Source organism: Xanthomonas sp. NCPPB 3005, from assembly GCF_041228095.2.
In the GTDB taxonomy this organism is placed as follows: Bacteria; Pseudomonadota; Gammaproteobacteria; order Xanthomonadales; family Xanthomonadaceae; genus Xanthomonas_A; species Xanthomonas_A bonasiae.
Map to the genome: position 1 here is coordinate 1,354,511 of NZ_CP166096.2, position 56,423 is coordinate 1,410,933.

Sequence of the window (56,423 nt, forward strand, 5' to 3'; positions counted from 1 at the left end):
CGCCAGCGTGCTCGATCTGCTGCGCTACCGGCTCGGCCGCACCGGCAGCAAGGAAGGCTGCGCCGAGGGCGATTGCGGCGCGTGCACGGTGCTGGTCGGCGAACTGGCCGGTGCCGACGGCGCCGAGCGGGTGCGCTGGCGCGCGCTCAACGCCTGCATCCTGTTCGTGCCGATGCTCGACGGCAAGGCGCTGCTGACCGTGGAGAGCCTGGCCGCCGGGGGGGCGCTGCATCCGGTGCAGGACGAACTGGTGCAACGCCACGGCTCGCAATGCGGCTTCTGCACGCCCGGGTTCGTGATGTCGCTGTACGCGCGCAGCATCGGCGCGCTGGGCACCGAACAGGCGGCGGTCGCCGACGTGATCGCCGGCAATCTGTGCCGTTGCACCGGCTATGGCCCGATCCTGGAGGCCGGCGCGGCGGTGCCGGTCGCGCCGCGCGACGATGCGGACACGCTCGCCGGCTTGCGCGCGCTGCGCCGCCGCACCGCGCTGGCGCAAACGCATGCCGATCCGGCGGCCGGCCGCGTGCGCCGCAGCGTGGCCCCGCGCAGCGCCGACGAACTGGCGGCGTTGCTGCTGGAACGTCCCGACGCGCGCCTGGTCGCCGGCGCGACCGATGTCGGCCTGTGGGTGACCAAGCAGCAGCGCGTCCTCGACGATGTGGTGTTCATCGGCGACATCCCCGAGTTGCGCGAATTGCACGAAACACCCGACGGTCTGAACATCGGCGCCTGCGTGCGCTACAGCGAAGCGCATGCCGCATTGGCCACGTTGCACCCGGCGCTGGGCGAACTGCTGCGGCGCATCGGCGGGACCCAGGTGCGCAACGCCGGCACCATCGGCGGCAACATCGCCAACGGCTCGCCGATCGGCGACATGCCGCCGGCGCTGATCGCGCTCGGCGCCACGCTGACCCTGCGTCGTGGCGACGCACGGCGCAGCTTGCCGCTGGAGGAGTTCTTCCTGGCTTACGGCCGCCAGGCACGGCTGCCCGGCGAGTTCGTCGAAAGCGTCCACGTGCCGCGCCCGGCGGCCGCCACGCTGTACCGCGTGGACAAGCTCAGCAAACGCTTCGACAGCGATATCTCCGCGGTCTGCGGCGCGTTCGCGCTATGCATCGCCGATGGTGTGGTGACGCAGGCGCGGATCGCTTTCGGCGGCATGGCCGGCATTCCGCAGCGCGCGCGTGGCGCCGAACAGGCGTTGCGCGGCCAGCCCTGGAGCGAGGCAACGCTCGAGGCCGCCGCGGCCACGCTGGCGCAGGACTTCAGCCCGCTCAGCGATGCGCGCGGCTCGGCGGCGTATCGCCTGGCGGTGGCCGCGAACCTGCTGCGGCGGTTGTGGATCGGGCATGCGCATCCGCACGAACCGCTGTCGGTGCTGGCCTTGGAACTGGTCGATGGCTGAGGTCCCGACCACCGCGGATGCGGCCTTGCCGCAGGTGCAGCGTTCGCTGCGCCACGACAGCGCGCAGGGGCATGTCAGCGGGCAGGCGCGCTACATCGACGACCTGCCCGAGCCGCCGGGCATGCTGCATCTGGCGTTCGGCCTGAGCGAACACGCGCATGCGCGGCTGCTGCGCATGGACCTGGCGCCGGTACGCGCGGCGCCCGGCGTGGTGGCGGTGTTCGCCGCCGCCGATATTCCCGGCGAGAACAACGTCGCCCCGGTCGCGCACGACGATCCGCTGTTCGCGCGCGACGACGTGCTCTATCACGGCCAGCCGCTGTTCGTCGTCGCTGCCGACAGCCACGCCGCGGCACGGCGCGCCGCGCGGCTGGCGCTGGTCGAGTACGCGCCGCTGCCGGCACTGTTGAGCATCGCCCAGGCGCGCGCCGCAGGTGCGGTGCTGGAGCCGGCGCAGCGCATGGCGCGCGGTGGCGACGTCGATGCTGCCCTGGCCGCGGCGCCGCGGCGCTGCAGCGGCGCGCTGGAGATCGGCGGGCAGGAGCATTTCTATCTGGAAGGGCAGATCGCCGTGGCGTTGCCCGGCGAACAGGGCCAGCTGCATGTGCTGTCCTCGACCCAGCACCCGAGCGAGGTGCAGCACCTGATCGCGGAACTGCTCGGGCTGCGCAGCGCCGACGTGACCGTGGAGGTGCGGCGCATGGGCGGCGCGTTCGGCGGCAAGGAGACCCAGGCGGCGGCGCCGGCCGCGGCCTGCGCGCTGGTCGCCGCACTGACCGGGCGCCCGGCCAAGCTGCGCTACGACCGCGACGACGACATGCGCATCACCGGCAAGCGCCACGACTTCCTGGTCGACTACAGCGTCGGTTTCGACCACGACGGCCGCATCCTGGCGCTGCGCCTGGAACTGGCCTCGCGCTGCGGCGCCACCACCGATCTGTCGCTGGCGATCAATGACCGCGCGATGTTCCATGCCGACAACTGCTACTGGCTGCCGGTAGTGGAGATCGTCTCGCACCGGCTGCGCACGCACACCGTGTCCAACACCGCCTTCCGCGGCTTCGGCGGGCCGCAGGGCATGCTGGCGATCGAGCGGGTGCTGGACGCGGTCGCCGCCGCGCTGGGCCGCGATGCGCTGGCGGTGCGCCGCGCCAACCTGTACGCGGCGCCGGACCGCAACGTCACCCCGTACGGCATGACCGTGGAGGACAACGTCGCGCCGGCGCTGATCGAGGAACTGGCTGCGCGCACCGATTACGCCGCACGCCAGGCGGCGGTGGCCGCATTCAACGCGCGCCACCGGGTGCTGAAGAAAGGTCTGGCGCTGACCCCGGTGAAGTTCGGCATCAGCTTCACCACCAGCCACCTCAACCAGGCCGGCGCGCTGGTGCTGGTCTATGCCGACGGCTCGGTGCAGCTCAACCACGGCGGCACCGAGATGGGCCAGGGGCTGATGATCAAGGTCGCGCAGATCGTCGCCGACGTGTTCGGGATCGAGACCGAGCGCGTGCGCATCACCGCCACGCGTACCGACAAGGTGCCCAATACCTCGGCCACCGCGGCGTCCTCGGGCACCGACCTCAACGGCATGGCCGCCTATAACGCGGCCAGCGACATCCGCGCGCGCCTGGCGGCGCTGGCCGCCGAGCGCGGCGGCGTGGCGCCGGAGCAGGTGCGCTTCGCTGCCGGCAAGGTCGTCGCCGGCAGCCTGGAACTGGAGTTCGGCGTGCTGTGCCGGCAGGCGCACATGGCGCGCATCTCGCTGGCCGCCAGCGGCTACTACGCCACGCCGAAGATCCACTACGACCGCGCCAGCCACCGCGGCCGCCCGTTCTACTACTTCGCCTACGGCGCGGCGCTGAGCGAAGTGGTGATCGACACGTTGACCGGCGAGCACAGGGTGCTGGCGGTGGACGTGCTGCACGACGTCGGCCGTTCGCTGAATCCGGCGATCGACCTGGGCCAGATCGAGGGCGGCTTCGTCCAGGGCATGGGCTGGCTGACCACCGAGGAACTGGTCTACGACGCGCACGGCCGGCTGCTGACCCATGCGCCGTCCACCTACAAGATTCCCACCGCCAGCGATCGCCCGGCGCGGATGGACATCCACCTGTGGCAGGCCGGCCGCAACGAAGAGGCGACCATCCATCGCTCCAAGGCGGTCGGCGAACCGCCGCTGATGCTGGCGATCTCGGTGTTCTCGGCGCTGACCCAGGCGGTGGCCGCGGCGGTGTCGGGTGCGGGCGTGCCGGCGCTGGACGCGCCGGCCACGCCGGAACGGATCCTGGCCGCGATCGCGGCGGGCAACGCCGATGCGCGCTGACTGGAGCCTGCAGGCCGAAGCGGCGCTGGCGCGCGGTGCGGCTGCGCTGGTCACGGTGCTGGCCACCGCCGGTTCGACTCCGCGCGAGGCCGGCACGCGCATGCTGGTGAGTGCCGACGGCAGCATCGGCACCGTCGGCGGCGGCGTGCTCGAGTGGCGCGCCTGCGCGCTGGCGCGCGAACTGCTGGCGCAACCGCCGGGCAGCTGGCGGGTGCAGGACTACACGCTGGGCGCGGCCGCACCGGCGCGCGCGCTGCGCTGCAACGGTGCTTGCGCGGACTGCGCGGGGCACGCCCAGGCCGACGACCTGCTCGGCCAGTGCTGCGGCGGCCGCGTGCGCCTGCTGCTGGAGCGGCTGGATCCGGCGCGCAGCGACTGGCTGCAAGAGGCGACGTTGGGACGCACGTTGCTGACCCGGCTGCTGCCTGACCGCCTCGATCACTGCATCAGCGATGCGCCACCGCAAGCGCTATCGCTGCGTGCACCGGCGCCCACGGCCGGCGCGCTGCTGGCGCAGGCGATCGGCCCACGGCGCACGCCGCTGTATCTGTTCGGCGCCGGCCACGTCGGCATCGCCATCGCGCATGCGCTGCACGGCCTGCCGTTCGCGCTGGACTGGTCCGATCCGCGCGCAGAGCTGGCGGCTGCCGCCGGCGCGGCGCATCTGGACGAATCCGTATTGCTCGCGCGCGCCGGCGCCGCATCGGACGACGCGCTGCTGCTGATCCTGACCCACGATCATGCGCTGGACTATCGGCTCACCGCCGCGGCGCTGGCCGGCCGTGCCGGCTTCGTCGGCCTGATCGGCTCGGCCTCCAAGCGCGCACGGTTCCTGTCGCGATTGCGCCACGACGGCCTGGGCGACGCCGCGCAGGCGCGGCTGACCTGTCCGATCGGCCTGCCCGGGATCGACGGCAAGGCCCCGGCGGTGATCGCGGTGGCGGTGGTCGCGCAGTTGTTGCTGCGCACATCGGCGTTGGCGGCGCAGCGTTCGATTGCGGATCAGGAGCAAGGGGACGCGTTGCCACTGCCCCAAGCTGTGCTCGCCGCACGCTGACATCACCCTTGTAGGAGCGGCTTCAGCCGCGACGAGCGAAGTGGGGAGGTTCGACTTCGGACTCAGTCTGTCGGGGCTGAAGCCCCTCCTACAGTGCACCCAGCCGGCTGTCCGAAGGCGAATGTAGGAGCGGCTTCAGCCGCGACGAACGCAGCGGTGTGCTTTCCGATGCCGGAAAGCGTCGGGACTGAAGTCCCTCCCACATTGCACCCTGCCGACGCTGGAATCGGGGCGGAGCCGAAAGCTCCTCCTACGTGACGCCTCGCCGCTGTGATACTGCTTGCCTGGCCAGCGTAGCCGCACGCTGCGGCCGCGCCGTACCACGCGCCGTTACGGCAGTCCGGCCAGCCAGTCGTCGTCGGAGCCTTCGTTGATGTCGGCGAACAGCGGGGTGGAGAAGTAGCGCTCGCCGGTGTCCGGCAGCATCGCCAGGATCACCGAACCGGGCGCCGCGGTCTCGGCCACGCGCAGCGCGGTGGCCACGGTGGCGCCGCCGGAGATGCCGGTGAAGATGCCTTCCTCGGCGGCAAGACGGCGCGAGACGGAGATCGCATCGGTGTCCTCCACGCTCAGCACTTCGTCGTAGACCTCGCGGTTGAGCACCTCGGGCACGAAGTCCGGGGTCCAGCCCTGGATCTTGTGCGGCTTCCACTCCTGGCCCTGCAGCAGGGCCGCGCCGGCCGGCTCGGTGGCGGTGATGCGCACGTCCGGACGCGCCACGCGCAGCACTTCGCCGACGCCGGTGAGGGTGCCGCCGGTGCCCCAGCCGCTGACGAAATGATCCAGCCGGCGGCCGGCGAAATCGCGCAGGATTTCCGCGGCGGTGGTGCTGCGGTGGTAGGCGGGGTTGGCCGGGTTGGCGAACTGGCGGGCCAGGAACCAGCCGTGCTGCTGGGCCAGTTCCTCGGCCTTGCGCACCATGCCGCTGCCGCGCTCGGCGGCCGGGGTCAGGATCACCTTGGCGCCGAACGCGCGCATCAGCTTGCGGCGCTCGATCGAGAAGGTCTCCACCATCGTCGCCACGAACTTGTATCCGCGCGCGGCGGCGACCATCGCCAGGGCCACGCCGGTGTTGCCGGAGGTCGCTTCGACGATCGTATCGCCAGGCTTGAGCAGGCCCTTGGCCTCGGCGTCGAGCACGATCGCCAGTGCCAGGCGGTCCTTGACCGAGCCACCGGGATTGAACGCCTCGACCTTGACGTACAGGCTCACGTGCTCGGGCGGCAGGCGGTGCAGCTTGACGATCGGGGTGTGGCCGATGGTGTCGAGGATGTTGTCGTAGATGGCCATGCGCAGGGTCTCCGGAAAAGGGATGCGGGTCAGGCGGCGTGGGCCAGGGTAGGCACGGCCGGCTTCGGGAAAGGTGAGGGCGGTGCGGTCAGCGGTGCGGCGCCGAACCAGTGCAGGCTGCTCGCCAGCGCGGCCACCTCGCCGAGGATCAGCAACGCCGGCGAGCGCACCTGGTGCGCGCGGGCGGTGTCGGGCAGGTCGGCCAGGGTGCCGACCACCACCCGCTGCTGCGGGCGCGAGCCGTTTTCCACCAGCGCGAACGGCGTGTCGGCGGCGCGGCCGGCGCGCAGCAGGCGTTCGCGCACCGTGTCCAGTCCGGCCACGCCCATGTACACCGCCAGGGTCTGCCGTTCCTGCGCCAGCGCGACCCAGTCCAGCGTGTCGAACGATTCCTTGCAGTGCGCGGTGGCCAGGCGCAGCGACTGCGCGTGCTCGCGATGGGTCAGCGGGATGCCGGCGTAGGCCGCGCAGGCCAGCGCCGCGGTGATGCCCGGCACCACCGCGTAGGGCACGCCGTGCGCGCGCAGGTATTCCAGTTCCTCGCCGCCGCGGCCGAACACGAACGGATCGCCGCCCTTCAGCCGCACCACGCGGCGCCCGCGTCGCGCGTGCTCCAGCATCAGCGCGTGGATCTGCTCCTGGCGCACGCTGTGGCCGCTGGCCGACTTGCCGACTTCGATCCGTTCGGCGGTGCCAGGCAGCAGGTCCAGGATCGCGGCGCTGACCAGGCGGTCGTGCAGGACCACGTCGGCGCTGCGCAGCGCGCGCAGCGCGTTGAGCGTCAGCAGGCCGGGATCGCCGGGGCCGGCGCCGACCAGGGTCACCGTGCCGGGACGGAGCGCGTGCGCCTGCGCCGCAGCGGCGGATGCGCCGATGCCGTCGCCGGCGGCGTCCGCCGACGCTGTGGCTGCGGCCGGATCGGCTGTGCCGATCGCGTCCTGCGCCAGCACCCGTTGCGCGGCGGCCGCCTGCAGCGCCTGCCGGTTCACCATGGGGTCGTCGCTGGCGGCGACCAGGTACCACACCGCGTCCAGCCAGGCGCCATCGAAGCGGCCATGCAGCCACTGGATGCGCCCGGCATCGGCCCAGGCCTGCAGCACCGGCGTCAGTGCCGGCGCGCCAAGCCGCGGCAGCGCGCCGGCCGCGAGCAACGCCTGCACCTGACGCTCGGCGGCTGTGCCGCCGCCGACCACCAGTACGGGCCGCTCGCGCAGGTCCGGATACAACGCAATCGGGGCAGGGCTCACGGCAGTCGCAACGCAGGAAGGAGGTGGGAGGGGTGACCGTAGCGCCGGCTTATAGCCTCCGGAAATGACTTCATGCCTCTACCAGATAGCTTTCGGTTATAAGGTGAGTGGCCCATTTCCACTACAGTCGTGGCTGCTCCCGCCAGGCGGCGCCTCGCCCTCGCTCCGATGACGCTGACCCAACTCCGCTACCTCGTCTCCATCGCCGATGCCGATCTCAACATCACCCTGGCCGCGGCGCGCGTGCACGCCACCCAGCCGGGGCTGTCCAAGCAGCTCAAGCAGCTGGAGGACGAACTCGGTTTCCTGCTGTTCGTGCGCAAGGGCCGCAGCCTGGAGACGGTGACCCCGGCCGGCCGCGAGGTGATCGAGCGCGCCCGTGCGGTGCTGGCCGAGGCCAACAACATCCGCACCTACGCCGCCAACCAGCGCCGCGAGAGCCAGGGCCAGCTGACCCTGACCACCACCCACACCCAGGCGCGCTTCGTGCTGCCGCCGGCGGTGGCGCAGATCAAGCAGGCGTATCCGCAGGTCAGCGTGCACCTGCAGCAGGCCGCCGAGAGCGCGGCGCTGGACCTGCTCAGCCAGGGCGATGCCGACATCGCCATCGTCAGCACCGCCGGCAGCGAGCCGGGCGCCGGCATCGCGGTGCCGCTGTACCGCTGGCGGCGGCTGGTGCTGGTGCCGCGCGGGCATGCGCTGGACGTGCCCAAGCGGGTGCCGGACATGGCCGCGCTGGCGGTGCAGCCGCTGATCAGCTACGAATCCTCGACCCGCTCCGGCTCCTCGCTGCAGCGCGCCTTCGCCCGGCTCGGGCTGGAGCCGAGCATCGCCCTGACCGCGCTCGACGCCGACCTGATCAAGACCTACGTGCGCGCCGGGCTCGGCGTCGGCCTGCTCGCGGAAATGGCGGTGCATGCTGGCGATACCGACCTGCGCGCCTGGCCGGCGCCGCCGGAGATCCCCGAGTGCATCGCCTGGGCGGTGCTGCCGCGCGACCGCGTGCTGCGCGACTACGCGCTGGAACTGGTGCATGTGCTGGCGCCGCAGATCGACACCCGCGACCTGCGCCGGGTCATGGAAGGCAACCAGGAACCGGACTGGCCGACCCCGCCGACCTGGGAAGAGCTGACCCAGACCATCACCAGCTGAGCAGCGCCGCTGCGGCGTCTTCGCCGCGCCTGGCGCTTGCCGCGCCGGTCGGGCGATATCCGCAGCGGCGCTCGCCGGTGGCGCCGCACTCACGGCGCGCTCGTCGCTGCGCGCCGATGCCGCGCCGTTCGGGCATGCCATTGCCATCCTTGCGCGCGGCCGCTACGGTGCGCGCTCTTTTACCCGAAACAAGGATGTCCATGCACCCCGTCCTCCAGCAGAACCTGTTCTTCGTCAAGGAGCAGGTCGGCATGTTCAAGGCCGCCAACAACTACGACGTGTTCGATCCGCAGAGCAACCAGAAAGTGCTCGAATGCCGCGAGCCGAACCTGGGCCTGTTCACCAAGATCTTCCGTTTCAGCGACTACAAGCGCATGACCCCGTTCCATGTGGAGGTGCGCACCCCGAACGGGCAGAAGGTGCTGACGGTCAAGCGCGGTTTCTCGCTGTTCCTGTCCAAGGTCGAGGTGCTGGACGAGCACGATCGCCTGGTCGGTTCCTTCAGCCAGAAATTCTTCTCCATCGGCGGCAAGTTCGACGTGCTCGATGCACGCGAGAAGCTGGTGTGCACGCTGCGCGGCAAATGGACCAGCTGGGATTTCCGCTTCGTGCAGGGCGAGCGCGAACTGGCGCGGGTGTCCAAGAAGTGGGCCGGGCTGGGCAAGGAGCTGTTCACCTCGGCCGACAACTACATGCTCGCGATCGAGAATGCGGTGCCGAGCGAGGATGACGTGCGCATCCTGATCATGGCCGCGGTGCTGTGCATCGACATGGTGCTGAAGGAATAACCCGCAGTGCCGCGCGCCACGGTGCGCGCGGTGCGGTAGCGCTCAGGCGTTGGTCGCGCTCGCCAGCGGCAGCGTGACCGAGAAGCGGCTGCCCTGGCCCGGGCGGCTGCGCACCTCGACACTGCAGCCCAGCGTCTCGGCGGTGCGGCGCACGATCCACAGTCCCAGGCCGAGCCCTTCGCTGCGCGGATCGGCCTGGCGGAACGCCTGGAACAGGGTGCGCAGGCTGTCGCCGTCCATGCCGATGCCGCTGTCGATGATCTCCACCACCACGTGATCGCGCCGGCGCCGGCAGCCGATCAGCACCGAGCCGTGCTCGGTGTACTTGACCGCGTTGCCGAGCAGGTTGCCGAGCAACGTGGCCAGCAGCGTGGCGTGGCTGCGCACGCGCAGTTTGGTCGGCACGTAGCGCAGCCGCAGTCCCTTGGCCGCGGCCTGCGGCCGCCAGGTGTCCAGGATCGGGCCGAGCAGCTCGCCCAGGGCCACCTCGCCCTGCACCGGCAGGCTGTGCTCACCGCCGGCGACCGCGCTGGTGGCGAGATCGTCCAGGCCGGCGGCGACCTGGTTCAGCGCCTTGCGCGCCTCGTCCAGCGGCACGCTGCCGACCGCATCGAGCTGGCGCTGGACCTTGGCCAACGCATAGGACGCCGTGCGCAGCGGCGTCTTCAGGTCGTGCCCGGCGATGGCCAGCAGGCGGCTGCGGTAGTGGTTGGATTCCTGCGCCAGCGCCAGTGCCTTGCGCAGTTCCAGCTGCGCCATCGCCTGCCGCGCCAGCGCGCGCAGCGCTTCGATCTGTTCGTAGGTCAGCTGCCGCGCGCGCCGGTCGAGCACGCAGACGGTGCCCAGCGGCAGGCCGTCGGAGGTCTTCAGCAAGGCGCCGGCGTAGAAATGCAGGCGTTCCGCGCCGGTGACCAGCGGATTGGAGGCGAAGCGCGGATCCTCGCGCGTATCCGGCACCAGTAGCAGGTCGTCCTCGAGCAATGCGTGCGCGCACAGCGAGGTCGCCAGCGGGGTTTCCCGGGTGCCCAGGCCGATCTCGCTCTTGAACCACTGCCGCTCGCTGTCGATCAGGTTGACCACCGCGATCGGGGTCTGGCAGATCATCGCCGCCAAGCGGGTGATGTCGTCGAAGGCCGGCTCGCGCGGCGTGTCCAGGATCGCGTAGCTATGCAACGCGTCCAGGCGCAGCGTTTCGTTGCCGGGCTTGGCGGCGCAATAGACCGGGCCGGCAGCGGGTGCGACGGAAGACATGCGAACGGCTCGGCGACGGTGAGTCGCTCAGTCTATGGTACCGATCACACATTTTGACGACGCGGTCTTCACGTCGACGCAACGACCGCCGGCGGTGCCGCGCCCGATGCCGCGGCCAGGGAATCGGTGCCCGGCCGGCGTTCGCTGTAGCGGTCGACCAGGTACGGCGCCAGGTCGCGGGTGAGCAGGGTGAACTTGAGCAGTTCCTCCATCACGTCCACCAGCCGGTCGTAGTAGGGCGAGGGAAGCATCCGTCCGGGGGTGTCGAATTCCTGCCAGGCCTTGGCCACCGACGACTGGTTGGGGATGGTCAGCAGGCGCATCCAGCGGCCGAGCACGCGCATCTGGTTGAGCGCATTGAACGACTGCGAGCCGCCGGACACCTGCAGCAGCGCCAGGGTCTTGCCCTGGGTGGGGCGCAGCGCGCCCTGGCTGAGCGGGATCCAGTCGATCTGCGCCTTGAGCACGCCGCTCATCGCGCCGTGCCGTTCAGGCGAGGACCAGACCATGCCTTCGCTCCACAGGGTCAGCTCGCGCAGTTCCTGCACTTTCGCATCGCTGTCGGGGGCGGCGTCGGGCAGCGGCAGGCCGCGCGGATCGAACAGGCGCGTTTCCGCGCCCATCGCCTGCAGCAGCCGCGCCGCTTCCAGCGCCAGCAGCTTGCTGTAGGAGCGTTCGCGCAACGAGCCGTACAGCAGCAGGATGCGCGGCGGATGCGTGGCGCGGGCGGCGCTCAGCGCCAGCGGATCCGGGCGCACGAACGCGGCCGGGTCCAGGTTCGGCAGCTCGGACAGGTCAACCGACACGGCGGCCGTCCGCGTCGATCAGGGGTTCGCCGTCTTCCTTGGCGAAGGCGCCGCGCTGCGGCGAGGGCAGGATCTCCAGCACCGTTTCCGACGGCCGGCACAGGCGCGTGCCCAGTGCGGTGACCACGATCGGCCGGTTGATCAGGATCGGGTGCTGCAGCATCGCGTCGAGCAATGCGTCGTCGCCCAGCGAGGGATCGTCCAGGCCCAGTTCGGCGTAGGGCGTGCCCTTCTGCCGGATCGCCTCGCGCAGCGGGATGCCCAGTGCCGCGATCAGCGCCTGCAGGGTGGCGCGGTCCGGCGGGGTCTTCAGGTATTCGATCACGGTCGGTTCCGCGCCGCTGTTGCGGATCAGTCCGAGGACATTGCGCGAGGTGCCGCAGGCGGGGTTGTGGTAGATCGTGATGGCGCTCATCGGGACTCGGTGCGATAGGGAGGAGGGCGCTGCGCTATGGCACGCGCGCGGCGGCGGGCGCTGCAGCGTCGGAGGAACAGCTGCCATTGCCGCAGCAGTTTTCGGTCAGGAAGCCGATCAGCGCGTACATGCGCGCGTAGTCGGCGCGCAGCCGGATCACCCGGCCCTGGCGTTCGTCGGCGATCAGGCCGGCACCGCGCAGCACGTGCAGGTGCGCGGTCAGCGTGGCCGCGGCCAGGCCCAATGCGGCGCGCAATTCGCCCACCGCCATGCCGTCCGGCCCGGCCTGGACCAGCGCACGGTAGGCGGCCAGGCGGTGCCCGTGGGCGAGCGCGCGCAGGGCGGAAACGGTGCTGTCGGTGTCCATCAATTCGATAATTCCAGAAATTACGAAATGAAGCAAGCGCGTGGCCCCGTTCCACAAACGACGACGGGCGCATCGCTGCGCCCGCCGGGTGGAGCCGTTGTGCGGCGCTCAGGTCGGCATGTCCTCGATCTGCAGGTACACCATGGTCTGGTTGAGCAACTGGTAGGCCACTTCGCCGAAGGTCACCGGTCCGATCAGTTCGCCGGTGCGCTTGCCCTCCAGTTCCGAGTACAGGAAGTTGAGGATGCAGTTGCAGCTGAACTCGGGGCTGCTCACGGTCTGTGGCAACTGCCGCGAGAATTCCTCGACGTAGTTGGCCACCGGTGCGGCGATGCGGTACTCCACGCCGCGGAACACCGGCGCGTACAGCGTGACCTTGCGCGCGTCCTGGTCGATCGACTGGATGCTGGCGTTGATCTTCTCGCCGTTGTAGTCGGCCACCAGCGGCAGCCGCACGTCGATCTGGTTGGCGGTGAGGTACTCGGCGAAGTCGCGCGGCTCGCCGTTGACCAGCGCCTGGCCGACGTCGAAGCCGTCCTGGGCGAAGGTGATCACGTCGCCGTCGCCCTGCTCGAAGCAGTTGACGATCCCGACCGAGACCATCTTGTCCTCCGGCAGCGTCGCGTGCAGCGCCACGCAGCCTTCGCTGTAGGATTTGCCGCTGGTGCCGTCGTAGATGCGCGGCGCCAGCTTGCCCAGGTCCGACAGGTCCACGCCGGACACCCAGCCGACGATGTTCTTCATGAACAGCCCGGGGTAGTCGGGCGAATCCTGCGCATAGCGCACGTGCGCCTGGCTGGTCGCCGGCAGGATGATCACGCTGAAGCCGTGATCGGGCGAGTCGCTGGCGATGGACGGCAGTTCGCCCACGTCGTACCAGCGCACGCTCGAGCCGCTGACGCAAGGGTCCTGCTCGCTGACGAAGATCAGTTCGCGGCTGTAGGTGCCGCCTTGCTTGTCCATGAAATAGGGAATGGTGCCGCCGATCCAGTTGCCCTTGGGCAGGCTGTCGAGCAGGGCCTGGTCGCCGGCCAGGTACAGCGTGGCGCCGGATTGGATCTTCTGCGCCGCTTGTTCGCGTGTCATCAGCATGTCGCTTCTCCTCAGAAGTGGGCCTGCAGCTCGGCCTTGTAGAGATTTTCGTATTTGCTGAAGAACGCGTGCGCCTCGTCGATGCAGGCCTGTACGGTCTGCGGCGACGCATCGCTTTTCAACTTGCGCGCGCACTGGCTCAGCATCATGTTCCCGGCGAATACCTTGAACTGCAGCTTGGTATCGCCGCGGAGCAGCGGAACCCACTTGGGATGGCTTTTACTCGGAATCATCTTCGTCCCTCCACGGATGAAGTCTTCGAATGGCCGACGCACAGGCGTGGCTTCGGTGCAGGTGTCGACACGGCCCCACAGGGCTTGAGCGCCGCGCCACGCTGTAAGCGATTCCTGTCGCCGAAGTGGGGGCTGGGTCACTGCCGCGGCCGGATCGGCGCGCCGTGTGCGGTCGCCCGGCGGCATGCACACCGCGCGTCCCGCCTTGCCGCACATGCGTCAAGCTGTCGCAGGGCCTTCCGCGAGCCGGGCAGCAGGCCCTAGACTGCGGCGGTGATCCGTCGCCGCCAGCCAACGTCGCTTTGGGGAACGCTCGCCCTGCTGGCGATCGCGCTGATGCTGGCTGCGCCGTTGCTGAGCCGTTTGCAGCAGGCGCGGTCCGGCGACTGGGCCGCTGCCGCGGCGGAGGCGCTGTGCACCAGCCGCGGCCTGCAACCGGTGCTTGCGTTGCCTGCGGCGTCGTCGCCTGCCCACGCCGGCGTCCATGACGACGGCGGCATGGCGCACGAGCAGGCGTGCGATTACTGCCTGCTGGCCGCGCGCCTGCTGCCCTTGCTGGCGTTGCTGTTGCTGGTGTTGCCGTGGTTGCGCCAGCGCGCGCCGCTGGCCGCGCCGCGCGCGCCGGTGGTGGACACGGGCATCTGGCGCGCTCACGCCGCACGCGGGCCTCCGCTGTACTCCTGAAACACGAACGGCTGTTCTTTCGTGCCGTGGCGTCGCCGCGGCGCGTCTTCGTGCTGATGGAGCCATCGATGATCCGTTTCTTTTCCGTGCCGCGCCTGGCGGCGTACGGCTGCGCCTGTCTCGCGGCCAGCGTCTCCCTGCCGACGCATGCCGGCGACGGCGGCGTGCAACCGCCCGCCGGCGATTCCGCCTTGACCCTGGGCAAGGTCCAGGTCCGGGCCGATCCGCTGTCCTTGCCGACCGCGCGCAGCGTTCTCAGTTCCGTGGACATCCTCGGCGGCGACCTGCTGCAGGACCAGCATGTGGACTACAGCTGGGAGCTGCTGATGCGCGCGCCCGGGGTGCAGGTCACCCAGTTCAAGATGGGCACCGACGCCGGCCGCTTCTCGTTCCGCGGCTTCAACGGCGAAGGCCGGGTCAACGCGGTCAAGCTGCTGATCGACGGCGTTCCCAGCAACGACAACGCCGGCGGCATGCCGTACCTGGATGCGGTGTTTCCGCTGGACATCGCCGCGATCGAGATCGTGCGCGGCACCAACGATCCGCGCTACGGCTTGAACGCCATCGCCGGCAGCGTCGATGTGCTGACCCGCAGCGGCGGCAACGACGGCCGCGCCAGCGTCACCGCCGGCAGCTTCGGCACGCGCGAGGTGCAGGCCAGCCAGGGCATCGAACGCGGCGGCTGGAGCCAGAACTATTTCGCCGCCTGGCGCGACAGCGACGGCTACCGCGACCATGCAGACGCGCGCAAGCGGGCCTTCGCCGGCAAGTGGTTCTACACCGCGCCGGACGCGGCCTGGCGGGCCGGGCTCAGTGCGCGCTACTACCGCAACGACGCGCTGGAAGCGGGCTATCTGGACTACGCCAGCGCGCAACGCGCACCGCGCAGCTCGCCCGACTATGCGCGCGACGACCGCAGCGAACGCCAGACCGGGCAGGTGAGCCTGCACCTGGATGCGCAACTGGCCGATGCCGTGCAGGGCAGCGCCGCGCTGTACTGGAATCGCTACCAGAACCAGCGCTGGGTGCGCTTCACCGCCGCCGGCGCGCAGCAGGAGCGCGATACCGACGAGACCCAGCGCGGTTTCCTGGCCAAGGCCAGCTGGCGTCCCGAAGTGGACTGGGCGACGTCGTTCGCGCTGGAAGGCGGCGTCGACGGGCAATGGCAGGACAACACCTCGCAACGCTATCGCACGGTGGCGCGGGTGCGCACCGCGCCGCTGCGCGACTGGGATTTCGATCTGGACACGCGCGGGGTCTATGTGCAGGCGGTGATCCGCCCGTTCGAGCGTTTGCAACTGGTGCCGGCCTACCGCGTGGACTGGGTCGACGGCAGCTTCCGCGACCGGCTCGGCGGTGCGCGCTACCCGGCCTACGCCTACGGCGCGATCAAGCAGCCCAAGCTCAGCGCGGTGTTCGCGCTGACCGCGCAGACCAGCGCCTATGCCAACCTGGGCCGCACCTTCCAGATCGGCAGCGGCAACGGCGCCTACCGCAGCCAGCCCGGCAACCTGGCCCCGTCGTACAACGACGGCTGGGAAGCCGGCCTGAAGTTCGCCGACGCCAGGCGGCTGGACGCGCGCATCGCCTATTGGGAGCAGCGCGCGTCCGACGAGGTGGCGACCATCCTCGGCGTCGATGGCACGGTCGGCACCGGCGAGGTCGGCAACGTCGGCAAGACCTTGCGCCGTGGTTGGGATGCGCAGCTGACCCTGCGTCCTGACGAGCGCTGGACGCTGTGGCTGGCGTATTCGCGGCAGCGCGCGCTGATCGTCACGCCCGATCCGAGCGCGCCGGCCACGCGCGGCAAGGAGATCGAGAACGTGCCGCACTACCTGGCCACCGCCGGCATCGACTGGCAGGCCACGCCGCGGCTGAAGCTGTCGGCCTGGGGCAATGCGCAAGGCGACTACTACCTGGAACGCAGCAATACGCTGGGCCGCTACGGCGGCTACGCGCTGGCCAATGTCGGCGCGACGTGGGCATGGCGCGCGCAGCGCGAGCTGTCGCTGCAGCTGAAGAACCTGACCGATCGCCACTACGTCTACGCCTGGTACGACAGCGGCTCGTCCGGCTACTCGCCGGGCGACGGCCGCGCCTTGTACGCCAGCCTCAGTTGGGGATGGTGATGGCGATGCCGAACCCGACGGCAGCGCCGCCGGCGCGCTTCTACCGCGCCGTGTGGCGCTGGCATTTCTACGCCGGCCTGCTGGTGCTGCCATTGCTGGCGTGGCTGGCGCTGACCGGTGCCGCCTTCGTCTATCAGCAGCCGATCGATGGCTACTTCCACCGTGCGCTGAAGACGGTGCAGGTGCCGGCGCAGGCACGGGCCGTCGCGCCGCAGCGCCTGCTCGCAGTGGCGCTGGCGGCGCAGCCTGGACAGGCATTGCGCTACACCACGCCGCTGCGGCGCGACGCGTCGGCGGAAGTGACCGTGGGGACCGCCGATGGCCGCCGCGTGGTGGTGTACGTGGATCCGTATCGATCGCGCGTGCTGGGCAGCTTGCCCGAGCACGGCACGGTGGCGTGGACGATCCGGCGCCTGCACAGTCTCGCGCTGGTCGGGCCGTGGGCCAGCGCACTGATCGAAGTGGCCGCGGGCTGGGCGATCCTGCTGGTGCTGACTGGCGTCTACCTGTGGTGGCCGCGCGGCCGCCGCGGCGGCGTCACGACGGTGCGTGGGCGGCCGCCGCAGCGCGTGTTCTGGCGCGATACGCATGCGCTGACCGGTAGCGTGGTCGGCGCGATGCTGCTGTTCCTGGCGCTGACCGGGATGCCGTGGTCATGGTTCTGGGGCGCGCAGGTCAACCGCCTCGCCAATGGCCACCACTATGGCTATCCGGCTGGCCTGCGCGTGGACGTGCCGATGTCCACGCAACGCCTGAGCGACGCAGAGGTGCCGGCCTGGTCGCTGCGCCAGGCGCGGTTGCCGCAGTCGCAGCTGCCGCAGACTGCAGCGATGCCGATGCCGATGCCGATGCCCGCGGCGGCGAATGCGGCTGCGGCTTCGGCCTCGAGCGTGGCGGACAACGGCAACGATGCGCATGCGGAGCATGCCGCGCATGGCGGCATGGCGATGAACGCCATGGAGGCGATGGCGCCGGCGCCCGGCGCGATCGGCCTGGACGCGGCGGTGGCGCGGTTCCAGGCGCAGGGTATCGCCGCCGGCTACAGCGTGGCGCTGCCGCGCGGCGTGCGCGGTGTCTACACCGCGTCGGTGTATCCGCCGGATCTTGCGCAGCAGCGGGTGATCCACCTCGACCAGTACAGCGGCAAGGTGCTGCTGGACATGCGCTACGCCGATTACGGGCCCATGGCGAAGGCCTTGGAATGGGGCATCAACGTGCACCTGGGGCAGCAATACGGCACGTTCAATCAGCTGCTGCTGATCGCCTCGTGCATCGGCATCCTGCTGTTGTGCGTCAGCGCCGCGCTGATGTGGTGGAAGCGGCGCCCGGCCGGCGGATTGGGCGTGCCGCCGCTGCCGGCGGACCGGCGCACCTTGCGCGGCGTGCTCGTGCTGCTGGCGATCGGCGGCGTGCTGTTCCCGCTGGTCGGGGTGTCGCTGTTGCTGATGCTGGCGCTGGATTGGTGGTGGGTGTTGCGGCGGGAGTGAGGCGGTGCTGTTTGGCGCATGGGGTTCGCAGCCAATTCGCTGGGTGTACTGCGTGAGGACGTCGGTCCCGATGGCATCAGCATCAGAATCCGCAAGGTTCCTCGTTCTGCTCGTCGCGACTGAAGTCGCTCCCACAAGGGGCTCGCGGTCGGCTCACCGGGTGCCCTGTGGGAGGGGCTTCAGTCCCGGCTGTATCCGAAGCCGGAAGGTTCACGGCTTCGTTTGTCGCGGCTGAAGCCGCTCCTACAGGGGCTGCGCGAGGTGTCTGCTAGGTGCACTGTGGGAGGGACTTCAGTCCCGCCTGTATCCGAAGCCGGAAGGTTCACGGCTTCGTTCGTCGCGGCTGAAGCCGCTTCCACAGAAAAGGCGGGCGCGGGCTCGCAGAGGGCCTGCGACAAGCTCGCCTCAGATGTCCTCGTGGATGCCGCACTCGCGCTTGAGGCCGAAGAAGCGGGTGTCTTCCTCGCGCATGCCCGGTTCCCAGCGGCGGGTGGTGTGGAAGTCGCCGATCGACACGTAGCCTTCTTCCCACAGCGGATGGTAAGGCAGGCCGTGCTGCTGCATGTACTGCCACAGGTCGCGGTCGCTCCAGTCGGCGATCGGGTTGATCTTGTAGCGCTCGCCGCGCTTCTGCACGAACGGGGTCTGCGCGCGGCTGTCGGACTGGCTGCGGCGCAGGCCGGTGAACCAGGTGCCGACCTTCAGTTCGTCCAGCGCGCGGCGCATCGGCTCGACCTTGCGCAGGTTGTTGTACTGCTCGATGCCGACCATGCCCTGTTCCCACAGGCGGCCATGGCGCGCTTCCATCCAGGCGCGACTGACCAGCGGCCGGTACACCTTGAGGTTGAGCTTGAGCTTGTCGGTGAGCGCGTCGGCGAAGCGGTAGGTTTCGGCGAACAGGTAGCCGGTATCGATCAGGATCACCGGGATGTCCGGCAACTGCTGGGTCAGCAGGTGCAGCGTCGCCGCCGACTGCGCGCCGAAGCTCGACGATAGCGCGGCCTCGGCCGGGCCGTGTTCGAGCGCCCAGGCCACGCGCTGCACGGCGGTCATCGGCGCCAGCAACGCGTTGACCGCGTCGAGGTCCCATGCCGTGGCCGGCGCGTTGGCGGAATCGTGGTGGGCGGAGGCGGGCAGGGCGCTCATGCGTGCAGTTCCGAAGGAATGAGATGGCGGTGGGTGGGGTAGGCAGGCAGCGCGACCAGGCCGCTGCGGTGCAGGAAATCGCCGAAGCCCTCGTCGGCGTCGCGTTCGTTGGCGTAACGCGCGAACAGCGGATCCAGCGCGTCGAGGATTTCCGGCTCGCCGATGTTTTCGCGGTACAGCGTGTTCAGGCGCTGGCCGCGGTGATCGGCGCCGAGCATCAGGTTGTAGCGGCCGGGGGCCTTGCCGACCAGCGCGATCTCGGCCAGATACGGCCGCGAGCAACCGTTCGGGCAACCGGAGATGCGCAGCAGGATCGGCGCCTCGCGCAGCCCGTGCCGGTCCAGCAACGGCTCCAGCTTGCCGGCGAAGTCGGGCAGGTAGCGCTCGGCCTCGGCCATCGCCAGGCCGCAGGTCGGCAGCGCCACGCAGGCCATCGCCGCGCGCGCCAGCGCGGTGCGCGCCTGGTTGCCGGCGTCCAGCGCATGCGCGCGCACCAGGGTGTCGATCGCCTCGCGCTGCGCAGCCGAAATGCCGGCGATGACCAGGTTCTGGTTGGAGGTCATGCGGAAATGCGCGCCATCGCCGTCGCGCTGCAGCAGTTCGGCGATCTCGCGCAGGCCGCTGAGATGGCGCGCGCCGCCGTCATGGTCGGCGATGCGCCCGGCCGGCAGCGACAGGGTCAGGTGCGCACGGCCATCCTCGCCTTCGCTCCAGCCGTAGCGGTCGCCGTTGTGCTCGAACGCGAACGCGCGGGTCGGCTGCAGCGCGATGCCGGCGCGGCGCTGGATCTCGGCGACGACCACATCCAGGCCGTGGTCGTCGATGGTGTACTTGAAGCGCGCGCGCTTGCGCACGGTGCGGTTGCCGAGATCGCGCTGGGTGGTGACCACGGCGGTGGCGACATCGAGCAGCTGGTCGCGCGCGATGAAGCCGATCACGTTGGCCACGCGCGGATAGGTCTCGGCGTCGCCATGGGTGGCGCCCATGCCGCCGCCGATGCTGACGTTGTAGCCGGCCAGTTCGCCGTCCGCGCCGAGCACGCCGATGAAGCCCAGGTCGTTGGCGAACACGTCCACGTCGTTGATCGGCGGCAGCGCGAAGCCGATCTTGAACTTGCGCGGCAGGTAGGTGTCGCCGTAGATCGGCTCCTGTTCCTGGCCGCTGCCGACGATCTGCTCTTCGTCCAGCCAGATCTCGTAGTAGGCGCGGGTATTGGGCAGCAGGTGTTCGGACACGCGCGCCGCATCGGCGTACAGCGTGGCGTGCGCGCGCGAGGCCAGCGGGTTGGCGGCGACCTGCACGTTGCGGTTGACGTCGCCGCAGGCGGCCAGGGTATCGATCAGCGCGGCGTTGATCGCCTGCATCGTCGCCTTCAGCTCGCGCTTGATCACCCCATGGAACTGGAACGCCTGGCGCGTGGTGATGCGCAGCGAGTGGTTGCCGTAGGTGGTGGCGATGGCGTCGAGCTTGCGCCACTGCTCCGGGGTGATCACCCCGCCCGGCGTGCGCGTGCGGATCATGAACTGGTAGGCCGGTTCGAGCTTCTGCCGGCGCCGCTCGTCGCGCAGGTCGCGATCGTCCTGCTGGTAGCTGCCGTGGTACTTGATCAGCGTCTGATCGTCCTCGCGCAGCGCCCCGGTGACCGGATCGGCCAGGCTCTGCAGCAGCGACCCGCGCAGGCGGCGGCTTTCGGCTTTGATGTCTTCGACGGAGTGGCTCATTGGGTCGGGAATCGGGAATGGGGAATAGGGAGTGGCAAGTGCGGCTGCGTCGCGCTACGGAAATCGTGTCGGAGCCGGCTGTTATCCATTCCCGGTTCTCGTTTCCCGATTCCCGGCCTCAATACACATCGCGCGCATACCGCCCCTCCCGCTGCAGCGCCGTGAGATAGGCTGCTGCATCCTCGGCGCTGCGCGCGCCGTGCTCGATCACGATCTGCTGCAGCGTGGCGTGGACGTCCTTGCCCATGCCGATCGCGCCGCACACGTACAGGTGCGCCCCGTTCTGCAGCCAGTCGTAGACGTCGCGGCCGTGTTCGCGCAGGCGCTGCTGCACGTACACCTTGTCCGGCACGTTGCCGTCGCGCAGCGGCTGCACGTCGCGCGAGAACGCCAGGTCCAGGCGCTGCAGTTCGCCGCTGCGCAGCGCCTGCTGCCACTCGGCCTGGTACAGGAAGTCCTGGTTGAAGTGACGGGCGCCGAAGAACAGCCAGTTGCGGCCGCCGGCGCCGCTTTCGGCGCGTTCCTGCACGAAGCCGCGGAACGGCGCCACGCCGGTGCCGGGACCGATCATCAGGATGTCGCGGCTGGCGTCGGCCGGCACCCGGAAGCGTTCGTTGGGTTCGATGTAGACCGGGGCGCTGTCGCCTTCGGCCAGGGCGGCCAGAAAGCCGCTGGCCGCGCCGCCATGGGCGTGGCCGTGCGCCTGGTAGGCCAGCACGTCGACGGCAAGGTGGACTTCATCGCCGACCCGCTTGCGGCTGGAGGCGATCGAATACAGGCGCGGGGCCAGGGGCCGCAGCGCCTCCAGCAGTGCGCTGTGGTCCCAATCCGCCGGCCAGCGTCGCAGCACGTCGATCACCTGGTGATCGGCCAGCAACGCCGCCAGACCGGCGGTCTGGGTAGGGTCGAGCAACTGCTCCAGCGCCGGGGCGGCTGAGCGGCGGGCGACCGCGGCCAGGAACGGCCGCGAGGCCCGGGTCAGTTCGCGATGCGCGGCGAGCCACTCGTGCAGGGGAAGAGTCTGCGTATCGACGGTGACGTCGGCATGACCGTCGAGTCGCGTCGCCGTCAAAATGGCCTCGACCAGCGCCGGCGGATTGCGGTGGCGGATGCCCAGCGCGTCGCCGGGTTCGTAGTGCAGGCCGCTGCCGGCCAGCGACAGTTCCAGGTGGCGCACGTCCTTGTCGGCCTGGCCATGCGCGGCATAGCGCGGACCCTTGAAATCGCGGCCGCTGATGCGCTGGTTGGCCAGCACCTCGGCGGCGAACGGGCGCTCGTGGTTCCACGCCGCCGCGGCGCTGCTGCGCAGCGGGGTCACCGTCGCCGACGGCGCGGCCGCGCTCTTCAGCAGCTCGCGCGCCTGCGTCAGCGCCTGCGCGCGCCACGGGGTCGCCACGGTGTCGATGTCCAGGTCGGCCTCGCCCAGTGGCAGCAGCCGCTGCGCGCCGAGTTCGGCCAGGCGCGCGTCGATGCGCTTGCCGATGCCGCAGAAGTCGGCGTAGCTGGAATCGCCCAGGCCGAGCACCGCGTACTTCAGTTCCGGCAGCTTGGGCGCGCGGCGGCCCTGCAGGAATTCGACCAGGCCGATCGCGTCGTCCGGCGGATCGCCTTCGCCCTGGGTGCTGATGACCACGTACAGCAGGCGTTCGCTGGCCAGTTCGCGGGTCGGGTAGGCGTCGGCGCGCAGCAGGCGGACCGTCAGCCCGGCGGCCTCGGCGTCGGCCGCCAGTTGCTCGGCGGCCCGGCGGGCGTTGCCGGTCTGGCTGCCGTAGACAATGCTCAGCCGCTGCGCGGCCTGGCTGGTCGCGGCGCCGCCGGGCAATACCGCCAGCGAGGGCGGCGCATGGCCCTGGCCCTGGGCCAGGCCGGCGGCATAGCCGGACAGCCACCACAGGCTGGCCGCATCCAGCCCCTCCACCGTCCGCGCCAGCAGCGCCTTGCGCTCGTCGGGCAAGGGGCTGGGCGGCAACGCGGGCGAGGCGGCGGTCATGACCGGTCCGGGTGGGAAGAAGGGATGACCGATGTTAGGGATTCGTTGCGCGGGGCAGAAAGGAGCAGGGGTTATCGGCTTATGCCCCCCGCTTATTTCAGTGCCTGCCAGACCCATCACACACTGCCGGCCCCGGTCGCCCCAGGCGCCGCGGCCGCTGCTACCCTCTGTACGTACCCCTTCCCAACGAGCCTTGCGTTGTCCCCGATGCGTTCTTCCGCCCTGTCCCACCTCGACCGGCTCGAGGCCGAAAGCATCCACATCCTGCGCGAGGTGGCCGCCGAGTTCCGCAATCCGGTGCTGCTGTATTCGGTCGGCAAGGACAGCTCGGTGCTGCTGCACCTGCTGCTGAAGGCGTTCGCGCCGGCGCCGCCGCCGATCCCGTTGCTGCACGTGGACACGCGCTGGAAGTTCCGCGAGATGATCGCGTTCCGCGACCGCCGCGCCGCCGAAACCGGGGTGGACCTGCGCGTGCACATCAATCCCGACGGCATCGCCCAGGACATCGGCCCGTTCACGCACGGCGCGACCGTGCATACCGACGTGATGAAGACCCAGGGCCTGAAGCAGGCGCTGGACCAGGGCCGGTTCGACGCGGCGATCGGCGGCGCGCGCCGCGACGAGGAGAAGGCGCGGGCCAAGGAGCGGGTGTTCTCGTTCCGCAATGACAAGCATCGCTGGGACCCGAAGAACCAGCGCCCGGAGCTGTGGAATCTGTACAACGCCCGCGTCCATGCCGGCGAGAGCGTGCGCGTGTTCCCGCTGTCCAACTGGACCGAGCTGGATATCTGGCTGTACATCTACCGCGAAGCGATTCCGGTGGTGCCGCTGTATTTCGCCGCCGAACGCCCGGTGGTGGAGCGCGACGGCGCGCTGATCCTGGTGGACGACGCGCGGCTGCCGCTGCGCGACGGCGAAGTGCCGCAGCGGCGACAGGTGCGGTTCCGTACCCTGGGCTGCTATCCGCTGACCGGCGCGGTCGAGTCGCAGGCCGACACGCTGGAAAAGATCATTGCCGAGATGCTGCTGACCACCACCTCGGAGCGGCAGGGGCGGGTGATCGATCAGGATCCGGGCGCGTCGATGGAGAAGAAGAAGTTGGAAGGGTATTTCTGATGAGCCGGGAATGGGGAATAGGGAATCGGGAATCGCAAGTGCAAAAGCAAGCCGCATCGCCGCCATCGGATGAGTCGCAGGAGACCGCCGTTTCCATTCCCGATTCTCTATTCCCCAGTCCCGGCGATGGCGGCGACGCGGTCGCCGCCTACCTGCAGCAGCACGAACACAAGCCGCTGCTGCGCTTCATCACCTGCGGCAGCGTCGACGACGGCAAGAGCACGCTAATCGGGCGCCTGCTGTACGACAGCAAGCGCCTGTTCGACGACCAGCTCGCCGCGCTCAGCGCCGACAGCAAGCGCCACGGCACCCGCGGCGGCGAGATCGACTACGCGCTGCTGCTCGACGGCCTGGCCGCCGAGCGCGAGCAGGGCATCACCATCGATGTGGCCTACCGCTACTTCGATACCGACAAGCGCAAGTTCATCGTCGCCGATTGCCCCGGCCACGAGCAGTACACCCGCAACATGGCCACCGGCGCCTCCACCGCCGACGTGGCGGTGGTGCTGGTCGATGCGCGCAAGGGCCTGCTGACCCAGACCCGCCGCCACAGCTACATCGTCTCGCTGCTCGGCATCCGCCACGTGGTGCTGGCGGTCAACAAGATGGACCTGGTCGATTTCGACCAGGCCACCTTCGATGCGATCGTCGCCAGTTACCGCGCGCTGGCCGCGCAACTGGGCATCGCGCAGGTGCACTGCATCCCGCTGTCGGCGCTCGACGGCGACAACCTGTCGCAGCGGTCCGCGCGCACGCCCTGGTATGGCGGCCCGGCCTTGCTCGAATACCTGGAAGGCCTGGACCTGGCCGCGCGCGACGCCGACAGCGGCCTGCGCCTACCGGTGCAATGGGTCAACCGTCCGAACCAGCAGTTCCGCGGTTTCGCCGGCACGCTCGCGGCCGGCCAGGTGCGGCCGGGCGACGCGGTGGTGGTGCTGCCGTCGGCGCGCCGCTCCACCGTCGCACGGGTGCTCGACGGCGCTGGCGACGTGGACCGGGCCGTGGCCGGGCAGGCGGTGACGCTGACCCTGGCCGACGAGATCGACATCAGCCGCGGCGACGTGATCGCCGCCGCCGACGACCCGCCGGAGGTGGCCGACCAGTTCGCCGCGCACGTGCTGTGGATGGACGATGCCGCGCTGCTGCCGGGGCGCCCGTACTGGCTGAAGATCGGCACACGCACGGTGTCGGCCAGCGTCAGCGAGATCAAGCACCGCATCGACGTGAACACCCAGGAGCGGCTGGCGGCCAAGCGCCTGGAATTGAACGAGGTCGGCTACTGCAACCTGTCGCTGGACGAGTCGATCGTCTTCGAGCCGTACGCGCGCAACCGCGCGCTCGGCGGCTTCATCCTGATCGACCGGCAGAGCAATGCCACCGTCGCCGCCGGCACGCTGGATTTCGCGCTGCGCCGCGCCGGCAACGTGCACTGGCAGCACCTGGACGTGGACCGCGCCGCACGCGCGCGGATCAAGGGCCAGTCGCCGAAGGTGCTGTGGTTCACCGGCCTGTCCGGCGCCGGCAAGTCCACCGTCGCCAATCTGGTCGACAAGCGCCTGCATGCGCTCGGCTATCACACCTTCATCCTCGACGGCGACAACGTGCGGCACGGGCTGAACCGCGACCTGGGCTTCACCGACGAGGACCGGGTGGAGAACATCCGCCGCGTCGCCGAGGTGGCGCGCCTGATGGCCGACGCCGGGCTGATCGTGCTGGTCAGCTTCATCTCGCCGTTCCGTGCCGAGCGGCGCATGGCGCGCGAGCGCTTCGCCGAGGGCGAATTCGTCGAGGTCTTCGTCGACGTGCCGCTGCACGTGGCCGAGGCGCGCGACGTGAAGGGGCTGTACGCCAAGGCCCGCGCCGGGCAGATCCCCAACTTCACCGGCATCGATTCGCCGTACGAGGCGCCGGAGCAGCCGGAGCTGCACCTGCGCGCGGACGGCGACAACGCCGAGGCGCTGGCGGCGCAGGTGCTGGGGTGGCTGGACGCGCACGACTGAGCGCGGACGCCGGCGGCGCGGCGGCGCAGCGGGAGTTGCCGGCGGCCGCGCCGGTGCGCATCCTATGCATGCAGGGAGGCGGTGTGGATCCAGGGAACACCCCGGGGCCGGATCCTTGCGGCAACGTTCAGGGGGAACGCATGGATCCGAAGATGCAGGCCTTGCTGGCCAGGACCAATGTCACCGAGCTGGTCGCGCCGGCGGCGGTGGAACAGGTGACTCACCAGCCGGTGCGGCCCGAGCCGCCGCCAGCGCAGCGGCCCCTGTCTTCCACGGCCGATCCGTTCCAGTACCACCTGGCCACGACCGAAATCGTCGGCAAGCTGCAGGAGCGCACGACCAGGCCGGCAGTGCGGGCGTTCGGCTGGCTGGTGTTCGGGGTGCCGATGGCGCTGTTCGGGCTGATGCTGTTGCAGCTGGTCTGGTACGACGCCGCGCTGCATGCATGGAAGATCCCGCACACCGTCGGCGGCGCGCTGCGCACGCTGTTCGGGACCGCTTCTGCGCTGGCATTCGTCGCGGCGTACCCGTATTTCACCCGCCGCCGCGGTGCCGCCGCCGGCTGAGGCATGCGGCGCGCATGCGCCGGCGCGTCGCTGTCGCTGCGGCTAGCAAGCAGGGGTGCGCCGGCTGGCGTGCGGCCCGGTGCGGTGGCGTCGCTGGTCGCCGGCGGCTGGCGTCAGTGCGCGCCGGGTTGCGCCTGGGTCAACCGCTGCGGCGCGCGGCGCGGCGCTTGCAGCACCTGCACGAACTGCGCGGCGATCACCGCGCCGGCGAAGTGGCGCTGCACGAACTGGCGGCCGGCCTGGCCCATGCGCTGGCGGCGCTGCGCATCGCACATGCGCAGGATCGCGTCGCGCCAGGCGCGCACGTCGCCCGGCGGCAACAGCTCGCCGCTGACGTCGGCATCCAGCGTCTCGGCCACGCCGCCGACGCGGCTGGCGAGCACCGGCACTTCGCTGGCCTGCGCTTCCACCGAGACCCGGCCGAAGGTTTCCGGCGCCAGCGACGGAAACGCCAGCATCGACATCGCGTTGTAGTAGGGCGTGGCGTCGTTGACCCAGCCGACGAAGCGGTGCCGGGCGGACGTGGCCTGGCCGCCGGCATGCGCGTGCAGGCGCGCCGCATCGGGGCCGTCGCCCAGCCACAGGCAGTGCAGCGCCGGTTCGATCGCCATCGCCGCCGACGCCGCCTCCAGCAGCGGAAAGATGCCCTTGCCATGCTGCAGGCGGCCGCTGTAGCCGATCACGATCGCGTCCTCGGGCAGCCCGAGCAGGGCGCGCATCTCGCGGCCGCGCCGCGGATCCGGGCGCAGGTTGTCCATGTTCACCGGGTTGTACAGCACCTGCACCAGCGCCTCCGGCACGCCGCGGTCCAGGTAGGCCTGTCGCGCATAGCGCGACACCGCGAAGAAGCGCGAGGCCAGGCGCGGGATCGCGTAGCCGGAGAAGGCGCGCATCGCCGGCGCGCGGTGCCGGAACAGCGCCACGCGGATGCCGAGCGCGCGGCCGACCAGCAGCAACGGCCAGTATTCCTTGCCGAAATTGCCGACAAGCCAGTCCGGTTGCAGGCCCCGCGCCAGACGCAGCAGCGGCGCGTAGCCGGCCGGATCCAGCGCGTTGCGGAAGTGGCCGAAATGCACGCTCACCCCGCAGCGTTGCAACTCCTCGGCGATCAGCCCGCCTGTGCAGGCGATCACCTCGACGCGATGGCCGGCACCGGCCAGCGCCTGCGCCAGCGCCACGAAGTGTGTCGCCGCGCCGGTGTTCTCGGGATTGGTGCCGACGAACAGGAACTTCATGCGCGCCGATCCTCGTAACCGGTCAGCGCGCGCAGCGCGAACTGCGGCAGAACGTGATGCCGCGCCACCTGGATGCGCGGATAGCGCCAGGGATCGGACCCGGGCACGGCACGGCCGCGCCGGGTGGTGGTCGCGGCGACATAGCCGGCCTCGCGCACCGTCGCGGCGACGCGCGCGTCCACGTCGCCGTACGGATAGCAGAACTGGGTGACCGGCTCGCCGAGCAGATCCTCCAGCGCGCGCTTGCAGCCGCCGATTTCCTCGCGCAGCTCGGCATCGCTGCACGCGGTCAGATGCGGATGCGAACGGGTGTGCGCGCCGATCTCCATGCCGCCGGCGCGCCACTGGCGCAGCTCGGCCAGGCTCATCAACGGCTTCTCGATGCCGAGCTTGCGCGCATCCCAGGTGTTGTGGCGGCCGATGCTGCCGCTGACCGCGTACACGGTGGCGCTGAAGCCCAGCCGTTGCAGCACTGGCAGCGCCGCATGCAGGTTGTCGAGGTAGCCGTCGTCCAGGGTCACTACCGCGACCCGGCCGTGGCGTTCGCCGCGCAGGTAGGGCATGGCGTCGGACATGGACACGCCGCGGTAGCCCAGCCGCTGCAGCAGGCGCATCTGCCGCGCGAAACGCGCCGGCGCGACGTACAGGCTGCGGTACACCTGCAGCTGCCGCGGCGCCTGCGCGATGTTGTGGTACATGAAGATCGGAATACGTGCCGCAGCGGGGGAGGTCGCGGAATGCATCGGGACGGCTCGGTAACGATCACGTAGGAGGGGGCGCGCTGCATTAGCGCGCGCAAACCTTTCGCCGGCCTGTCGTGCGTGCCGGCACCGCGTCGGCGCGCGGCAAGACGCACCGCGGCGGCACGTCGTTGCGCCCGCTTGTCGTTGCGCTGCACTGCGCGGCGCGCGCATGCCGTGCAGCGACCGGCGATGCGGCAACTGCGCGCAATCGCCGGTTATGCTCGGCTGCCGACCTACAGGAGCGCCGCCGATGCCCGATGACCCCAGCGCCACGGCGTGGCGCGACCTGCGCCTTGGCATCGACGGGATGCAACTGCGCCGTTGGCGCGGCGGCGACCTCGACGCGCTGCTGCGCCATGCCGACGATGCGCAGGTGGTGCGCGGCCTCAGCGAGCGTTTTCCGCATCCCTACACCCGTGCCGACGGCGAGGCGTTCCTGAGCGGGCGCGTGGTGGATCTGGCGCACCCGGTGCTGGCGATCGAGATCGACGGCGAGGCCTGCGGCAGCATCGGCTTGCGTCCTGGCCGCGGCGAGCGCGCGCATGTCGCCGAACTGGGCTATTGGCTGGGGCGCCGCTACTGGGGCCAGGGACGGATGACGCGGATCGTCGCCACCTATCTGGACTGGGCGATCCCTGCGCTCGGGCTGCTGCGCATCGAGACCAGCGTGCTGGACAGCAACCCGGCCTCGGCGCGGGTGCTGGAGAAGAACGGCTTCGTCCGCGAAGGCATCCGCCGCGGCGCGCTGCGCAAGCACGGACGCCTGCACGATCTGCACCTGTTCGGCCGCTTGTACGGGACAGAGTGAGACCTGCGTTTCGCAGTCAGCGCCGATTCATGCACAATCGAGGCAGCCCCCGTACTCGGGGCGTCCTTCTTGCGCTTCGGGGAACTGCGTGGAATCGATCATCACTGCATTGAATGGCTTGATCTGGAGCAAGGCGCTGATCTTCATGTGCCTGGCCGCCGGCCTGTACTTCACCATCCGCACCCGCTTCATGCAGGTGCGCGGCTTCGTCGAGATGCTGCGGTTGACCATCGGCGGGCAGAAATCCGATGCCGGCGTGTCCTCGTTCCAGGCGCTGGCGATGTCGATGGCCGGACGCATCGGCATCGGCAACATCGCCGGCGTGGCCACCGCCATCGCCTTCGGCGGGCCGGGCGCGATCTTCTGGATGTGGGTGATGGGCTTCTTCGGCGCCTCCACCTCGTACATCGAATCGACCCTGGCGCAGATCTACAAGGTCAAGGACGCCGACGGGCGCTACCGCGGCGGCCCGGCGTACTACATCGAAAAGGCGATGGGGCTGAAGTGGTATGCGCTGCTGTTCGCGTTCGCCACCATCGTCGCCACCGGCTTCCTGATGCCCGGCGTGCAGGCCAATGCGATCGCCGACAGCGTGGTCAACGCCTGCCGCGGCGGCCCGCTGTGCGGCCCGCTCGACGGACTGTGGATGGGGTTGCCGGCGGTGCAGGCGCTGAAGCTGGGGATCGGCGCGACGGTGGCGCTGTTGCTGGCGGTGATCATCTTCGGCGGGGTCAAGCGCATCGCCAACTTCGCCGAGATCGTGGTGCCGTTCATGGCGCTGGGCTACATCCTGATGGCGGTGGTGGTGATGGTGCTCAACGCCGAGCGGGTGCCGGAGATGTTCTCGATCATCTTCCGCAGCGCGTTCGGCGCGCATGCCGCGTTCGGCGCGCTGCTGGGCCTGGCGGTGGAGTGGGGGGTCAAGCGCGGGATCTACGCCAACGAGGCCGGGCAGGGCACCGGCCCGCACGCCGCGGCCGCCGCCGAGGTCTCGCATCCGGCCAAGCAGGGCTACGTGCAGGCCTTCGCGATCTACTTCGACACGATGATGGTGTGCACCGCGACCGCGTTCCTGATCCTGGCCACCGGCAAGTACAACGTGTATGCGCCGGACGGCGGCGAGCACCTGTTCGCCGGGCTGCGCGGGGTGCAGGAAGGCCCGGGCTACGCGCAGGCCGCGGTGGACGCGATCCTGCCCGGCTGGGGCGCCGGTTTCGTGGCGCTGGCGCTGTTCTTCTTCGCCTTCACCACGATCATGGCCTATTACTACATGGCCGAGACCAACCTCAGCTACATCAACGGCAACCGCCGTCGTCCGCTCAGCGTGCTGGTGCTGCGGCTGGGCATCCTCGGCATGGTGGTGTTCGGCGCGTTCCATGACGCCAAGCTGGCGTGGTCGCTGGGCGACATCGGCGTGGGCCTGATGGCCTGGCTCAACATCATCGCCATCCTGATCCTGCAGAAGCCGGCGCTGCTGGCGCTGCGCGACTACGAGCGGCAGAAGAAGGCCGGCCTGGACCCGGTGTTCGATCCGCTGCCGCTGGGCATCAAGAACGCCGATCTGTGGCGCGAGCGCCTGTTGCCGCCGGCGCCGCGCGGCGAATGATCGCCGCGTGGCTGTACGTGCCGCGATGACACGCTGCCGGCCTGTGGCCGGCAGCGGTGTCGTGCCATTGGGGGCACGGCACGATCAGTAGGAGATCGTCGCCGAGGTGGAGGTGGTCTGCACATCGTAGTTGCACTGCACGTCCAGGCCGGAACTGTCGCTGTACGAAACCCATGCCGGCGACTGCACGCGTCCTAGTTTGTAGTCGTATACGCCGATCGCGTTGAAGGTGATGCGGCCGTCGGGCGGATACTGGTCGCAACTGTCCACCGAATACACCTCCAGCGCGCCACCGATCACCAGGTGCGTATTCGAATTGATGTCGTAGGTGGTGCTGAGCCGTACGCTCTCGCCGGTGGTGACGTTGCGTGTATCGACGTTCCAGTTCGCGCAGGGCCTGCCGTTGTTGCAGGTGGCGTAGGTGTCGCCCACGATCTGGTCGCCGGCTTTGGCCGGAATGAAATCGCTGGACCACACCATGCCATTCTGGCAGCAGTTCCAACTGCTCAGATCCCAGGTGTTGCTGTCGCCGCGGTAGCCCAGCACCGGTTGCAGGATCGTCGGATCGTCGCTCTGCATGCCCGGGAAGAAGTACACCGTCTGGTGCGCCACGTTGGTCGGATTCTGCGGTACTTTCCAGCTCGCGACGATGCGGCCCATCTTGGCGCCCGTCACGTCGATGGCCGACTGGACCCAATCGTGCGCAATCGGTGGCGGCACCGCGCTGCGTGCTCTGGACGCTGTCAGCGCGGCGCTGCTGCGAATCTGCCGGCCATCGATGCCGCGACCGTCGGGCCGCACCCGTGCGCCGCTGGGAGTGAAGTTGTCCTGGGTACAGGCCTGCGCCTGTTCGCGCACGCCATCGACGTGTTGCAGGCTGCCATCCTCGAGGATGCGCTCGCCGCTGTGGACTTGCCGGACGCACGCCGGCGCGAAATAGCCGAACGGGGTCGCGACGTAGTCGTCCGGGATGCCGGCCGGTTTGTGCGCTGCACTCATGGCGCCGACCCGGGCGAGCCGGGCATCCGGCGCGCCATCCTGGGGCGCCGCCGACGCGGCGCCGGCCATGCCGAGCAGGGAGAGCAGCATCAATACGGTGCTGGAACAACGACGCAGTGTCGATCGTGCGCTGCGGACAGAGGGTTTCATTGGGATCGCCTTGTGATGATGAGGCAGGAAGGAGTGCCGTGGGACCTGCTCGGCTCGCTGCCGCATCCGCCGTCGCTGAGCGGTCGGGTCGGTGTCGAGGCGATGGTGTCCCGCAATGCGAAGCCGGGTGCCGCGGTCGTGGGTGTGGTCGATAGCGCCGTCCTTTGCCGTGCCGGGTTGCGGCGACGATGTGCCTTGCCGCAGCGGGGCGATTGTGAGAATTCGTCGCCTGGCGCCGCGAATGCGGCATGGTGGCGAGCGACGGCGAACGGCTTCACGGTCGCAATCGGGCCGCTGTTCCTCTTTCTCGGCGCACTGGGTAGACAATCGATGCGCCGTCGCCAGATGTCTCCGCCGTGGAGGGCGGAAATCCCGGCGCAGGACCCCGCCGACCGGGCGCAGGTGCGCAGGCGCCCCCGCGTGAACGACGCCGGCCGCACCTGCGGGCGGGGATGAGCGAAAATCGCCGGGTCGCGCCGGTACGGTGCGTTGCCATTGCGGTCCAGGAGACCTTGCCCATGTGTCATGACCTTTCTTTCCCGCGCGTTGCCGCCGCATGCGCTGCGCTGCCGAGCGTGCGGCGATGAACAATCCCTGGGGCAAGAGCCCGCGCGGCCCGCGTCCGCCGGCGCCGCCCGAACGCGCCGCGCCCGCGCCGCGCGCCGCCGACGCCAACCGCGGCGAGCTGCGCCTGTACGGACTCAACGCGGTGCGCGCGGTGTACGCGCGCCGGCCCGAGGCGATCCGCAAGCTGTATCTGGCCGAGGCGCGGATTCCGGCGCTGCAGCCGTTGCTCAAGTGGTGTGCGGCCAACCGCGTCGGCTACCGGGTGGTGGACGAGGCCGATCTGAACAAGCTCGCGGCCAGCGCGCACCACGAGGGCGTGGTCGCCGACGTGCTGCGCGCCGAACCGCTGCCGCTGGCGGCGTGGCTGCAGGGACTGGCGCCGGGCCCGGCGCTGGCGTTGTGGCTGGACGGCGTCGGCAACCCGCACAATTTCGGCGCGATCCTGCGCTCGGCTGCGCATTTCGGCGCCGCCGCGATCCTGTTGCCGGATACCGCGACGCTGGCCCTGTCCGGCGCCGCCGCGCGCGTGGCCGAAGGCGGCGCCGAGGCGCTGCCGCTGGTGCGGCTGCCGCCGACGGAACAGGCGCTGGCGCAATTGCGTGCGGCCGGCTTCGCGCTGGCGGCGACGCTGGTGGACGGCGGCGACGACGTGTTCGCCGCCGCGTTGCCGCCGCGCCTGGTCTACGTGATGGGGGCCGAGAGCGAGGGCATGGACCGCGACTTCGCGCAGGCCTGCGAACTGCGCCTGTCGATCCCCGGCAGCGGCGCGGTGGAAAGCCTCAACGTCGCCGCGGCCACCGCGGTGCTGCTCGGCGCCTGGCGTAGCCGCGTCGCGGCGTCGGGAGCTGCACGGTGAAGCCGGTGCTGCCTGCGCTGTTGTGCCTAGTGCTGGGCGTCGCGCCGCTGGCGAACGCGCGTGCGGCGCCCGCTGCCGTGCCTGCGACGCAGGTGACGCTGGCCGCGGGCAGCGTGCGCGGGCAGGTCCAGGCCGACGGCAGCGTGCTGTTCCGCGCGATCCCGTTCGCCGCGCCGCCGACCGGCGCGAACCGCTGGCGGCCGCCGCAGCCGCCGGCGCGTTGGCGCGGCGTGCGCGACGCCAGCCAGCCGGCGCCGACCTGCGCGCAGCCGGCGATCGGCTGGAACGCTGCGCTGGCGCAGCGTTCCAGCGAAGACTGCCTGTACGTGGAAGTGCAGACGCCGCGCCTGGATCCGGCGGCGAAACAGCCGGTGATGGTGTGGATCCACGGTGGCGCCAATGTCGCCGGCGGCGCCGACGTGCTGCCGTCCTCGCTGGCGCAGCAGGGCGTGGTGCTGGTCACCGTGCAATACCGGCTGGGCGTGTTCGGCTTCCTGTCGCTGCCCGAGCTGAGCGCCGAATCCGCGCGCCATGCCTCCGGCAACTACGCCTTGCTCGACCAGATCGCGGCGCTGCGCTGGGTCCGCGACAACATCGCCCGCTTCGGCGGCGACCCGGCGCAGGTGACCATCTTCGGCCAATCGGCCGGCGCGCAGGACGTGGGCCTGCTGCAGCTGTCGCCGCTGTCGAAAGGGCTGTTCCGCGCGGCGATCGAACAGAGCGGCACTGCCGGCTTCGGCTTGCCGCCGCGCAGCCTGGGCGAGAACGAGGCGCTCGGCGCGGCGATCGCGCAGCGTGCCGGGATCGGCGCGACGCAGCGCCTGCCGGCGTTGCGGCGGCTGCCGGTCGCGCAGCTGTTGAAGGCGGCGCAGGGCGTCGACGTGCCGGCATTGGACGACGATGGCTACATCTGGCTGCAGGCGATCGTCGATGGCCAGGTGCTGCCGCGCGCACCGGCGGCGTTGCTGGCCGCCGGCGAGCAGCAACGGGTGCCGTTGCTGCTCGGCAGCGTGGCGCAGGAGCTGACCTACGGTGGTGCCGGTGGTGCCGAAGCACGCCTGCGTCGCGACTATCCGGACCAGGCCGCGCAGGTGCTGGCGCCGTATCGCGATGCGGCGGCCGTGCCCGACCCGCGCCATGGCGATGCGGCGATGCAGCTGGCCACCGACCTGACCTTCCGCTGCCCGGCGCTGGCGGTGGCGCGGGCGCAGGCACGGCAGGGCGTGCCGGTATGGCACTACGAGTTCGATCTGGCCGCGCCCGGCGGCAAGGTGACCCACAGCGCCGAACTGCCGTTCGTGTTCAAGGGTCTGCCGATCGGCCAGCCGCCGCTGAACCTGCAGCGCTACTGGGCGGCGTTCGCGCGCAGCGGCGATCCCAATGGCGCCGGCATGCCGCGCTGGCCGGCGTTCGCGCCGACCCAGGCATCGCTGCGTTTCGACCAGGACGGCGCGCAGGCGATGACCGGTTTGCGTAGCGAGGTGTGTGCGCTGCTCGATTTGCCGTAGGCGAGGTTGCCGCTGCTGCTCGCAGCGGCGTGACGTCGTGGCGGTCCGCCGCAGCCCTGCCATGCGGGTTGCCGTGCCGTGGCCCGATCGCGGTGCGTGCCGATCGGGTGCAGGCGGATCGCGGCACAACTGGAGTCGATGGCGCCGTGAGCATTTTCGACTCGGATACTCGCAGTCGACCAAATCCTGTGGGAGCGACTTCAGTCGCGACGGGCGTTACCAGGAGAGCTCATCGTGACCGATGGCAGAAGCCACCTGCCGTCGCGCCTACGACTTCCGTCGCCTTCAACCACAGCAAAGAAAAGCGCTAGCCCGCCGCCTGCGGCAATGCCGGATCCGCCGGCGGCGCGGTCGAGCCGCGGGTCACCAGCGTGTACTTCATCACCTGGTGGATGCCGCGGCTGGGCAGGCCGTCGCGGCGCTGGCGGATCTCGCCGAGCAGCAGCGCCACCGCCGCGCGGCCCATCGCGGTGACCGGCTGGTGGATGGTGGTCAGCTCGGGCCAGATCGTGGTCGCCACCGGGGTGTCGTCGAAGCCGGCGATCGACAGGTCCTCGGGCACGCGCAGGCGCAGGCCGTAGGCGATGGCGACCGCGGCGGCGGCCATGTCGTCGTTGCTGCACAGCAGCGCGGTCGGGCGCGGCGCGGCGTGCAGCAGCGCGGTCGCGGCGACCAGCCCGGAGCGGTAGGTGAACAGGCCTTCGGCCACGCGCGTGGCGGCGACCGGCAGCCCGGCCGCGGCCATGGTGTCGAAGAACGCGCGGCTGCGCAGCGCGCTCGGGGTGTGCTTGGGATCGCCGCTGATGAAGCCGATGTCGCGGTGGCCGAGGTCGATCAGGTGCCGGGTGATCGCGCAGGCCGCGTGGTAGTCGTCGATGCGCACCGAGCTGACGCCCTGCATCGGCGTGCCGGTGGCCACGGCGACGACCGGGATGCCGCGCGCGTCCAGTTCCTCGATGGTCTGCCGCGAATCGCACAGCGGCGGCGGCAGGATCACCCCGTCCACGCCGGCGTCGAGCAGGCGCTCGGTGGCGGCACGCTGGCTGCCCATGTCGTCGCTCTTTTCCACCAGCACCTGGCTGCCGTCCAGGCTGCTCTGCTCGAGGATGCCGAGCATGAACTGGTTGAGGTAGGCCGCGCTGGGATTGCTGTACAGCACCCCGATCCGCGCCAGGCTGGCGGTGCGCAACGAGCGCCCGGCCAGGTTGGGACGGTAGCCGAGCGTCTTGATCGAGGCCTCGACGCGCTCGCGCATCGCCGCGCCCACCCGGGGGTGGCGGTTGATCACGCGTGAGGCGGTCATCGGCGAGACGCCCGCGTGCCGCGCCACATCCAGCAGCGTCACCGCCGAGCCTGCACGACCTTGCCGTTTGCCCATCGTGGGTCCTGACGATGCTGCGAAAGGGGGGGAAAGCCTGCGCGCATCCCCGCGGCAGGCGTGCCAGCTTACTCCTTGGGCGGTTCCACTGTCTTGGCCTGGCTGCCGAAGCCACCGTCGGCCTCCGCGGCCAGGTAGGCGAACACCGCGTAGGCGGCGACGTTCTGCGCCAGGGCCTTGGGGTCGATCTTGTCCAGGGTGTCGTCGGCGGTGTGGTGCAGGTCGAAGTAATCGCTGCCGTCCTGCGCCAGCCACGCCCAGGCGCCGCCCTTGGCCGCGAGCGGGCCGACGTCGGGGCCGGGGCCGCCCTTGTCCGCTGCGTATTCGATGCCCAGCGGCGCCAGCGCCTCGGCGATCTGCCGGGTCGCCTCGCGCGAGGCGGCGGCATCGCCGGAGCCGGTGTTGAACGCATAGATGCGGCCGGCGCCGAAATCGCTCTCGGCGGCGATCTGGTGCAGCGCCACGTCCTTGGCGTGCGCCTGCGCGTAGGCCTTGCCGCCGTAGAGCCCCTGCTCCTCGTTGGCGAAGGCGACCACGCGAATGGTGCGCTTGGGCGCGCGCTTGAGCTGGCCGATCAGGTGGCCGGCGGCCATGCTGATGCCGACGCCGGCCCCATCGTCGATCGCGCCGGTGCCCAAATCCCACGAATCCAGGTGGCCGCCGATCACCACCACTTCCCTGGGCTTGCTGCGCCCGGTGATCTCGCCGATCACGTTGTACGAGGTGGCTTGGCCGTCCCAGCCGCAGTCCAGCGCCAGGCGCAGGCGCACCGGGCCGCGCGCGACCAGCCGCGCCAGCTGGTTGGCGTCGGGCACCGCCAGCGCCGCCGCCGGCACCGGCGTCAGGCCTTCGTCGAACCGGGTGATGCCGGTATGCGGCACGCGGTGCGAGTCGGTGCCGGCCGAGCGCATCACGAAGCCGATCGCGCCCTTGCGGATCGCCTCCGACGGCCCCTTGCTGCGCACCGCGCCGCCGTTGCCGTAGTCCTTGCCGTCGCGCGCCTTGACCATCTGGTAATCGACGAACGCGATCTTGCCGCGCAGCGAACCGGCGGGTGCGGCCTGCAGCGCGGCGAGGTCGGCGAAGCGCACCACCTCGGCCTCGACCGTGCCGGCCGGGCTGCCGCCCAGCGCGGTGACGCTCAGCGGCTGCGCGTTGACGCCGAGCACTTGCGCGTGCTCGCTGCGCCGCTCCCATTTCGGGAACGTCACCGGCTCGGTCCAGACCTTGTCGAAGCCCAGCGCCTTGAACTTGGCCTTGGCCCACGCGACCGCGCGCGCATCGGCCTCGCTGCCGGCCATGCGCGGGCCGATTTCGGTGGTCAGCGATTCGACCACCTTCCAGCCGGTGTCGTCGGCCAGCGCCTGCTCGCGCAGCGTGGCGGCGGTGGACAGCGCCGCATCCGGGATGCGAGTGGTCTCGGCCGCGGCGGCGGACGCGATGGCGAGCATGACGGCGGTGACGACGGCAAGACGGCGCATGGGGGACTCCGCGAACAGGGAAGCCCCGAGCTTAGCAGCGCGTGGCGCGCCTGCGCACTGCACTTACTGCGGTGCGGCGTCGTTCTTCAACGCATCGCGGATCTCGCGCAGCAGCAGCACTTCCTCGCTCGGCGCCTTGGGCGCGGGCGGTTCCTTGCGCGCGATGCGATTGATCGCCTTGACCACCATGAAGATGGCGAAGGCCACGATCACGAACTGGATGATGGTGTTGAGGAAATCGCCGATGCCGATCACCACCGGCGGCACTTCCTTGCCGGCCGCGTCCACCGTCGCCGCCTTCAGCGTCCATGCCCAGCGCGAAAAATCCACGCCGCCGGCGAGCATGCCGATCGGCGGCATGATGATCTTCTCCACCAGCGCGGTGACGATCTTGCCGAACGCGGCGCCGAGCACCACGCCGACCGCCAGGTCCAGCACGTTGCCGCGCATGGCGAATTCCTTGAACTCGCGGATCATGCCCATGGAAGCTTCCTCGAACGTTGCGCGGGCCTGTCGCCGCCGTGCAAGCCTAGCGCAGTCGTTGTCGTTCCAGGATCAAGCTGCGCGTCGGCCACCTGCGCGCGATGCGCCGCGCACTCAGGCGACGATCACGCCATGGCGCTCGGCCACGTTCTCCAGCCGCGCGCTGAAGCGATCGCCCGGCTGCAGCGCGGCCACGCCGGCCGGCGTGCCCATGAACACCAGGTCGCCGGCGCGCAGCGCGAACAGCTTGGACAGTTCGTGCAGGATCTCCGGCACGTTCCAGATCATCTGGTCGAGCAGCGATTGCTGGCGCACCTGGCCATTGACCTCCAGCGACAGGTTCAACGCCTCCAGCGCGCCGACTTCGCCGGCCGGGATCAGCTCGCTGATCGGCGCGGAATGGTCGAAGCCCTTGGCGATGTCCCACGGCAGGCCCTTGGCCTTGGCCGCGGCCTGCAGATCGCGCCGGGTCAGGTCCAGGCCGACGCCGTAGGCGAGCACCAGGGCGGATGCATCCTCGACGCCGAGCACGCCGGCCGGCGCATCCTGGCCGAGCGCCACCACCAGCTCCACTTCGTGGTGCAGGTCCTGGGTCGCGGACGGGTAGGGGATGGAGTCGCTGCCGATCACCAACGCATCGGCCGGCTTCATGAAGAACGTCGGTTGGCCGCGGTCGGCCTTCGAGGCCGGAGCGCTGGCGCCCATCTCGCGCGCATGGTCGGCGAAATTGCGGCCCACGCAGTAGATGCGATGCACCGGAAACAGCCCCAACCCACGCACAGGCACGCGCGGCGCTTCGGCAGCAGCAAACAGGTCTTTCATCGGGCACGCATCCAGAGAAGAACGGGATGCAGCAGTTTAGCGCGTCAGGTTCGACCCGACCTCAACAGGCAAGGAGGGGGCATCGCTTTCACGAATCCCCAATCCCGATTCCCCAATCCCAGCCTTACAGCGGCAACGCCGGCTTGCGCAACACGCGGTACTCGCCATCGACCACGTGCTGGCGTGCCGAGGCCGGACGCTTGTTGCCGCGTTGGCTCAGCAGCTTCATCGCGATGCCGCCGAGGATCATCGCCGCGCCGACGAACACGCTGACGAACACCAGCCCGGCGAGGATCGCCAGGCCCAGCAAGCCGACGGCCAGTTTCACCAGCGGATGGCGCGGCTTGCGCGGCGCGAAGACATGCCGGAACTGATCGAGATTGAAGGCGCGTACACGCATGGCAGAAGTCTGTGTCAGTTGGAACCGAGGGCGCAGTATCGACGCTGTCTTATGTGACGGAGTGAAAAGTTCGTTAAGCGAAAAATTAACACTTGCCCGTTCAATGTCTTGCATGTCGTCGCCAGGTGAAGCGCGATGCGGGTGCGAACCGCGGACATGCAAGAATGGCGGCCCTTTCCGTGCTGCCGCCGTCTTCCATGACCGAGTCATCTTCCGCCGTGCTGGCGCAACTGGAGCAGATCGAGCCCGGCAACCTGGTCGAAGCCGAGGCCGCGATCGGCGGCGAGATCGAATCGCTGCTGCTGTACCGCGACGGCGACGGCGTGCGCGCCTGGTTGAACGTGTGCCCGCATGCCGGGCGCCGGCTCGACTGGGCGCCGGGACAGTTCCTGAAGAGCCGCGAAGGACACGTGGTCTGCGCGGCGCACGGCGCTGCGTTCGAATTGCAGCACGGCAGTTGCGTGTCCGGGCCGTGCCGCGGTCAGAGCCTGCTCGCGGTGCCGGTGACGGTGCGCGAGGGCCAGGTGTTCCTGGCGTGAGTGGCGCCTAGAACGCGCCCCACCAGGCCATCGACATCAGGTTGACCATCAGCACCACCACCGCGGTATAGATCAGCGACAGCGGCGCGCCGACGCGCCACAGTTCGCGCGGCTGATAGTTGGCCGGGCCGGTGATCATCGAGATCACCGGGTTGGACGCGGTCATCAGGTTGTTGGACGCCGACAGCGCCACGATCAGCGCGAACGCGGTGGGATTGCCGCCGGCGGCCAGCGCCAGGTTGACCGCGATCGGCACCATCACGATGGTCGCGCCGACGTGGCTGATCACCAGCGAGAACGCGGTGGTCAGCAGCGCCAGCGCGATCTCCAGCGCCCACACCGGCACGCCCTCGGGCAGTCGCGCGATGGTGTGGCCGGCGACCCACGCCGCCGCGCCGCTGCTGTCCATCGCCCAGCCCAGCGGGATCAGCCCGGCCATCATGAAGATGGTCTTCCAGTTGATCGAGGCGTAGGCCTCGTCCATGCGCAGCACGCCGGTCAGCAGCATGCCGGCCACGCCGGTCATCAGCGTCAGCGCCACCGGCAGCTTGCTGGTCAGCGCGATCAGGATGGTCAGCGCGAAGATCGTCATCGCGATCTTGAACTTGTGCGGGCGGTGCTCGCCCTTCGGATAGTCGGTGACCACGACGAAGTCGCGGCTCTCCGAGGCCTGCGCCAGGTCCTGCCAGATGCTGTGGAACACCAGCATGTCGCCGGCGCGCAGATGCACCTTGCGCACGTCCTCGCGGATCACCTGCTTGTCGCGGTTGATCGCCAGCAGGCTGATCCCGGCCTGCTTGCGCAGGCGCAGCTCGGCCGCGCTCTTGCCGATGAAGCGCGAGGTGGGCGGGATCACCGCCTCGGAGATGCCGGCGCGGCTGGGATTGAACAGGTCGCCCAGGTTGCGCAGCCGCGAGGACAGGCGCAGGAACTGGTTCTGCGCGAAATCGGCCACCTGCTGGCGCGCGCCCATCACCCCGAGCACGCTGCCGACCCAGATGCGCATGTCCGCCGGCGGTGCCAGGCGGGTATCGTTGCCGGTCTTCAGGGCCAGCAGCAGCGGCGCGTCGTGCACCGTCTCCGCTTCGCCCAGGGTCATGCCGACCAGCGGACTGTCGGCGCTGACGATCAGTTCGAACACGTCGCCCTCGATGCCGTAGGTGCGCGCGAAGTAGCTCTCGGTGCGCGCCGGGGTGACCCCGTTGTTGATCAGCTGTTCTTCTTCCATCAGCGTGCGGTCGCCGCGCACGCGGAAGTAGATCAGCGAGGCCAGCAGCAGCGCCACGCCGATCGGCAGCGGCGCGAACATGCGCAGCGGCTCGATCGTGGCCATGCCCGAGGGCAGGTTGTTGTTGGCCGACTGCAGCAGGTCGTTGAGCAGGATCAGCGGCGAGTTGCCGACCATGGTCAGCGCGCCGCCCATCACGATCGCCGCGGCGATCGGCAGCAGCAGGCGCTGCAGGGTCAGCCCGGTGCGCGCGGCCAGGCGCGAGGCCACCGGCAGGTACAGCGCCATCACCGAGGGGTTCTGCATGAACGAGGAATTGAGCCCGGCGATGCCGGTGGTCAGCAGCATCAGCCGCTCTTCCACGCCGTGCGCGCGGCGCAGCAGCCACGACGCCAGCCGGTTCAGCGCGCCGGTGCGCTCCAGCCCGGCGCCGAGGATGGTGGTGGCGATGATGCTCATCACCGCGTTGCCGGAGAAGCCGCTGAACAGCTCTTCCGGCGCGATCAGCCCGGTGACGCCGAGCACCACCAGCACCACCAGCGCGACCACGTCGGCGCGGATGCGCTCGAACACGAACATCGCCATCGTGAAGCCGACCAGCCCGAGCACGAGCTTCATATCGGTGGTCAGCGTCAGCGCGGTGTCCATGCGGGGCCGGGAATGGGGAATCGGGAATGGAGAATGGCAGAAGCGATGGTCTGACGCAGGCTGGCGCTATGCGGATGCCGGGGGTGGTGGTTGCTGTTCCGATTCCCCATTCCCTACGGCCGATTCCCGGTCGTAAAGCAAATCCCACACGCCATGGCCCAGCTTCTGGCCGCGGGTCTCGAAATGGGTCTGCGGGCGCCAGTCCGGGCGCGGCACGTGGCCGCGCGGGCCGGCACGGTTGACCAGGCCTGCGGTGGCATCGAGCACGTCCCACATCTGCTCGGCGTAGTCGGCCCAGTCGGTGGCCGCGTGCAGGCGGCCGCCGGCGCGCAGCTTGCGCACCAGTAGCGCGGCGAACGCCGGCTGCAGCAGGCGGCGCTTGTTGTGGCGCTTCTTGTGCCACGGGTCGGGGAAGTAGATGCGCACTTCGTCGAGCGCGCCGTCGGCGATCTCGTGCTCCAGCACTTCCACCGCGTCGTGGTGGTACAGGCGCACGTGCTCGCTGCCGTCGGCGGCCAGCGCGTTCAACACGCGGCCCACGCCGGGCGCGTGCACTTCGATGCCGATGTAGTCGCGGGCCGGGTCGTGGCGTGCGGCGAAGCGCAGCGCCTCGCCGTTGCCGAAGCCGATCTCCAGCACCTTGCGCGCGGTGCGGCCGAAGGTGGCGTCGAGATCGCGCGGCTGGCCACTGTAGTCCAGGCCGAAACGCGGCCACAGCTCGTCGAACGCGCGCTGCTGGGCGGGCGTGAAGCGGCCCTGGCGCAGCACGAAACTGCGTACCTGGCGGCGGCCTTCCTCGATGGTGAAGGGCTTGGGCGGGGTCTTGGCGCCGGCGCTGGAGAACGGATCGGTCATGCGCGCGGCCTCAGCCGATCAGCCCGTCGACCGGCGACGACGCGCTGGCGTAGCGCTTGCGCGGAATGCGCCCCGCCAGGAACGCCTCGCGCCCGGCCTCGACCGCCTTGCGCATCGCGCTGGCCATCAGCACCGGGTTGCGCGCGCCGGCGATGGCGGTGTTCATCAGCACGCCGTCGCAGCCCAGCTCCATCGCGATCGCCGCGTCCGAGGCGGTGCCGACGCCGGCGTCGACGATGATCGGCACCTTGGCGTTGTCGATGATCTCCAGCAGGTTGTAGCGGTTCTGGATGCCCAGCCCGGAGCCGATCGGCGCGGCCAGCGGCATCACCGCCACGCAGCCGATCTCTTCCAGGCGCTTGGCCAGGATCGGGTCGTCGCTGGTATAGACCATCACCTCGAACCCGTCGGCGACCAGGATCTCGGCGGCCTTCAGGGTCTGCACCACGTCCGGGAACAGGGTGCGCTGGTCGCCCAGCACTTCCAGCTTGGTCAGGTTGTGGCCGTCGAGCAGCTCGCGCGCCAGGCGGCAGGTGCGCACCGCGTCCTCGGCGCTGTAGCAGCCGGCGGTGTTGGGCAGGATGGTGTAGCGCTCCGGCGGCAGCACGTCGAGCAGGTTGGGCTCGCCCGGGTTCTGGCCGATGTTGGAGCGGCGGATCGCCACGGTGACGATTTCGGCGGCGGCGGCCTCGGTGGCCTGCCGGGTCTGTTCCAGGTCGGCGAACTTGCCGGTGCCGGTGAGCAGGCGGGAACGGTAGGGCTTGCCGGCGATCACCAGCGCGTCGTGGGGGGCGTGAGCGTTCATCGCCGGATTATCGCCCATCGCACCCGGCGCTGCCGAGTCGGACGCCGCGCGGAATTCAGCCGCCGCCCAGCGCGTGCACGATCTCGACCCGGTCGCCGTCGCGCAGCAAGTGCTCGGCATGCGCGCCGCGCGGCACGATCGCGCCGTTGACTTCGACCGCGACGCGGCGCTGCGCCAGCCCCTCCTCGAGCAGCAGGACAGCGACGGTGGTGTGGGGTTGCAAGGAGCGGACCTGGCCGTTCAATTCGATGTTCATGTCATCATTGTGCAATGCGTGCCGCCGAGTGCGCGATTTATTGCGGCAGTGCAACGTGAGCGTGAGGGGCAGAGGTGAAATCATGCCTGCCATGCGGCTGCGTATGTTCTGGCCGTGCCCCGAGTCACCTTCATTATCGCCCGGGAGGGCATCCATGACTTCGTCCATCCGTCCACTCCGCTCGCTGCTGGCCGCCGCGATCGTGCTCGCCGCCGCGCCCGCGTTCGCACAGCAAACCTATAGCCGCACCGTGTTCTTCGGCGACAGCCTGACCGATGCCGGCTACTACCGGCCGCTGCTGCCGGCCTCGGCGCAGGCGGTGACCGGCCAGTTCACGACCAATCCGGACTGGGTCTGGGCGCAGTACATCGCCGACTACTACCACGTCGACGGCCACGCCAACGGCAACGGCCAGATCGGCGACAACTACGCCGCCGGCAACGCCCGCGTCGGCGTGGCCAACCCCAGCGCGCTGGGCGTGGCGCCGTCGCTGGCGACGCAGGCCAGCAACTACCTGGCCGCCAACGGCGGCAAGGCCGACCCGAATGCGCTGTACAGCGTGTGGGGCGGCGCCAACGACCTGCTCGCGGTCGCCGGCGGCGCGCCGGCGCAGACCACCATCGGCAACGCGGTGACGGCCGAGGTCGGCATCGTCGCCAGCCTGCAGAACGCCGGCGCGCGCTACGTCATGGTCACCACCATCCCCGATGTCGGCCTTACCCCGCGCTTCCGCGCCGGCGGCGCCACGGCGATGGCGCAGGGCACCGCGCTGGCCAGCAGCTACAACAGCGCGCTGTTCGCCGGGCTCAAGAGCGCCGGCCTGCAGGTGATCCCGGTGGATACCTTCCACCTGCTGCAGGAAGTGATCGCCAGCCCGTCCACCTACGGTTTCAGCAACTACACCGGCACCGCCTGCCAGCCGCAGATCACCTCGCAGTCGCTGACCTGCAACCCGACCAGCTACGTCAGCGCCGACGCCGCCGACAGCTACGTGTTCGCCGACGGCATCCATCCCACCGGCCGCACCCACGAAATCCTGGCGCAGTACGCGCTGTCGATCCTGGAAGGCCCGCGCCTGCAGCAGGTGCTGAGCCACTCGGCCGAAGTCACCGGCCGCTCGCGCGCCGACCAGGTCGCCTGGCACGTCGACGGCCGCCCGGACGCGGACGGCATGCGCTGGTGGGGCAACCTGCGCGGCGACATGCAGCGCTATGCGCACGGCGACCTGTACGACGGCCTGGCCCCGGCCGGCCTGTTCGGCGTGGACTGGTCGCGCGGCGAGTGGGTGTTCGGCGGCTTCGGCGGCTTCGGTCGCGTGGATGCCGATTTCGGCAACCGCGGCGGCGACTACACCCAGGACGACAGCACCCTGGGCGGCTTCGCCGGCTGGTATGGCGAGCACGCCTGGGTCAACGCCCAGATCAGCTACAGCTGGCTGAGCTACGACGTCAAGCGCAAGGTCAACCTCGGCCCGGCCACCATCGAGCACAACGGCTCGCCGGACGGCAGCAACCTGACCGCGGCGCTGCAGGGCGGCTACGAGTTCGGCGAGGGCACGTTCAAGCACGGCCCGGTGGCCGCGGCGATCTGGCAGAAGGTCAAGCTCGACGGCTACACCGAGAGCAACCCGAACTCCAGCGCGCTGGGCTACTACGACCAGGACGTCGAGTCGCTGGTCGGCCGCGTCGGCTGGAAGGCCGGCCTGGATCTGGGCGCGGTGAAGCCGTACCTGCAGGCGACCTACGACCACGAGTTCAAGAAGGGCGAGCAGGCCACCGCGTGGCTGCAGACCATGCCCGACCTGGGCGCCTACGCGGTGCCGGGCCTGGCCATCGACCGCAACTACGCCTCGGTGGTGCTGGGCGCGCGGACCAAGCTGTGGGGCCTGGAGAGCAATGTCGGCATCGCCGCCACCACCGGCCAGAGCCGCGCGCACGACACCTCGCTGTTCGTGAACTTCGGCGGCAGCTTCTAAGCGCGGCGCCGTGGTTGTCCCTCGTGCCCGGCCCTGCGCCGGGCGCGAGGGAGTGTCGGCAACGGGCGCCGCCGGAACGGCTCCCTGTGGGATGGGCTTCAGCCCCGACGCCCTAGCGATAAGGCGTCGGGGCTGAAGCCCTTCCCGTAAAAAATCCCATCTGCAAGTACCGGCATCGCGTGGGCGCCGGCGCGCCATCGCCGCCGCTTGGTCGCACCGATTTCTTGCGCAACCGCCGGCCCACCGCATAGACTGCACCGGCGACGCGGGCGTAGCTCAATGGTAGAGCTGTAGCTTCCCAAGCTACTGACGAGGGTTCGATTCCCTTCGCCCGCTCCAGTCTCGCGAATTCCAGTGCCAAGTTGTTGACCGCGCTGGTTATTCCTTCCGGCTGAAGACCGCCTCGAACGACCTCCCAAAGTATCGTTTGAGGTATCGTTTTCGCCAAAACCACTCTTGCTGCATCGGCCATCAGGCCTCTACGTGCACTTCTTGGTTCCTGCTGATTTGCGGGGGCAAGTCGGCTCGCGTTTTCTGGTTCGTCCTCTCCATCTTCGACCCGGCGATGCTGCGCGTCTGGTGTCTGCCTACGGTCAGTCGACCAGCTGGCTCTTCAGCCAAGGCGAGTATCTTGGAACCATCCAGGTTGGCGGGGGATTTCTGCGTCAAGTCTATGACATAACGCTCTATCACGACACACATCCCGGTAGTACTGGATTGGTTTTCTATAGGGCGGACTTAGTCGATTATCCTGTGGGTCGAGAAGTAGATCGTGCCCTGAGGGATATGAAGAACGTCGCTCCTTGGTACGTCTTGCCCACACTCGGAAACTGGTTATCTCCTGAAAAGTAAGAGCGATCTTCATTTGCAAATTTCAAGCGAAAATCTGAAACTAGCCCCGATAGACGAGATTTTCGTCGGCCGGGGTTTTTCAAGTATCCGAGGTGAGATGTCTCTGGCGACAGCAGTTTTTGGATCTGATGGCTATCAAAAGTTCATTGAAAATCAGTCCTTCCCAGAATTCTTTGTTGCTGCCAACGGTCGCGAGAGTGAGCTTGGCGTCCGACTCGCGGAGTGGAATGCCACCTCTCGAGAAGAGGTGAATAAGGCCATTGGGCTCATCTTGGATGATCCTATTCTCGATTTCTTGCGAAAGCGTGATTTGCTCGTCCGGTTCTTTCCTGAACAATTAGGACAGATGCTATCTGCGCATCTGCGGGGCTATCAAGAAAGCGTCGAGCAAGAGGTTGAGAATCTCTGTGTCGTCACACGCGGATCTGCCATCGAGTTGAAAGGAGGAGAATCGATCGTTGCGCGGAAGCAAATATTCAATGAAGTGGCGAGAGACGCCTTTGCGAGAATTGGGCTATCTGTTGCTGGCGAAAAGGATGGGTTGCTTCGGTTCTCTGGTGTAGTATGCGATGGTGCCAAGATATCGGCGCAGATGGAGCCTTCATCCCTCACTAGGGTATACATGACTTATACTTGGCCGACTATTCGATACTGGCCGTTGATGCAGTTTAGCTTCGTCGTCAAGAAGAGAGTTAAGGGCGAGAAGAAGGCGACGTTCATGATGCCGCCCGACGTCCAGTCACTGGCAGCGCTGCGTCTAGGTAAATACGAGGACAGTCACTCGTTAGAGGTTGCTGTGCGCGCTTTGGCGTTGTGGATCGAGCTGGGGTTTTTCGGTGGCCCACCCCAAAAGGATTGTTGAAGTGATCAGAACTATGAACCATTCCGGGCGGCGTAGAGGGGTAATTTAGAGGACGCTGGTGTCTACACTCAAGTCGGCTATCAGGTCATAGATGAGTTCCCGATGGATGTCGGTGGTCTCGATACGCCCCGATTCGCGAAGTCGCTCGTTGGGCCCATCGTTGAGGAAGCGAGATTTCACGTCGGCAGGTATCTGCACGCCGTCATGCGGTGTCAGCACGATCCCGATTTCGATGTCGCTGCTCAGCAACTCGATGCCAGAAAAATGCGTGCAGCGATGTGCTGCCCGCGCAACGACTTCGTCGCTGAACAAGCGCCGTTCAAGCGTGATCTTGAAGCCCTGCATCGCTCCGCGTTTCCCTCGCCGCTCCCCTGCGATAGTGGGACTTTGCGCCGAAGTTGGATGGCTTGCATCCCCTCGAATCAAAAAAAATTCTATGTTTCGTAGGCGAATACGTATTCTTTGAGCCTGCAGCAGAACCAGGCGTATGTGCCCGTTGTCGTCGCTCAGGACTGCGTGGCGATCGCAAACTCGTCGAGCTGGCGCTGCGACATGCTGCTGTTGTTGAGGATCACCACCGTTTCGTGCGTGTCCAGGCGGTGCGCGAGCAGCGAGCGATAGCCGGCGGTGTTGCCGGTTTCCCAGGCGTAGGTGCGGCGCTGGCCGCGCAGCGTCAGTGTCTTCACGCGGCCGCCGAGCGCATATTCTTCCGGCATTTCCACCGTGTTGAGCTGGTGCAGCGACGCTGGCGACAGAAAGCCCTTGTCGTAGACGCGGTGCGCGGCCTGCATCAGGTCCTGTGCATTGCTGAAATACCCGACGGCCGCGGCGATGAAGCCCGGCCTGTCGTAGGTGCGGCGCTCGGGCGGCGACAGCGTCCGGTAGGAGGGAACCGTGGTCGGCGCGGTCGCGATCGCGGGGCCGGTGCCGGTATGGCGCAGCTCCAGCGGGTCCAAAACCAGGGTGCGGATCGCGTCCACGAAGGGCATGCCGGCGACCGCTTCGACGATCGCGTAGACGACGATCCAGTTGGCGAAGATGTAGTCGAACTTCGCGCCCGGCTCGAACGCGAGGTCGGCGCTGGCGAACCGGCGCACGGCCTCGGCGGCCGGTAGCTCGAGCGTCATCAGCGATGGGTCGGCCTTGGCGGCCGGGCCGTACTGCTCGGTCAGGCCGCTGCTGTTGGACAGCAGGCGCCGCAGATTGATACGCGCGCCGGTGTCGGCACGATAGTCCGGCAGCCAGGCGGTGATCGGCCGGTCGAGGTCGAGCTTGCGCTGTTCGACCAGGCGCAGGATCGCCAGGGTGGTGAACCATTTGGAGATCGAGGCGATCCCGTAGAGGTCGTCGATCTTCGCCGGCCGCTGCGCTTCCACGTCCACGATGCCGAAGGGCTGCGCGTAAGCGACCTTGCCATCGCGGGCGAGCAGGACGACGCCCTGGAAGGCGTTCGCCTTCGCCCACGCGTCGATGATGGCTGGCGCGTTCTTCGCGGCCGCCGATGCGGGGCGAGGTAGTGCGGTCAGCAGCAGCGCCGCGCCGGAAGCGGCCAGGAACGATCGCCGCGACATCGGCGCAGTGATGGCGGCATCGATCATGGCATCGTCTCCGGATGATCGGCGCCGGCGAAGCGCGATGCGCCGGACGCGACCGTTGCTGGCGTCCATGGCGTCCATGGCGCCAATCGCGCGGATGCGCGCGGCGCTGTCAGCCAGGCGATGGTGTCAGACACGCTGGCAGTACGGGCACCCACTTCCATTCGGTTCCCCTCGTATGGTCTCGGTCCAGCGCAGGAGGCTGACGATGCGCCGATGGCCAAGAGCATAGCCGGACCATCGTGTCATTGACCTGCGCGCCCGCCGCGGCACGGCCTGTCAAACCCGCTTCATCTGCGGCACCTACGCTGGCCGGTCAGTGAGCGCAAGCTCGTCGCCGGTTTCTGCCCATGGTCGAACACAGTCGTCGCCGTTTCCTCGCCAGCGCATCCCTGGCCCTCGGCGCCGGGGCGGTCATGCCGCTGTTGCCCGGGGCCATCCGCAGCGCGCTGGCAGTGCCGCCGGCGCGGGTCACCGGCACCGTGCAGGACGTGCAGCACGTAGTGATCCTGATGCAGGAGAACCGCTCGTTCGACCACTACTTCGGTTGCCTGCGCGGCGTGCGCGGCTTCGGCGATCCTAGACCGCTGCAGCTGCCTAGCGGACGCCCGGTCTGGTGCCAGCCCGAGCCCGGCGCCGGCGATCGCTACGTGCTGCCGTTCCGTCTCAACGGCCAGACCAGCAGCGCGCAGTGGATGCAGGGCCTCAACCACGACTGGAAGGGCTCGCACGAGACCTGGAAGCACCACGACGCCTGGATCGCGCAGAAGACGGCGATGACCATGGGCCACTTTCAGCGCGAGGACGTGCCGTTCTACTACGCGCTGGCCGACGCCTTCACCATCTGCGACGGCTACCACGCCTCGCTGTTCGGCCCGACCAATCCCAACCGCATGTACATGTTCACCGGCACCAGCGGCCTGAGCGTCGGCAACGACGGCGAGCAGGCGGTGAACAACCGCGACGACGGCAACTGGACCGCCGACATGGCGCGCGACAATCCGGCGTTTCCCGGCTACACGTGGACCACCTATTCCGAACGCCTGCAGCAGGCCGGAGTGAGTTGGCAGGTCTACCAGGAGTTCGACAACTACGGCGACAACAGCCATCCGTACTTCGCCAATTTCCGCAATCTCGACCGCAGTTCCCCCTTGTACCGGCGCGGCCGCGCGATCGTGCCGGGCTCCACCGCCGACAACGCCAAGGCCTCGCGCGGCGAGCACCTGATCGCCGCGTTCGAACGCGACGTGCGCAGCGGCAGCTTGCCGCAGGTGTCGTGGATCGTGGCGCCGTATCTGCTCAGCGAGCATCCCGAGGCCACCCCGGCCTATGGCGAATCGCTCAGCGCGCGCCTGCTGGAGGTGCTGGCGGCATCGCCGGAGGTCTGGTCCAAAACGGTGTTCCTGATCAACTACGACGAGAACGACGGCTTCTTCGACCACGTGCCGCCGGCGCTGCCGGCGACCGATCCGGGCATGGGCGCCAGCAATGTCGACGTGCGCGGCGAGGACTACCACGGCGTCCCGCTCGGCCTCGGTCCGCGCGTGCCGATGCTGGTGGTGTCGCCATGGAGCCGCGGCGGCTGGGTCGATTCGCAGGTGTTCGACCACACCTCGGTGATCCGCTTCCTGGAGCGCCGCTTCGGCGTCGCCGAACCCAACATCGGTCCGTGGCGCCGCGCGATCGCCGGCGACCTGACTTCGGCGCTGGATTTCGCCGGGCACGACGACGCCCGCGTCGCCTTGCCGGACACCCGCGACTTCATCGCCCGGGTCGACGCGACCGTGGCCTTGCCGGCGCCGCAGCGACCCGCGCAGCAGGCCTTGCCGGCGCAAGAGCCGGGCCTGCGCCCGGCGCGCGCGCTGCCCTACGATTTCGATGTGCGCTTGCAGGCGGGAGCGCGGCAGCCGACGCTGCGCATGCTCAACCGCAGTACCGTCGGCGTCGCGCTGAACGCCTATGCCGACGGCGGCAGCGCCGGCCCGTGGTTCTACACGATCGCGGCGGGCAGCGAATTGCACGATGCGCGCGACTGGCGCGGCGCGGCGACCGATCTCGGCTACGCGTTGCGCGTGCATGGCCCCAATGGGTTCCTGCGCGAGTTTCACGGCGACGGCGTGACCGATGCGGGGCTGCAGGCCGATGCCGACTACGACGCGGCCAGCCAATGCCTGCTGCTGGAACTGCGCAATGCCGGTGCGCAGCCATGCCGGCTGCGGGTCCGCGATGGCTACCGCGGTGGGGCGGAGCAGGCGTTCGAACTGGGGGGCGGCGCACGCCAGACGCTGAGCTTTCCGTTGGCGGCGCAGCACCATTGGTACGATCTGGAGATCGCGAGCACGTCCATGCCGCAGTGGCGGCGGCGCCTGGCCGGGCACATCGAGACCGGCCGTCCGAGCATGAGCGATCCGGCGATCGGCCGCGCTGTCGCCGGGTAGCTGTCGCTCTATTCAATAGGGTGGCGTCCCCACGCCGTGTGTCGCGGCTGAAGCCGCTCCTACAAAAGCGCGCAATGTCGGGCTCTTGTAGGAGCGGCTTCAGCCGCGACCGATGTCGCCGTCAATGCGACCTCCCACAGCACCACGCACTATCGAAAAAGCCGCCAGATGGCGGCTTCATGCGTGCGGTTTTGCACCGGGAAAACGCAAGGCGCCGCCGCTGCTCCCGCAACGGCGGCGCGATCGCCTTCCCTGGCGAGGCGTCAACTCAGAATTTGCCGCTGAAGGTGACGAAGAACTGCCGCGGCGCGCCGGCCATCAGCGTCTGGTTGTAGCCGTTCGGATCGGAGACCACGTAGCCATTGGTGCCGACGGTGGCGAAGTAGCGCTTGTCGAACAGGTTGGTGACGTTGGCGCTCAGGCCAAGGTTCTGGAACATGCCGACCTCGCCGAAGTCGTAGCCCGCGCTCAGGTCGAAGCGCCAGTAGCTCGGCACCGACGAGTCGTTGAGGTAGCTGATGTAGCGGCGGCCGGTGTACTTGCCGTCCAGCGCCGCGTGCCAGCCGGCGTTCTCATAGGCCAGGCTGCTGGAGAACATCCACTCCGGGATGCCGACCACGCGCTTGCCCGAGGTGGCCACCACACCGCCGTTGAGATAGTCGTCCTGGTAGGTGGAGTCGTCGTAGGACAGCGAGTTGAGCCAGCGCAGCTGCGCGATCGGGCGCCACATCACCGCCAGGTCGGCGCCCTGGCTGCGCACCGAGCCGACGTTGTTGAGCGTGGCCGAGCAGGTCTGGATCGCGCTGCACGGCGAGGTCACCAGCAGGCGGTCGTCGAAGGTGGTGTGGTACAGCGCCAGCGATGCCTCGATGCCATCGCCGCGCACGCGATAGCCCAGTTCGTAGGTCTGCGCGGTTTCCGGCTCCAGCGATTTCTTGATCGCGTCGAACGCCGCCTGCGATTCCTGGAACGGGGTGAAGCCGAAGCCGGCCATGTTCTTGTTGTAGGACGCGTAGAGTTCCTGGTGCTCGTCGAGCTTGTAGTTCACGCCCACCTGCGGCAACAGATCCGAATCGGCCTTGATCTCGCCGGCCGCGTAGGAGGTGGTCGGCACCAGCGACTGCGCGGTGGTGTCCACCTGCAGCTTCTTGGCGCCGAAGTTCAGGGTCAGGCGGTCGTCGAGCAGGCGCAGCGTGTCCTGCGCATAGAACATGCGCGTGTCGGTCTCGTAGTGCTGGGCGAAGCCGCGGGCGAACAGGGTGCCGGACTTGTTGAAGTAGTACAGATCGGTGAACGGGCCATCGAGCAGGAAGTAGTTGCGCTCCTGCACGGTCTTGGCGTTCTGGTACCAGCCGCCGATCTCGATCTCGTTACCGGCGACGGTGAAATTCAGCGACGCGGTGACGCCATGCCGGTTGAGACGATAGTCGGTGGTGCGCATCGACAGCGGTACCGTGGCCGAGGACGCCACGTACGGCGTGGTCCATTGGCCTTCGCCGTTGTTGTCGTGGTAGTAGCCGGCCAGGTTCAGCGTGGCGTTGCCGCCCAGGTTGAACGCGCCGCTGAGCGCGGCCAGGTTGTCGTCGCGCAGGCCGGCGCCGGAGTAGTAGGTGGCGTCGGCCTTGCCGTAGTCGGCGGGCAGGGCGTTCAAGGACGCCGGGTAGCTGCCGTTGCCGTTGAGCGCGTTGGCGATCTGCACCGCGCTGTTCCAGTCCGGCATCAGGTAGTCCCAGTCCCAACCCAGCGCTTTCTGCGAGGTCAGCGACAGGTCCATGATGTCGTATTCCTTGCGCTTGGAGCTGTCCAGGAACAGGCTAACGCGGTTGCCGTCGCCCCACTGGTACAGCGCCTTGAGGTTGGCCTGGTTGTACTCGTTGTTGCCGTAGCCTTTCCACTTGTCCACCTCGCCGTGCACGATCGAGGTGTACATCGAGAAGCCGTTGATGTCGCCGATGTCGCCGCGCAGATAGGTGCGGCGGGTGGAATCGGAACCGAAGGTCTGGCTGAAGCGGATGCCCGGCGTGGCGTCCGGATCGTCGGAGTAGTAGCGCACGGTGCCGCCGAGGTTGCTGCTCGAGGCGGTGCCCAGGGCGCCGGCGCCCTGCGACAGTTCCACCGAGCCGACGTTCTCGGAGATGATCGCGCGGGTCACCTGCAGGCCATCGCTGACGCCGTAGCTCATGGTGCCCAGCGGCACGCCGTCCAGGGTGAAGCCGAGGCGGCTCTGGTCGAAACCGTGCAGGCTGATCGCGGTCGACCACTCGTAGGAACCCCACGCATCGGCCGACTGGAACTGCACGCCCGGCAACTTGTCCAGCACCTTCAGCGCGCTGGTGCCGGGCGCTTCGATGCCGATGTCCTCGCGGGTGATGCGCTGCACCTGGCGGGTGGTGCCGGTGGACACCACGGTGATCGCATCGAGCATGGTCGCGTCGCTGCCGCCGGCGGTGGCCGTGGCCTCGGCGTCGGCCGGTGCGGTCTCGGCCAGCGCGGCGAAGGCCGGCAGCGCGGACGCGACGGCGAGCACCAGCGCATGCAGGCGCAAGGATCGGGAGGTGGGGGTCATCGAAATTCACCAATAAAAGGGGGGAGGCGTTGGGGCCTGGCGTGCGATGCGTGACAGCCAACACACGGCCTGTGCGGCCCGCTCGCCACCATGCAACGGTTTTGTGAACGTTTCGGGGCGGTTCCGTGTCGTCTGTGGGACAGCGTGTCTGCAGATGCCGGCCGCCGAGCGGGCATGCCAAGGCCGGTCATGCGCCGCCGCCACGTTCGCGTGCGAACCATCGGGCATGGCGCCGATCCCGCAGCGCCGACGGCGCAACGTATGATGCCGGGCCAGCCACCGCCGTCGCGCCTCGATGAAGCTCGCCATCCTGTCCCGCAACACCAAGCTGTATTCGACGCGGCGCCTGGTCGAGGCCGGCCGCGAGCGCGGGCACACGGTGCGTGTGCTCGACCCGCTGCGTTGTTACATGCGCATCGCGGCCGGGGCCTTCACCATGCATTACAAGGGCAAGCCGATCACCGGCTACGACGCGGTGATCCCGCGCATCGGCAATTCCGTCACCCGCTACGGCACCGCGGTGCTGCGTCAGCTGGAAATGATGGGGGTGCGCACGCCCAACCCGTCCGATGCGATCCTGCGCGCCCGCGACAAGCTGCGCGCGCACCAGTTGCTGGCGGCCAAGGGCATCGACATGCCGATGACCGTGTTCGGCGACAACCCCGACGACACCGGCGATCTGCTGTCGATGCTGGGCCCGCCGCCGCATGTGGTGAAGTTGAACGAAGGCACCCAGGGCACCGGCGTGATCCTCACCGAGAAGACCAGCGCCTCGCGCGGCATGGTCGAGGCGCTGCGCGGCCTGTACGCCAATTTCCTGGTGCAGGAGTTCATCGGCGAGGCCGAGGGGGCCGACCTGCGCTGCTTCGTGGTCGGCAACCAGGTGGTCGCGGCGATGCGCCGGCAGGCGCCGGAAGGGGACTTCCGCTCCAACCTGCATGTCGGCGGCAGCGCGCAGTTGGCGGTGGCCAGCCGCGGCGAGCAGGAGGTGGCGGTGCGCTCGGCCAAAGCCCTCGGCCTGGGCGTGGCCGGGGTCGACCTGATCCGCTCGCGGCGCGGCCCGCTGGTGCTGGAAGTCAACTCCACCCCGGGCCTGGAAGGGATCGAGGCGGTCTGCGGCCTGGATATCGCCGGCAAGGTCATCGAGCACCTCGAAGCCAGTCTGATTCGAAAGAAATCAGTAACTTAGGGCGATGTTCGGCCCTCCGTTCTGGCTTAACACGGGTTTAATTCCCGCCTGCGTATGCTTCGTCGGACCGCAGCTCTGCCCTCCTCAGCAGGAACGGTAATCGGGATATATCTTTCGGCCCAAGCGGCCTTGCCGCTTGGGTCTTTTTCTTTGTGCGGGGCGCTGCCGTCGGTGCAGCGCTCGGCCTGGGTCGTGCGCAGCTTGCAGCCCCGTTCGCCGGACGGCTACATTGTGATTCACACCACCAATCGCGTAGGGGACAGGGATGAAGAAGGTGATCGGTTTGATGCTGGGGATGGCGCTCGCATGCAGCGCGGTGGCGGCACCGAAAGGTGAGGCGCCCATGAACGTGAAGAAATCGTTCGCACAGCAACTCAGTACAATTCGCCAGCAGTTGGACGATGGCAAGACCTACTCCGAACTCAGTGCAGAAAATCGCAGCAAGGTGGAAGCCGCGCTGTCGCGCATGGCGACGGTGCTGAATGCACACCCTGACGTCGATACGCTGCGCGAGGAAGACAAGGTCGTGCTGTTCAACGATCAGGAAACGGTCAACTCGCTGCTGTCCAAGGCGTCGTCGGACAGCCGGCTGATCTGCAGGCGCGAAGCGGTCATCGGATCGCTGCGCACCACGACGCAATGCAAGACCGTGGCGGAACGCCGCCGCGACAACGAGGATGCGCAGGAATTGATGCGGCGCAATCCAACTGGCAAGTACGACTGACGGGGTAAATGTTGGTGCGAATTCTAGTGATCGAAGACAACAGCGATATCGCTGCCAACCTGGGCGACTACCTCGAAGACCGCGGGCACACGGTGGATTTCGCCGCCGATGGCGTCACCGGCCTGCATCTGGCGGTGGTGCACGAATTCGATGCCATCGTGCTCGACCTCAACCTGCCGGGCATGGACGGCATCGAAGTGTGCCGCAAGCTGCGCAACGAAGCGCGCAAGCAGACCCCGGTGCTGATGCTCACCGCCCGCGATTCGCTGGACAACAAGCTGGCAGGCTTCGATTCCGGCGCCGACGACTACCTGATCAAGCCGTTCGCGCTGCAGGAAGTGGAAGTGCGGCTCAACGCGCTGTCGCGCCGCGGCAAGGGCGTGCACACCCGCGTGCTGGAGACCGGCGACCTGGAATACAACCTGGATACGCTGGAAGTGCGGCGCCAGGGCAAGCTGCTGCAACTCAACCCGACCGCGCTGAAGATCCTGCAGGCGCTGATGGAGGCCTCGCCCGCAGTGGTGACCCGGCAGGAACTGGAAACCCGCGTGTGGGGCGAGGAGCTGCCGGATTCGGACTCGTTGCGC

The 56,423-nt window shown here is 69.1% G+C and carries 49 protein-coding genes and 1 tRNA gene (2 of these 50 running past the window's edge); 23 read left to right on the forward strand and 27 right to left on the reverse strand.

Annotated features, from left to right (window positions below; translation table 11 throughout):
* The 3 genes in view from xdhA to xdhC are tightly spaced (each overlapping or abutting the next) and all read left to right on the forward strand, a layout consistent with a single transcriptional unit that may run on beyond the window.
* On the forward strand, window positions 1-1,408 hold the 3' portion of the coding sequence (gene xdhA, locus AB8810_RS05835; protein WP_179566758.1) for a xanthine dehydrogenase small subunit. 62 nt of this gene lie to the left of the window's left edge; 1,408 of the gene's 1,470 nt are visible here — the last part of the coding sequence; its start codon lies beyond the left edge, outside the window; it ends in the stop codon at window positions 1,406-1,408.
* Window positions 1,401-3,731 (forward strand): xanthine dehydrogenase molybdopterin binding subunit, encoded by a 2,331-nt coding sequence (gene xdhB, locus AB8810_RS05840; protein ID WP_369915807.1) that lies wholly within the window; start codon window positions 1,401-1,403, stop codon window positions 3,729-3,731. The genes xdhA and xdhB overlap by 8 nt, the downstream gene beginning before the upstream one ends.
* Window positions 3,721-4,788 (forward strand): xanthine dehydrogenase accessory protein XdhC, encoded by a 1,068-nt coding sequence (gene xdhC, locus AB8810_RS05845; protein ID WP_369915808.1) that lies wholly within the window; start codon window positions 3,721-3,723, stop codon window positions 4,786-4,788. The genes xdhB and xdhC overlap by 11 nt, the downstream gene beginning before the upstream one ends.
* Before the next feature lie 330 nt (window positions 4,789-5,118).
* On the opposite strand, the gene cysK is transcribed toward xdhC, so the two are convergent.
* Window positions 5,119-6,078 (reverse strand): cysteine synthase A, encoded by a 960-nt coding sequence (gene cysK, locus AB8810_RS05850; RefSeq protein WP_179566752.1) that lies wholly within the window; start codon window positions 6,076-6,078, stop codon window positions 5,119-5,121.
* 29 nt (window positions 6,079-6,107) lie between these two features.
* Window positions 6,108-7,325 (reverse strand): uroporphyrinogen-III C-methyltransferase, encoded by a 1,218-nt coding sequence (gene cobA, locus AB8810_RS05855; protein WP_369915809.1) that lies wholly within the window; start codon window positions 7,323-7,325, stop codon window positions 6,108-6,110.
* Window positions 7,326-7,493: 168 nt separating this feature from the next.
* On the opposite strand from cobA, the gene AB8810_RS05860 reads away from it, so the two are divergent.
* Window positions 7,494-8,477, forward strand: a complete 984-nt coding sequence (locus AB8810_RS05860; RefSeq protein WP_369915810.1) for a LysR family transcriptional regulator — start codon at window positions 7,494-7,496, stop codon at window positions 8,475-8,477.
* Here AB8810_RS05860 and AB8810_RS05865 read toward each other — a convergent pair.
* Window positions 8,467-8,679: a hypothetical protein gene (locus tag AB8810_RS05865; protein ID WP_369915811.1), complete on the reverse strand. Its 213-nt coding sequence runs from the start codon at window positions 8,677-8,679 to the stop codon at window positions 8,467-8,469. The two genes, AB8810_RS05860 and AB8810_RS05865, sit on opposite strands and share 11 nt — an antisense overlap.
* Here AB8810_RS05865 and AB8810_RS05870 point away from each other — a divergent pair.
* The gene (locus AB8810_RS05870) at window positions 8,678-9,265 is read left to right on the forward strand and encodes a phospholipid scramblase-related protein (protein WP_179566746.1); all 588 of its coding nucleotides are present in this window, start codon (window positions 8,678-8,680) and stop codon (window positions 9,263-9,265) included. The two genes, AB8810_RS05865 and AB8810_RS05870, sit on opposite strands and share 2 nt — an antisense overlap.
* Window positions 9,266-9,307: 42 nt before the next feature.
* On the opposite strand, the gene AB8810_RS05875 is transcribed toward AB8810_RS05870, so the two are convergent.
* The 6 genes from AB8810_RS05875 to AB8810_RS05900 form a co-directional block, all read right to left on the reverse strand.
* Window positions 9,308-10,516, reverse strand: a complete 1,209-nt coding sequence (locus AB8810_RS05875; protein WP_369915812.1) for a sensor histidine kinase — start codon at window positions 10,514-10,516, stop codon at window positions 9,308-9,310.
* Window positions 10,517-10,584: 68 nt separating this feature from the next.
* Window positions 10,585-11,322 carry an arsenical resistance protein ArsH gene (gene arsH, locus AB8810_RS05880; protein WP_206256819.1) on the reverse strand — a complete coding sequence of 246 codons (738 nt, stop codon included), beginning with the start codon at window positions 11,320-11,322 and terminating at the stop codon, window positions 10,585-10,587.
* Window positions 11,312-11,737 (reverse strand): arsenate reductase (glutaredoxin), encoded by a 426-nt coding sequence (gene arsC / locus AB8810_RS05885; protein ID WP_369915813.1) that lies wholly within the window; start codon window positions 11,735-11,737, stop codon window positions 11,312-11,314. The genes arsH and arsC overlap by 11 nt, the downstream gene beginning before the upstream one ends.
* Before the next feature lie 34 nt (window positions 11,738-11,771).
* Window positions 11,772-12,104 carry an ArsR/SmtB family transcription factor gene (locus tag AB8810_RS05890; protein ID WP_369915814.1) on the reverse strand — a complete coding sequence of 111 codons (333 nt, stop codon included), beginning with the start codon at window positions 12,102-12,104 and terminating at the stop codon, window positions 11,772-11,774.
* Window positions 12,105-12,212: 108 nt separating this feature from the next.
* Window positions 12,213-13,196, reverse strand: coding sequence for a hypothetical protein (locus AB8810_RS05895; RefSeq protein WP_369915815.1), 984 nt, complete (start codon window positions 13,194-13,196; stop codon window positions 12,213-12,215).
* Between the two features lie 11 nt (window positions 13,197-13,207).
* Window positions 13,208-13,645, reverse strand: coding sequence for a hypothetical protein (locus AB8810_RS05900; protein WP_369915816.1), 438 nt, complete (start codon window positions 13,643-13,645; stop codon window positions 13,208-13,210).
* 57 nt (window positions 13,646-13,702) lie between these two features.
* On the opposite strand from AB8810_RS05900, the gene AB8810_RS05905 reads away from it, so the two are divergent.
* The 3 genes from AB8810_RS05905 (at window position 13,703) to AB8810_RS05915 (ending at window position 17,729) form a co-directional block, all read left to right on the forward strand.
* On the forward strand, window positions 13,703-14,113 hold the full coding sequence (locus AB8810_RS05905) for a DUF2946 family protein (protein ID WP_369915817.1): 411 nt from the start codon (window positions 13,703-13,705) through the stop codon (window positions 14,111-14,113).
* Between the two features lie 68 nt (window positions 14,114-14,181).
* Window positions 14,182-16,242: a TonB-dependent receptor gene (locus AB8810_RS05910; protein ID WP_369915818.1), complete on the forward strand. Its 2,061-nt coding sequence runs from the start codon at window positions 14,182-14,184 to the stop codon at window positions 16,240-16,242.
* Window positions 16,242-17,729, forward strand: a complete 1,488-nt coding sequence (locus tag AB8810_RS05915) for a PepSY-associated TM helix domain-containing protein (RefSeq protein ID WP_369915819.1) — start codon at window positions 16,242-16,244, stop codon at window positions 17,727-17,729. The genes AB8810_RS05910 and AB8810_RS05915 overlap by 1 nt, the downstream gene beginning before the upstream one ends.
* Before the next feature lie 405 nt (window positions 17,730-18,134).
* Here the strand turns inward: AB8810_RS05915 and AB8810_RS05920 are convergent, their stop codons facing one another.
* The 3 genes from AB8810_RS05920 to AB8810_RS05930 all read right to left on the reverse strand — a co-directional run bounded on the left by AB8810_RS05920 (window position 18,135) and on the right by AB8810_RS05930 (window position 22,586).
* Window positions 18,135-18,875, reverse strand: a complete 741-nt coding sequence (locus tag AB8810_RS05920) for a phosphoadenylyl-sulfate reductase (RefSeq protein WP_184414758.1) — start codon at window positions 18,873-18,875, stop codon at window positions 18,135-18,137.
* A complete protein-coding gene (gene cysI, locus AB8810_RS05925) occupies window positions 18,872-20,596 on the reverse strand; it encodes an assimilatory sulfite reductase (NADPH) hemoprotein subunit (protein ID WP_369915820.1) in 1,725 nt (574 codons plus the stop codon). Before cysI ends, AB8810_RS05920 begins: the two co-directional genes overlap by 4 nt.
* A gap of 118 nt (window positions 20,597-20,714) precedes the next feature.
* A complete protein-coding gene (locus AB8810_RS05930) occupies window positions 20,715-22,586 on the reverse strand; it encodes an assimilatory sulfite reductase (NADPH) flavoprotein subunit (protein ID WP_369915821.1) in 1,872 nt (623 codons plus the stop codon).
* Window positions 22,587-22,667: 81 nt separating this feature from the next.
* Here AB8810_RS05930 and cysD point away from each other — a divergent pair, with 81 nt between their 5' ends.
* From cysD to AB8810_RS05945, 3 genes are all read left to right on the forward strand, one after another.
* On the forward strand, window positions 22,668-23,702 hold the full coding sequence (gene cysD / locus AB8810_RS05935) for a sulfate adenylyltransferase subunit CysD (RefSeq protein WP_369915822.1): 1,035 nt from the start codon (window positions 22,668-22,670) through the stop codon (window positions 23,700-23,702).
* The gene (cysN, locus tag AB8810_RS05940) at window positions 23,702-25,702 is read left to right on the forward strand and encodes a sulfate adenylyltransferase subunit CysN (RefSeq protein WP_369915823.1); all 2,001 of its coding nucleotides are present in this window, start codon (window positions 23,702-23,704) and stop codon (window positions 25,700-25,702) included. Before cysD ends, cysN begins: the two co-directional genes overlap by 1 nt.
* A gap of 140 nt (window positions 25,703-25,842) precedes the next feature.
* Complete coding sequence (locus AB8810_RS05945) at window positions 25,843-26,268, forward strand: hypothetical protein (protein ID WP_338123878.1); 426 nt, start codon at window positions 25,843-25,845, stop codon at window positions 26,266-26,268.
* Between the two features lie 113 nt (window positions 26,269-26,381).
* On the opposite strand, the gene AB8810_RS05950 is transcribed toward AB8810_RS05945, so the two are convergent.
* Both AB8810_RS05950 and AB8810_RS05955 read right to left on the reverse strand, forming a co-directional pair.
* Window positions 26,382-27,503 carry a glycosyltransferase family 4 protein gene (locus AB8810_RS05950; protein ID WP_369915824.1) on the reverse strand — a complete coding sequence of 374 codons (1,122 nt, stop codon included), beginning with the start codon at window positions 27,501-27,503 and terminating at the stop codon, window positions 26,382-26,384.
* On the reverse strand, window positions 27,500-28,246 hold the full coding sequence (locus AB8810_RS05955) for a polysaccharide deacetylase family protein (protein ID WP_369915825.1): 747 nt from the start codon (window positions 28,244-28,246) through the stop codon (window positions 27,500-27,502). Before AB8810_RS05955 ends, AB8810_RS05950 begins: the two co-directional genes overlap by 4 nt.
* Window positions 28,247-28,496: 250 nt before the next feature.
* On the opposite strand from AB8810_RS05955, the gene AB8810_RS05960 reads away from it, so the two are divergent.
* The gene (locus AB8810_RS05960; protein ID WP_369915826.1) at window positions 28,497-29,054 is read left to right on the forward strand and encodes a GNAT family N-acetyltransferase; all 558 of its coding nucleotides are present in this window, start codon (window positions 28,497-28,499) and stop codon (window positions 29,052-29,054) included.
* Window positions 29,055-29,199: 145 nt separating this feature from the next.
* Complete coding sequence (locus tag AB8810_RS05965; protein ID WP_218848231.1) at window positions 29,200-30,660, forward strand: alanine/glycine:cation symporter family protein; 1,461 nt, start codon at window positions 29,200-29,202, stop codon at window positions 30,658-30,660.
* Between the two features lie 84 nt (window positions 30,661-30,744).
* Here AB8810_RS05965 and AB8810_RS05970 read toward each other — a convergent pair whose 3' ends face one another.
* A complete protein-coding gene (locus AB8810_RS05970; protein ID WP_369916629.1) occupies window positions 30,745-31,809 on the reverse strand; it encodes a hypothetical protein in 1,065 nt (354 codons plus the stop codon).
* Window positions 31,810-32,392: 583 nt separating this feature from the next.
* Between AB8810_RS05970 and AB8810_RS05975 the strand changes: the two genes are divergently transcribed.
* Entirely contained in the window at window positions 32,393-33,232 is an 840-nt protein-coding gene (locus tag AB8810_RS05975) for a TrmH family RNA methyltransferase (protein WP_225209722.1), read from the forward strand.
* Between the two features lie 5 nt (window positions 33,233-33,237).
* Window positions 33,238-34,740, forward strand: a complete 1,503-nt coding sequence (locus AB8810_RS05980; protein ID WP_369916630.1) for a carboxylesterase/lipase family protein — start codon at window positions 33,238-33,240, stop codon at window positions 34,738-34,740.
* Window positions 34,741-35,047: 307 nt separating this feature from the next.
* Here the strand turns inward: AB8810_RS05980 and AB8810_RS05985 are convergent, their stop codons facing one another.
* From AB8810_RS05985 to AB8810_RS06005, 5 genes are all read right to left on the reverse strand, one after another.
* On the reverse strand, window positions 35,048-36,118 hold the full coding sequence (locus AB8810_RS05985) for a LacI family DNA-binding transcriptional regulator (RefSeq protein ID WP_191824399.1): 1,071 nt from the start codon (window positions 36,116-36,118) through the stop codon (window positions 35,048-35,050).
* Between the two features lie 68 nt (window positions 36,119-36,186).
* Window positions 36,187-37,599, reverse strand: a complete 1,413-nt coding sequence (locus tag AB8810_RS05990; RefSeq protein ID WP_369915827.1) for a M28 family peptidase — start codon at window positions 37,597-37,599, stop codon at window positions 36,187-36,189.
* 63 nt (window positions 37,600-37,662) lie between these two features.
* Window positions 37,663-38,082 carry a large-conductance mechanosensitive channel protein MscL gene (gene mscL / locus AB8810_RS05995; protein ID WP_179566703.1) on the reverse strand — a complete coding sequence of 140 codons (420 nt, stop codon included), beginning with the start codon at window positions 38,080-38,082 and terminating at the stop codon, window positions 37,663-37,665.
* 114 nt (window positions 38,083-38,196) lie between these two features.
* Window positions 38,197-38,904 carry a fumarylacetoacetate hydrolase family protein gene (locus tag AB8810_RS06000; RefSeq protein ID WP_369915828.1) on the reverse strand — a complete coding sequence of 236 codons (708 nt, stop codon included), beginning with the start codon at window positions 38,902-38,904 and terminating at the stop codon, window positions 38,197-38,199.
* A gap of 124 nt (window positions 38,905-39,028) precedes the next feature.
* Entirely contained in the window at window positions 39,029-39,304 is a 276-nt protein-coding gene (locus AB8810_RS06005; protein ID WP_369915829.1) for a hypothetical protein, read from the reverse strand.
* A gap of 197 nt (window positions 39,305-39,501) precedes the next feature.
* On the opposite strand from AB8810_RS06005, the gene AB8810_RS06010 reads away from it, so the two are divergent.
* Window positions 39,502-39,843 (forward strand): Rieske (2Fe-2S) protein, encoded by a 342-nt coding sequence (locus tag AB8810_RS06010; protein WP_179566697.1) that lies wholly within the window; start codon window positions 39,502-39,504, stop codon window positions 39,841-39,843.
* A gap of 7 nt (window positions 39,844-39,850) precedes the next feature.
* Here AB8810_RS06010 and AB8810_RS06015 read toward each other — a convergent pair whose 3' ends face one another.
* From AB8810_RS06015 to thiS, 4 genes are all read right to left on the reverse strand, one after another.
* Window positions 39,851-41,719: an SLC13 family permease gene (locus AB8810_RS06015; protein ID WP_179566695.1), complete on the reverse strand. Its 1,869-nt coding sequence runs from the start codon at window positions 41,717-41,719 to the stop codon at window positions 39,851-39,853.
* 66 nt (window positions 41,720-41,785) lie between these two features.
* Complete coding sequence (gene trmB, locus AB8810_RS06020; RefSeq protein ID WP_206256809.1) at window positions 41,786-42,574, reverse strand: tRNA (guanosine(46)-N7)-methyltransferase TrmB; 789 nt, start codon at window positions 42,572-42,574, stop codon at window positions 41,786-41,788.
* 10 nt (window positions 42,575-42,584) lie between these two features.
* A complete protein-coding gene (locus AB8810_RS06025) occupies window positions 42,585-43,379 on the reverse strand; it encodes a thiazole synthase (RefSeq protein ID WP_206256808.1) in 795 nt (264 codons plus the stop codon).
* A gap of 55 nt (window positions 43,380-43,434) precedes the next feature.
* Window positions 43,435-43,635: a sulfur carrier protein ThiS gene (gene thiS, locus AB8810_RS06030; RefSeq protein ID WP_369916631.1), complete on the reverse strand. Its 201-nt coding sequence runs from the start codon at window positions 43,633-43,635 to the stop codon at window positions 43,435-43,437.
* A gap of 154 nt (window positions 43,636-43,789) precedes the next feature.
* Here thiS and AB8810_RS06035 point away from each other — a divergent pair, with 154 nt between their 5' ends.
* From AB8810_RS06035 to AB8810_RS06045, 3 genes are all read left to right on the forward strand, one after another.
* Complete coding sequence (locus AB8810_RS06035) at window positions 43,790-45,610, forward strand: autotransporter outer membrane beta-barrel domain-containing protein (protein ID WP_179566689.1); 1,821 nt, start codon at window positions 43,790-43,792, stop codon at window positions 45,608-45,610.
* 265 nt (window positions 45,611-45,875) lie between these two features.
* Window positions 45,876-45,949 (forward strand) — tRNA-Gly (locus AB8810_RS06040).
* 610 nt (window positions 45,950-46,559) lie between these two features.
* Window positions 46,560-47,324, forward strand: a complete 765-nt coding sequence (locus AB8810_RS06045) for a hypothetical protein (RefSeq protein ID WP_369915830.1) — start codon at window positions 46,560-46,562, stop codon at window positions 47,322-47,324.
* 45 nt (window positions 47,325-47,369) lie between these two features.
* Here AB8810_RS06045 and AB8810_RS06050 read toward each other — a convergent pair whose 3' ends face one another.
* Entirely contained in the window at window positions 47,370-47,669 is a 300-nt protein-coding gene (locus tag AB8810_RS06050; protein ID WP_179566669.1) for a hypothetical protein, read from the reverse strand.
* A gap of 161 nt (window positions 47,670-47,830) precedes the next feature.
* The gene (locus AB8810_RS06055) at window positions 47,831-49,000 is read right to left on the reverse strand and encodes a serine hydrolase (protein WP_218848134.1); all 1,170 of its coding nucleotides are present in this window, start codon (window positions 48,998-49,000) and stop codon (window positions 47,831-47,833) included.
* Between the two features lie 269 nt (window positions 49,001-49,269).
* Between AB8810_RS06055 and AB8810_RS06060 the strand changes: the two genes are divergently transcribed.
* Window positions 49,270-51,357 (forward strand): phosphocholine-specific phospholipase C, encoded by a 2,088-nt coding sequence (locus tag AB8810_RS06060; RefSeq protein ID WP_369915832.1) that lies wholly within the window; start codon window positions 49,270-49,272, stop codon window positions 51,355-51,357.
* A gap of 268 nt (window positions 51,358-51,625) precedes the next feature.
* On the opposite strand, the gene AB8810_RS06065 is transcribed toward AB8810_RS06060, so the two are convergent.
* On the reverse strand, window positions 51,626-53,923 hold the full coding sequence (locus AB8810_RS06065; protein ID WP_369915833.1) for a TonB-dependent receptor family protein: 2,298 nt from the start codon (window positions 53,921-53,923) through the stop codon (window positions 51,626-51,628).
* Window positions 53,924-54,218: 295 nt separating this feature from the next.
* On the opposite strand from AB8810_RS06065, the gene rimK reads away from it, so the two are divergent.
* The 3 genes from rimK to AB8810_RS06080 all read left to right on the forward strand — a co-directional run.
* Complete coding sequence (gene rimK / locus AB8810_RS06070) at window positions 54,219-55,112, forward strand: 30S ribosomal protein S6--L-glutamate ligase (RefSeq protein ID WP_179566666.1); 894 nt, start codon at window positions 54,219-54,221, stop codon at window positions 55,110-55,112.
* Between the two features lie 265 nt (window positions 55,113-55,377).
* Window positions 55,378-55,836, forward strand: a complete 459-nt coding sequence (locus AB8810_RS06075) for a hypothetical protein (RefSeq protein WP_369915834.1) — start codon at window positions 55,378-55,380, stop codon at window positions 55,834-55,836.
* A gap of 14 nt (window positions 55,837-55,850) precedes the next feature.
* On the forward strand, window positions 55,851-56,423 hold the 5' portion of the coding sequence (locus tag AB8810_RS06080) for a response regulator transcription factor (RefSeq protein ID WP_046978044.1). Its footprint extends 105 nt past the window's final position; 573 of the gene's 678 nt are visible here — the first part of the coding sequence; its start codon is at window positions 55,851-55,853; the stop codon falls past the right edge of the window.

Coding starts and splice junctions, on each gene's coding strand:
- cysN (WP_369915823.1), top strand. CDS start 23,702: ATGAGCCGGGAATGGGGAATAGGGAATCGGGAATCGCAAGTGCAAAAG.
- AB8810_RS05945 (WP_338123878.1), top strand. CDS start 25,843: ATGGATCCGAAGATGCAGGCCTTGCTGGCCAGGACCAATGTCACCGAG.
- AB8810_RS06055 (WP_218848134.1), bottom strand. CDS start 49,000: ATGGACGCCATGGACGCCAGCAACGGTCGCGTCCGGCGCATCGCGCTT.
- AB8810_RS05955 (WP_369915825.1), bottom strand. CDS start 28,246: ATGCATTCCGCGACCTCCCCCGCTGCGGCACGTATTCCGATCTTCATG.
- AB8810_RS05990 (WP_369915827.1), bottom strand. CDS start 37,599: ATGCGCCGTCTTGCCGTCGTCACCGCCGTCATGCTCGCCATCGCGTCC.
- arsC (WP_369915813.1), bottom strand. CDS start 11,737: ATGAGCGCCATCACGATCTACCACAACCCCGCCTGCGGCACCTCGCGC.
- AB8810_RS05975 (WP_225209722.1), top strand. CDS start 32,393: ATGAACAATCCCTGGGGCAAGAGCCCGCGCGGCCCGCGTCCGCCGGCG.
- AB8810_RS05910 (WP_369915818.1), top strand. CDS start 14,182: ATGATCCGTTTCTTTTCCGTGCCGCGCCTGGCGGCGTACGGCTGCGCC.
- AB8810_RS05960 (WP_369915826.1), top strand. CDS start 28,497: ATGCCCGATGACCCCAGCGCCACGGCGTGGCGCGACCTGCGCCTTGGC.
- cysI (WP_369915820.1), bottom strand. CDS start 20,596: ATGAGCCACTCCGTCGAAGACATCAAAGCCGAAAGCCGCCGCCTGCGC.
- AB8810_RS06010 (WP_179566697.1), top strand. CDS start 39,502: ATGACCGAGTCATCTTCCGCCGTGCTGGCGCAACTGGAGCAGATCGAG.
- cysD (WP_369915822.1), top strand. CDS start 22,668: ATGCCCCCCGCTTATTTCAGTGCCTGCCAGACCCATCACACACTGCCG.
- AB8810_RS06060 (WP_369915832.1), top strand. CDS start 49,270: ATGGTCGAACACAGTCGTCGCCGTTTCCTCGCCAGCGCATCCCTGGCC.
- AB8810_RS06075 (WP_369915834.1), top strand. CDS start 55,378: ATGAAGAAGGTGATCGGTTTGATGCTGGGGATGGCGCTCGCATGCAGC.
- AB8810_RS05985 (WP_191824399.1), bottom strand. CDS start 36,118: ATGGGCAAACGGCAAGGTCGTGCAGGCTCGGCGGTGACGCTGCTGGAT.
- AB8810_RS06035 (WP_179566689.1), top strand. CDS start 43,790: ATGACTTCGTCCATCCGTCCACTCCGCTCGCTGCTGGCCGCCGCGATC.
- AB8810_RS05970 (WP_369916629.1), bottom strand. CDS start 31,809: ATGAAACCCTCTGTCCGCAGCGCACGATCGACACTGCGTCGTTGTTCC.
- AB8810_RS05870 (WP_179566746.1), top strand. CDS start 8,678: ATGCACCCCGTCCTCCAGCAGAACCTGTTCTTCGTCAAGGAGCAGGTC.
- AB8810_RS05915 (WP_369915819.1), top strand. CDS start 16,242: ATGGCGATGCCGAACCCGACGGCAGCGCCGCCGGCGCGCTTCTACCGC.
- AB8810_RS05865 (WP_369915811.1), bottom strand. CDS start 8,679: ATGGACATCCTTGTTTCGGGTAAAAGAGCGCGCACCGTAGCGGCCGCG.
- trmB (WP_206256809.1), bottom strand. CDS start 42,574: ATGACCGATCCGTTCTCCAGCGCCGGCGCCAAGACCCCGCCCAAGCCC.
- AB8810_RS06065 (WP_369915833.1), bottom strand. CDS start 53,923: ATGACCCCCACCTCCCGATCCTTGCGCCTGCATGCGCTGGTGCTCGCC.
- thiS (WP_369916631.1), bottom strand. CDS start 43,635: ATGAACATCGAATTGAACGGCCAGGTCCGCTCCTTGCAACCCCACACC.
- xdhB (WP_369915807.1), top strand. CDS start 1,401: ATGGCTGAGGTCCCGACCACCGCGGATGCGGCCTTGCCGCAGGTGCAG.
- AB8810_RS05860 (WP_369915810.1), top strand. CDS start 7,494: ATGACGCTGACCCAACTCCGCTACCTCGTCTCCATCGCCGATGCCGAT.
- AB8810_RS05900 (WP_369915816.1), bottom strand. CDS start 13,645: ATGTGCGGCAAGGCGGGACGCGCGGTGTGCATGCCGCCGGGCGACCGC.
- AB8810_RS06025 (WP_206256808.1), bottom strand. CDS start 43,379: ATGAACGCTCACGCCCCCCACGACGCGCTGGTGATCGCCGGCAAGCCC.
- AB8810_RS05950 (WP_369915824.1), bottom strand. CDS start 27,503: ATGAAGTTCCTGTTCGTCGGCACCAATCCCGAGAACACCGGCGCGGCG.
- AB8810_RS05920 (WP_184414758.1), bottom strand. CDS start 18,875: ATGAGCGCCCTGCCCGCCTCCGCCCACCACGATTCCGCCAACGCGCCG.
- AB8810_RS05895 (WP_369915815.1), bottom strand. CDS start 13,196: ATGCTGATGACACGCGAACAAGCGGCGCAGAAGATCCAATCCGGCGCC.
- AB8810_RS05965 (WP_218848231.1), top strand. CDS start 29,200: ATGTGCCTGGCCGCCGGCCTGTACTTCACCATCCGCACCCGCTTCATG.
- AB8810_RS06005 (WP_369915829.1), bottom strand. CDS start 39,304: ATGCGTGTACGCGCCTTCAATCTCGATCAGTTCCGGCATGTCTTCGCG.
- AB8810_RS06000 (WP_369915828.1), bottom strand. CDS start 38,904: ATGAAAGACCTGTTTGCTGCTGCCGAAGCGCCGCGCGTGCCTGTGCGT.
- cysK (WP_179566752.1), bottom strand. CDS start 6,078: ATGGCCATCTACGACAACATCCTCGACACCATCGGCCACACCCCGATC.
- mscL (WP_179566703.1), bottom strand. CDS start 38,082: ATGGGCATGATCCGCGAGTTCAAGGAATTCGCCATGCGCGGCAACGTG.
- AB8810_RS06015 (WP_179566695.1), bottom strand. CDS start 41,719: ATGGACACCGCGCTGACGCTGACCACCGATATGAAGCTCGTGCTCGGG.
- AB8810_RS05890 (WP_369915814.1), bottom strand. CDS start 12,104: ATGGACACCGACAGCACCGTTTCCGCCCTGCGCGCGCTCGCCCACGGG.
- AB8810_RS05930 (WP_369915821.1), bottom strand. CDS start 22,586: ATGACCGCCGCCTCGCCCGCGTTGCCGCCCAGCCCCTTGCCCGACGAG.
- xdhC (WP_369915808.1), top strand. CDS start 3,721: ATGCGCGCTGACTGGAGCCTGCAGGCCGAAGCGGCGCTGGCGCGCGGT.
- AB8810_RS06045 (WP_369915830.1), top strand. CDS start 46,560: ATGTCTCTGGCGACAGCAGTTTTTGGATCTGATGGCTATCAAAAGTTC.
- rimK (WP_179566666.1), top strand. CDS start 54,219: ATGAAGCTCGCCATCCTGTCCCGCAACACCAAGCTGTATTCGACGCGG.
- AB8810_RS05875 (WP_369915812.1), bottom strand. CDS start 10,516: ATGTCTTCCGTCGCACCCGCTGCCGGCCCGGTCTATTGCGCCGCCAAG.
- AB8810_RS06050 (WP_179566669.1), bottom strand. CDS start 47,669: ATGCAGGGCTTCAAGATCACGCTTGAACGGCGCTTGTTCAGCGACGAA.